This window comes from Gloeocapsopsis crepidinum LEGE 06123, from assembly GCF_015207655.1.
Taxonomy (GTDB): Bacteria; Cyanobacteriota; Cyanobacteriia; order Cyanobacteriales; family Chroococcidiopsidaceae; genus Gloeocapsopsis; species Gloeocapsopsis crepidinum.
In genome coordinates, this window is record NZ_JADEWN010000004.1 from 57,672 (window position 1) to 115,342 (window position 57,671).

General features: G+C 41.3%; 54 protein-coding genes (1 of these 54 only partly in view). 33 read left to right on the forward strand and 21 right to left on the reverse strand.

Annotation, left to right across the window (positions count from 1 at the left end; genetic code table 11):
* The 4 genes from IQ230_RS02470 to IQ230_RS02485 all read left to right on the forward strand — a co-directional run.
* On the forward strand, window positions 1-347 hold the end of the coding sequence (locus IQ230_RS02470) for an alkaline phosphatase family protein (protein WP_193930467.1). Its footprint begins 1,918 nt before the window's first position; 347 of the gene's 2,265 nt are visible here — the last part of the coding sequence; its start codon lies off the left edge, out of view; the stop codon is at window positions 345-347.
* A 265-nt stretch (window positions 348-612) separates the two neighbouring features.
* Window positions 613-1,017, forward strand: coding sequence for an alternative ribosome rescue aminoacyl-tRNA hydrolase ArfB (gene arfB, locus IQ230_RS02475; protein ID WP_439566099.1), 405 nt, complete (start codon window positions 613-615; stop codon window positions 1,015-1,017).
* 56 nt (window positions 1,018-1,073) lie between these two features.
* Window positions 1,074-1,739, forward strand: a complete 666-nt coding sequence (locus IQ230_RS02480) for an SDR family oxidoreductase (RefSeq protein WP_193930471.1) — start codon at window positions 1,074-1,076, stop codon at window positions 1,737-1,739.
* A 92-nt stretch (window positions 1,740-1,831) separates the two neighbouring features.
* Complete coding sequence (locus IQ230_RS02485) at window positions 1,832-2,986, forward strand: serine/threonine protein kinase (RefSeq protein ID WP_193930473.1); 1,155 nt, start codon at window positions 1,832-1,834, stop codon at window positions 2,984-2,986.
* Here IQ230_RS02485 and sfsA read toward each other — a convergent pair.
* The 3 genes from sfsA to IQ230_RS02500 form a co-directional block, all read right to left on the reverse strand.
* Window positions 2,983-3,687, reverse strand: coding sequence for a DNA/RNA nuclease SfsA (gene sfsA, locus IQ230_RS02490; RefSeq protein ID WP_193930476.1), 705 nt, complete (start codon window positions 3,685-3,687; stop codon window positions 2,983-2,985). The genes IQ230_RS02485 and sfsA overlap by 4 nt on opposite strands.
* A 78-nt stretch (window positions 3,688-3,765) precedes the next feature.
* Window positions 3,766-4,218, reverse strand: coding sequence for a cupin domain-containing protein (locus IQ230_RS02495; RefSeq protein WP_193930590.1), 453 nt, complete (start codon window positions 4,216-4,218; stop codon window positions 3,766-3,768).
* Between the two features lie 151 nt (window positions 4,219-4,369).
* The gene (locus IQ230_RS02500; RefSeq protein WP_193930477.1) at window positions 4,370-5,956 is read right to left on the reverse strand and encodes a glucose-6-phosphate isomerase; all 1,587 of its coding nucleotides are present in this window, start codon (window positions 5,954-5,956) and stop codon (window positions 4,370-4,372) included.
* Between the two features lie 320 nt (window positions 5,957-6,276).
* Between IQ230_RS02500 and IQ230_RS02505 the strand changes: the two genes are divergently transcribed.
* On the forward strand, window positions 6,277-7,449 hold the full coding sequence (locus IQ230_RS02505; RefSeq protein ID WP_193930478.1) for a branched-chain amino acid ABC transporter permease: 1,173 nt from the start codon (window positions 6,277-6,279) through the stop codon (window positions 7,447-7,449).
* A gap of 223 nt (window positions 7,450-7,672) precedes the next feature.
* On the opposite strand, the gene IQ230_RS02510 is transcribed toward IQ230_RS02505, so the two are convergent.
* Window positions 7,673-8,686 (reverse strand): AraC family transcriptional regulator, encoded by a 1,014-nt coding sequence (locus tag IQ230_RS02510; protein ID WP_193930479.1) that lies wholly within the window; start codon window positions 8,684-8,686, stop codon window positions 7,673-7,675.
* 131 nt (window positions 8,687-8,817) lie between these two features.
* Here IQ230_RS02510 and IQ230_RS02515 point away from each other — a divergent pair, with 131 nt between their 5' ends.
* The 5 genes from IQ230_RS02515 to IQ230_RS02535 all read left to right on the forward strand — a co-directional run bounded on the left by IQ230_RS02515 (window position 8,818) and on the right by IQ230_RS02535 (window position 14,142).
* On the forward strand, window positions 8,818-9,396 hold the full coding sequence (locus tag IQ230_RS02515; protein ID WP_193930480.1) for a cupin domain-containing protein: 579 nt from the start codon (window positions 8,818-8,820) through the stop codon (window positions 9,394-9,396).
* Between the two features lie 25 nt (window positions 9,397-9,421).
* On the forward strand, window positions 9,422-10,159 hold the full coding sequence (locus IQ230_RS02520; protein WP_193930481.1) for a DUF4386 domain-containing protein: 738 nt from the start codon (window positions 9,422-9,424) through the stop codon (window positions 10,157-10,159).
* A gap of 58 nt (window positions 10,160-10,217) precedes the next feature.
* The gene (locus IQ230_RS02525) at window positions 10,218-10,973 is read left to right on the forward strand and encodes an ABC transporter ATP-binding protein (RefSeq protein WP_193930482.1); all 756 of its coding nucleotides are present in this window, start codon (window positions 10,218-10,220) and stop codon (window positions 10,971-10,973) included.
* Window positions 10,974-11,482: 509 nt separating this feature from the next.
* Window positions 11,483-13,195, forward strand: coding sequence for an iron uptake porin (locus IQ230_RS02530; RefSeq protein ID WP_193930483.1), 1,713 nt, complete (start codon window positions 11,483-11,485; stop codon window positions 13,193-13,195).
* A 131-nt stretch (window positions 13,196-13,326) separates the two neighbouring features.
* On the forward strand, window positions 13,327-14,142 hold the full coding sequence (locus IQ230_RS02535) for an MBL fold metallo-hydrolase (protein ID WP_193930484.1): 816 nt from the start codon (window positions 13,327-13,329) through the stop codon (window positions 14,140-14,142).
* Window positions 14,143-14,149: 7 nt separating this feature from the next.
* On the opposite strand, the gene IQ230_RS02540 is transcribed toward IQ230_RS02535, so the two are convergent.
* Window positions 14,150-14,815 (reverse strand): TetR/AcrR family transcriptional regulator C-terminal domain-containing protein, encoded by a 666-nt coding sequence (locus tag IQ230_RS02540; RefSeq protein WP_193930485.1) that lies wholly within the window; start codon window positions 14,813-14,815, stop codon window positions 14,150-14,152.
* A 120-nt stretch (window positions 14,816-14,935) separates the two neighbouring features.
* Between IQ230_RS02540 and IQ230_RS02545 the strand changes: the two genes are divergently transcribed.
* The 3 genes from IQ230_RS02545 to IQ230_RS02555 all read left to right on the forward strand — a co-directional run bounded on the left by IQ230_RS02545 (window position 14,936) and on the right by IQ230_RS02555 (window position 17,614).
* Window positions 14,936-15,961: an NAD(P)-dependent alcohol dehydrogenase gene (locus tag IQ230_RS02545; protein WP_228054520.1), complete on the forward strand. Its 1,026-nt coding sequence runs from the start codon at window positions 14,936-14,938 to the stop codon at window positions 15,959-15,961.
* Between the two features lie 91 nt (window positions 15,962-16,052).
* Window positions 16,053-17,084 (forward strand): fatty acid desaturase, encoded by a 1,032-nt coding sequence (locus IQ230_RS02550; protein ID WP_193930486.1) that lies wholly within the window; start codon window positions 16,053-16,055, stop codon window positions 17,082-17,084.
* A gap of 5 nt (window positions 17,085-17,089) precedes the next feature.
* On the forward strand, window positions 17,090-17,614 hold the full coding sequence (locus tag IQ230_RS02555) for a GAF domain-containing protein (protein ID WP_228054521.1): 525 nt from the start codon (window positions 17,090-17,092) through the stop codon (window positions 17,612-17,614).
* On the opposite strand, the gene IQ230_RS02560 is transcribed toward IQ230_RS02555, so the two are convergent.
* A complete protein-coding gene (locus IQ230_RS02560) occupies window positions 17,611-18,429 on the reverse strand; it encodes an ABC transporter ATP-binding protein (protein WP_193930489.1) in 819 nt (272 codons plus the stop codon). The genes IQ230_RS02555 and IQ230_RS02560 overlap by 4 nt on opposite strands.
* 160 nt (window positions 18,430-18,589) lie before the next feature.
* On the opposite strand from IQ230_RS02560, the gene IQ230_RS02565 reads away from it, so the two are divergent.
* Together IQ230_RS02565 and IQ230_RS02570 are read left to right on the forward strand one after the other, a co-directional pair.
* Window positions 18,590-19,423, forward strand: a complete 834-nt coding sequence (locus IQ230_RS02565; protein ID WP_193930490.1) for an ABC transporter permease — start codon at window positions 18,590-18,592, stop codon at window positions 19,421-19,423.
* A gap of 46 nt (window positions 19,424-19,469) precedes the next feature.
* On the forward strand, window positions 19,470-20,063 hold the full coding sequence (locus IQ230_RS02570) for a cysteine hydrolase family protein (protein WP_193930491.1): 594 nt from the start codon (window positions 19,470-19,472) through the stop codon (window positions 20,061-20,063).
* Window positions 20,064-20,128: 65 nt separating this feature from the next.
* On the opposite strand, the gene IQ230_RS02575 is transcribed toward IQ230_RS02570, so the two are convergent.
* On the reverse strand, window positions 20,129-21,172 hold the full coding sequence (locus tag IQ230_RS02575; protein ID WP_228054522.1) for an ABC transporter substrate-binding protein: 1,044 nt from the start codon (window positions 21,170-21,172) through the stop codon (window positions 20,129-20,131).
* Between the two features lie 176 nt (window positions 21,173-21,348).
* Here IQ230_RS02575 and IQ230_RS02580 point away from each other — a divergent pair, with 176 nt between their 5' ends.
* The 6 genes from IQ230_RS02580 to IQ230_RS02605 all read left to right on the forward strand — a co-directional run bounded on the left by IQ230_RS02580 (window position 21,349) and on the right by IQ230_RS02605 (window position 25,241).
* Window positions 21,349-22,806 carry an ABC transporter substrate-binding protein/permease gene (locus IQ230_RS02580; RefSeq protein ID WP_193930493.1) on the forward strand — a complete coding sequence of 486 codons (1,458 nt, stop codon included), beginning with the start codon at window positions 21,349-21,351 and terminating at the stop codon, window positions 22,804-22,806.
* On the forward strand, window positions 22,772-23,533 hold the full coding sequence (locus IQ230_RS02585) for an amino acid ABC transporter ATP-binding protein (protein ID WP_193930494.1): 762 nt from the start codon (window positions 22,772-22,774) through the stop codon (window positions 23,531-23,533). Before IQ230_RS02580 ends, IQ230_RS02585 begins: the two co-directional genes overlap by 35 nt.
* Before the next feature lie 320 nt (window positions 23,534-23,853).
* Window positions 23,854-24,075: a DUF29 family protein gene (locus tag IQ230_RS02590; protein ID WP_228054523.1), complete on the forward strand. Its 222-nt coding sequence runs from the start codon at window positions 23,854-23,856 to the stop codon at window positions 24,073-24,075.
* Window positions 24,047-24,649 (forward strand): hypothetical protein, encoded by a 603-nt coding sequence (locus tag IQ230_RS02595; RefSeq protein WP_193930496.1) that lies wholly within the window; start codon window positions 24,047-24,049, stop codon window positions 24,647-24,649. The genes IQ230_RS02590 and IQ230_RS02595 overlap by 29 nt, the downstream gene beginning before the upstream one ends.
* Before the next feature lie 12 nt (window positions 24,650-24,661).
* Window positions 24,662-24,808: a hypothetical protein gene (locus tag IQ230_RS02600; RefSeq protein WP_193930497.1), complete on the forward strand. Its 147-nt coding sequence runs from the start codon at window positions 24,662-24,664 to the stop codon at window positions 24,806-24,808.
* Window positions 24,809-24,899: 91 nt separating this feature from the next.
* Window positions 24,900-25,241 (forward strand): hypothetical protein, encoded by a 342-nt coding sequence (locus IQ230_RS02605; RefSeq protein ID WP_193930498.1) that lies wholly within the window; start codon window positions 24,900-24,902, stop codon window positions 25,239-25,241.
* Between the two features lie 161 nt (window positions 25,242-25,402).
* On the opposite strand, the gene IQ230_RS02610 is transcribed toward IQ230_RS02605, so the two are convergent.
* A complete protein-coding gene (locus tag IQ230_RS02610) occupies window positions 25,403-26,503 on the reverse strand; it encodes a coiled-coil domain-containing protein (RefSeq protein ID WP_193930499.1) in 1,101 nt (366 codons plus the stop codon).
* Window positions 26,504-26,561: 58 nt separating this feature from the next.
* Window positions 26,562-27,839 (reverse strand): ATP-binding protein, encoded by a 1,278-nt coding sequence (locus IQ230_RS02615; RefSeq protein WP_193930500.1) that lies wholly within the window; start codon window positions 27,837-27,839, stop codon window positions 26,562-26,564.
* A gap of 73 nt (window positions 27,840-27,912) precedes the next feature.
* Between IQ230_RS02615 and IQ230_RS02620 the strand changes: the two genes are divergently transcribed.
* Window positions 27,913-28,233, forward strand: coding sequence for a TMEM14 family protein (locus tag IQ230_RS02620; protein ID WP_193930501.1), 321 nt, complete (start codon window positions 27,913-27,915; stop codon window positions 28,231-28,233).
* A gap of 7 nt (window positions 28,234-28,240) precedes the next feature.
* Here IQ230_RS02620 and IQ230_RS02625 read toward each other — a convergent pair whose 3' ends face one another.
* The 3 genes from IQ230_RS02625 to IQ230_RS02635 form a co-directional block, all read right to left on the reverse strand.
* Complete coding sequence (locus tag IQ230_RS02625; RefSeq protein ID WP_193930502.1) at window positions 28,241-28,993, reverse strand: Uma2 family endonuclease; 753 nt, start codon at window positions 28,991-28,993, stop codon at window positions 28,241-28,243.
* Window positions 28,994-29,144: 151 nt separating this feature from the next.
* A complete protein-coding gene (locus tag IQ230_RS02630; protein WP_193930503.1) occupies window positions 29,145-30,290 on the reverse strand; it encodes a nucleotide-binding protein in 1,146 nt (381 codons plus the stop codon).
* A gap of 177 nt (window positions 30,291-30,467) precedes the next feature.
* Window positions 30,468-32,237, reverse strand: a complete 1,770-nt coding sequence (locus IQ230_RS02635) for a cyclase family protein (protein WP_193930504.1) — start codon at window positions 32,235-32,237, stop codon at window positions 30,468-30,470.
* A gap of 100 nt (window positions 32,238-32,337) precedes the next feature.
* On the opposite strand from IQ230_RS02635, the gene IQ230_RS02640 reads away from it, so the two are divergent.
* From IQ230_RS02640 to IQ230_RS26360, 5 genes are all read left to right on the forward strand, one after another.
* Complete coding sequence (locus IQ230_RS02640) at window positions 32,338-32,754, forward strand: secondary thiamine-phosphate synthase enzyme YjbQ (RefSeq protein ID WP_193930506.1); 417 nt, start codon at window positions 32,338-32,340, stop codon at window positions 32,752-32,754.
* Between the two features lie 67 nt (window positions 32,755-32,821).
* The gene (locus IQ230_RS02645; protein ID WP_193930508.1) at window positions 32,822-34,255 is read left to right on the forward strand and encodes a dihydrolipoyl dehydrogenase family protein; all 1,434 of its coding nucleotides are present in this window, start codon (window positions 32,822-32,824) and stop codon (window positions 34,253-34,255) included.
* A 59-nt stretch (window positions 34,256-34,314) separates the two neighbouring features.
* Window positions 34,315-34,764, forward strand: coding sequence for a DUF29 domain-containing protein (locus tag IQ230_RS02650; RefSeq protein WP_193930510.1), 450 nt, complete (start codon window positions 34,315-34,317; stop codon window positions 34,762-34,764).
* Window positions 34,765-34,914: 150 nt separating this feature from the next.
* Complete coding sequence (locus IQ230_RS02655; protein WP_193930512.1) at window positions 34,915-35,748, forward strand: metallophosphoesterase; 834 nt, start codon at window positions 34,915-34,917, stop codon at window positions 35,746-35,748.
* Between the two features lie 386 nt (window positions 35,749-36,134).
* A complete protein-coding gene (locus tag IQ230_RS26360) occupies window positions 36,135-38,915 on the forward strand; it encodes an esterase-like activity of phytase family protein (RefSeq protein WP_228054524.1) in 2,781 nt (926 codons plus the stop codon).
* Between the two features lie 211 nt (window positions 38,916-39,126).
* Here the strand turns inward: IQ230_RS26360 and IQ230_RS02680 are convergent, their stop codons facing one another.
* The 6 genes from IQ230_RS02680 to IQ230_RS02705 form a co-directional block, all read right to left on the reverse strand.
* Entirely contained in the window at window positions 39,127-40,128 is a 1,002-nt protein-coding gene (locus IQ230_RS02680; RefSeq protein WP_193930515.1) for an ABC transporter substrate-binding protein, read from the reverse strand.
* 95 nt (window positions 40,129-40,223) lie between these two features.
* Window positions 40,224-42,764, reverse strand: coding sequence for a TonB-dependent siderophore receptor (locus IQ230_RS02685; protein ID WP_193930517.1), 2,541 nt, complete (start codon window positions 42,762-42,764; stop codon window positions 40,224-40,226).
* A gap of 159 nt (window positions 42,765-42,923) precedes the next feature.
* Complete coding sequence (locus tag IQ230_RS02690) at window positions 42,924-44,003, reverse strand: helix-turn-helix transcriptional regulator (protein ID WP_193930519.1); 1,080 nt, start codon at window positions 44,001-44,003, stop codon at window positions 42,924-42,926.
* A gap of 231 nt (window positions 44,004-44,234) precedes the next feature.
* Window positions 44,235-45,320: a tocopherol cyclase family protein gene (locus tag IQ230_RS02695; protein WP_193930521.1), complete on the reverse strand. Its 1,086-nt coding sequence runs from the start codon at window positions 45,318-45,320 to the stop codon at window positions 44,235-44,237.
* Between the two features lie 66 nt (window positions 45,321-45,386).
* A complete protein-coding gene (locus tag IQ230_RS02700) occupies window positions 45,387-46,781 on the reverse strand; it encodes a glycoside hydrolase 100 family protein (protein ID WP_193930523.1) in 1,395 nt (464 codons plus the stop codon).
* A 292-nt stretch (window positions 46,782-47,073) separates the two neighbouring features.
* Window positions 47,074-47,460: a hypothetical protein gene (locus IQ230_RS02705; protein WP_228054525.1), complete on the reverse strand. Its 387-nt coding sequence runs from the start codon at window positions 47,458-47,460 to the stop codon at window positions 47,074-47,076.
* Between the two features lie 102 nt (window positions 47,461-47,562).
* Here IQ230_RS02705 and rppA point away from each other — a divergent pair, with 102 nt between their 5' ends.
* From rppA to IQ230_RS02730, 5 genes are all read left to right on the forward strand, one after another.
* Entirely contained in the window at window positions 47,563-48,279 is a 717-nt protein-coding gene (gene rppA / locus IQ230_RS02710) for a two-component system response regulator RppA (RefSeq protein ID WP_193930594.1), read from the forward strand.
* A gap of 150 nt (window positions 48,280-48,429) precedes the next feature.
* Window positions 48,430-49,707, forward strand: a complete 1,278-nt coding sequence (locus IQ230_RS02715) for a sensor histidine kinase (RefSeq protein ID WP_193930527.1) — start codon at window positions 48,430-48,432, stop codon at window positions 49,705-49,707.
* Window positions 49,708-49,786: 79 nt separating this feature from the next.
* On the forward strand, window positions 49,787-50,104 hold the full coding sequence (locus tag IQ230_RS02720; RefSeq protein WP_228054526.1) for a hypothetical protein: 318 nt from the start codon (window positions 49,787-49,789) through the stop codon (window positions 50,102-50,104).
* Window positions 50,105-50,239: 135 nt separating this feature from the next.
* Entirely contained in the window at window positions 50,240-51,634 is a 1,395-nt protein-coding gene (gene mgtE, locus IQ230_RS02725) for a magnesium transporter (protein ID WP_193930531.1), read from the forward strand.
* A 142-nt stretch (window positions 51,635-51,776) separates the two neighbouring features.
* A complete protein-coding gene (locus IQ230_RS02730) occupies window positions 51,777-52,916 on the forward strand; it encodes a ferrochelatase (protein WP_193930533.1) in 1,140 nt (379 codons plus the stop codon).
* 44 nt (window positions 52,917-52,960) lie between these two features.
* On the opposite strand, the gene IQ230_RS02735 is transcribed toward IQ230_RS02730, so the two are convergent.
* Together IQ230_RS02735 and IQ230_RS02740 are read right to left on the reverse strand one after the other, a co-directional pair.
* Window positions 52,961-53,545 carry a Crp/Fnr family transcriptional regulator gene (locus IQ230_RS02735; protein ID WP_193930535.1) on the reverse strand — a complete coding sequence of 195 codons (585 nt, stop codon included), beginning with the start codon at window positions 53,543-53,545 and terminating at the stop codon, window positions 52,961-52,963.
* 291 nt (window positions 53,546-53,836) lie between these two features.
* Window positions 53,837-54,382: an NADPH-dependent FMN reductase gene (locus IQ230_RS02740; RefSeq protein WP_193930536.1), complete on the reverse strand. Its 546-nt coding sequence runs from the start codon at window positions 54,380-54,382 to the stop codon at window positions 53,837-53,839.
* Between the two features lie 385 nt (window positions 54,383-54,767).
* Here IQ230_RS02740 and ftsH point away from each other — a divergent pair, with 385 nt between their 5' ends.
* Complete coding sequence (gene ftsH, locus IQ230_RS02745; RefSeq protein WP_322742267.1) at window positions 54,768-56,627, forward strand: ATP-dependent zinc metalloprotease FtsH; 1,860 nt, start codon at window positions 54,768-54,770, stop codon at window positions 56,625-56,627.
* A gap of 177 nt (window positions 56,628-56,804) precedes the next feature.
* On the opposite strand, the gene IQ230_RS02750 is transcribed toward ftsH, so the two are convergent.
* A complete protein-coding gene (locus tag IQ230_RS02750; protein WP_193930538.1) occupies window positions 56,805-57,473 on the reverse strand; it encodes a M23 family metallopeptidase in 669 nt (222 codons plus the stop codon).
* Window positions 57,474-57,671: the final 198 nt, after the last annotated feature.

The window sequence follows — 57,671 nt, forward strand, 5'->3', positions numbered from 1 at the left end:
GTCAGGACTACGGTGATGTGTTTGCACTTCTTAATGTAGGCTATAACTTCGACGGTACTCAAAATCCAGTAGTACAACGCTTGGGAGATACAACTACTGAGAATCCTGTGCTGTCAGTACCAAGTTTTTATGGCGCGCATGGTTATGACGCAAATTTACCTTCTATGAGTGCAATTTTGTACGCTGCAGGACCTAATATTGGTCGAGGAACTATCCGTCAAGTGCGCAATATTGATATTGCTCCTACTATCAATCGACTTTTGAGGGTGAGATCTGCACCAACTGTGCAAGGTAAAGCACTTAATCTGGGTAGATTACCAGCATACAGGCAAATGCCCTCCGACTGAAGTCGGGGCTACCCAAGTAAAGTGTACCTTCGTACACTTGAACAAGGCTTTTACTAATGTGTCCACGGAGGTGGACTACCCTGCGGGAAGCCGCTTTGCGTCTATGTTTGTTTAGCGGTGAATTCATTTGCACTCGCATTCTTAGGTAGCATTTGTATAAAGCTTTATCAGGTTGTCACGCTTTCTTTGTTGATAACCTACCCTGTACAGGCTTTTCTCTTTTTCAAATGCTCTTTAACGCCAATACAGATCAACTATGCTACAAGTGTCTAAAACAGTCACTATTCCTGATAGCGAAATAGAAGTGAGTGCCGTTCGTTCTCAAGGGGCGGGTGGTCAAAATGTCAATAAGGTGGCGACAGCAATTCATCTGCGTTTTGACATCAAAGCTTCCTCATTACCTGATGTCTATAAAGAACGATTATTGAAACTAAGCGATCAACGCATTACTAAAGATGGAGTAATTGTCATTAAATCACAAGAACACCGCAGTCAAGAACAAAATCGTGAGGAGGCACTCAAACGCTTGCAAGATTTGATTCAAAGTGTCATGGTTGTTCCTAAAAAGCGCAAACCCACTAAGCCATCGTATCTTTCTCAGCAAAAACGGCTTGATAGTAAAAGCAAACGATCGCGGATTAAAGCAACTAGAAGGCAAGTGGATGAATGAGGTTATAGAGTGCGATCGCCTAACATAAGAAAGGGTCATCGCAGTACAAGCATTTTATGGCAACATATTTAGTGACAGGGGCAAATCGCGGTATTGGTTATGAATATTGCCGTCAACTTCAGCAGCGCGGGGATAGTGCGATCGCAGTTTGTCGAACAGCAACGGATGAGTTAAAGGCGTTAGGAGTTCGCTTAGAAGAAGGTATTGATATTACCTCTGATGCTTCAGTTGCAGATTTGCACAAGCGACTAGGAGAAACCCAAATTGATGTCTTAATCAACAATGCTGGCATTGTTAAGCGTGTTACATTAGAACATCTCGACTTTGATAGTATTCGAGAACAGTTTGAGGTTAATGCGCTTGGTGCATTGAGGGTAACTCAAGTGTTGCTTCCTCGCTTAAAATCTGGTGCAAAAGTTGTATTGATGACAAGCCGGATGGGTTCTATTGCAGATAATACTTCTGGTGGTTCTTACGGCTATCGGATGTCAAAAGTGGCGCTATCTATGGCAGGTAAATCGCTGGCTCATGACCTCAAACCACAAGGCATTGCCGTTGCTATTTTACATCCAGGCTTAGTACAAACTCGCATGACGAATTTTACAGCAAATGGCATTACACCGGAAGTAGCAGTGCAAGGATTGTTAGCAAGAATTAATCAGCTAACGTTGGAAAATACAGGGACTTTTTGGCACAGCAACGGTGAAATATTACCTTGGTAGAGATCTACGCAATAGAAGAACTTGCACCAAAATAACTGTATAGTTCTCACTTTGACTAAATTAGAGAAGGGGCTTTAAGGAATCGCAATTTCATGCTGCAATGCGGACAACTTTTACAAGGGCGCTACCAACTTCAGGAAAAGCTTAAGAATTCCCGCAGCAAGCAAACTTGGCTAGCAGTGGATTGCACACACCAAACCACTTGTGTAATTGTAAAAGTACTGTTTTTCAGTAATGTGACAGAATGGGAAGAATTAAAACTATTTGAACGCCAAGCCCAAGTTTTACAGCAGATAAGTCATCCTCAAATTCCCCAGTATCGAGACGTATTCTGGCTAGAAGCACAATCGCCTGCTTATGTTTTAGTTCAAGAGTATATCCCTGGCGTATCACTACAACAATGGCAGCAACAATGCTTGAGTGAATCGCAAATTCGTCAAATTGCTACACAAGTATTACACATCCTCATATATCTCCACGAGTTGCATCCGCCAGTTATCCATCGCGATATCAAACCGAGTAATTTAATCTGGAGTAACGATGAGAAAGTGTATTTAGTTGACTTTGGTGCAGTCCAAAACCAGGATACATATCTCGGTGAGACATTTACAGTCGTTGGCACTTGCGGATATACACCATTAGAACAATTTGGTGGCAAAGCTGTTGCTGCATCGGATCTTTATGCTTTAGGTGCAACTTTAATTCATCTACTTACTGGTACTTCACCCGCAGATTTACCCCAATACAACTTACATTTTCAATTTGCTGAATTGGTAAATTGTAGTCCCAGTTTACTGAGTTGGTTGCAGAAAATGACAGAACCAGTAACAGAAAAGCGATTCGGTTGCGCACGTCAAGCTTTAGCTGCATTGGAGTCGGGGATTATCGTTAATACTGCTGTGGTGAATCACTCTGGTAAGGGTGGTTTATTTGATGCGTCGATCGGCGTACCAGAAGAAATTCAAGGTTGGAACTGGGGTGCATTTTTACTTGCACCTTTTTGGTTAATTTCAAATCGCGTGTGGATTGGGCTATTGTCTTGGGTTCCTCTAGTTGGGTTTTGGATGGCGATCGCCCTCGGTGCTAAAGGTAACGAATGGGCGTGGAAAAGTCGCCGTTGGCAAAGTATTGAACACTTTCAACAGCATCAAAAACGCTGGGCGATCGCAGGGATTATTTCTGGTATCGCTGTCAACCTCGTTTTCTGGCATTTAGGCATATTATTTCTAGCATCAATGTTGCTTTAAACTTTTAACTCTGCTAATCCTAAATAGCTGATACCTTCAGGAGTAATTTCAAAGCGACAAGGTAAGACTGTTAAACCGAGTGCGATCGCTGCCCTTAATAGTTGACCATAAATCGGATCGGCACTATCTCCAGGAGCAAAGGCAGTACAATCACCGCGATTAATAAAGTACAACATCACAGCATCATTTTCTGGTAACAGTGCGGTTAGTTCGCGTAGATGTTTTTGTCCGCGTGTTGTTTCTGTATCAGGGAATAATGCGGTTCGCCCATGTACCCAAGTTGTGCTTTTGACTTCAATGTATGTCGTGCGATTGCCATCTAAAACAAAATCTACTCGACTTTTCTTATCTGCACCATAGGGAACTTCAAAACGAATATTGTTGTAACTTCCCAAAGGAAACAAATTTTGTTCTAGCGCCAGTTTGATAATTCGATTAGGTAAACTTGTATTGACACCTACCCAAGTTGGTTCATTGTCGTTGACTAAAATCATTTCCCAAGTATACTTGAGCGATCGCTTTGGATTGTCGCTATAAGATACCTGCACCGCACTACCAGGTTGACAAATCCCCGTCATTGGTCCAGTATTCGGACAATGTGCTGTAACAACTTCTCCAGACTCAAGTTGCACATCAGCAAAAAATCGCTTGTAGCGTTTTAAAAGAACACCAGGAAATAAAGTCGAGTAGCGGTAGATCATTACTTAGCTATAGCAGTAATACTACTTTAACAACTAGGCAATAACTTCCCTAAGTTCTCAATGCCTCAATAAATCTTTCTAGGCGATCGCCTTATTTATATTTATTTGTGGGTCAAACTTCAAAACTGCCTTTGCCAACTCAAGATCGTACGGAAATGGTGGTTGATGTGGTTTGTAATCTTTTTCGCTACTTGGACGATGACGCAGCACTGCGTTAACTAAGACACAAGGTTCAGAAGACAAATTTATCGCCCCGTGCAATACTCCTGGGGGAATTTTGACTACTGTAGGTTTGCGATCGCTCAAGGGTATGTACTGATAACGGCGATTCACTAACACCACTAACACAAAACTACCTTTAACAACTAATAGCTGGTCAGTTTGTGTTTTGTGCACAAAAAGATCGTCAATTGTGTTTGGTGGAATTTGCACCAGCATTGTCTCATGGCTCGATTGAGGGGTATAAAACTCAGTCATACCCCCTTTTATTGCTGATAACGGATGAATCTCTACACCCCTGACCAAACTCATATCAGCACCCATAGATTTCAAGACTTACTTTCTAGTCTAAGTCACTTCTTTATAAAAATTTGTTATAAATGAACAAAAAAGACCAAAGTATGGTAAAGCACAAAAATAAGTGTTAGCAAAAAGCTCATTGCTAATTGCTAACTGAAGAGCGCTAATTAATCGTCACAGTTAAACTACTGGGATCGCCGAAATTACCATTTAAGATGACACCACGTTTATTAGCGTGAAGATGACGCAGGATTTTGTAAATTGTCTCAATTTGGTCAGTTGCTTGAGCCTTTTCTGCTAGTTCTGCGATTGAAAGCGATCGACTGTCGTCTTCGAGAACTTGTAATATACGTTTTTGTAAATCCAAGACCGCAGCAGCAGCTTTTTTGCCAGCTTCAACGCCTGGTTGATGATACGCATTAACATTGACGAGAGAACCATACAAACCAACAGCGCGATCGTACAGTGCAATTAGTGCTCCTACCGTGCGCGGATTGACTTGCGGGATCGTTACAGTAATTGAGTCGCGATGGTTATCATACAAGGCTTGGCGGGTTCCTTGCAGAAATCCTGATAAGTAATCACCGGATGTTGTTCCTGGTTCTAATTCTGGGGAACCATACTGACGATCTTCTAAAACTTCAATAAAGGTGGCAAAGAAATTCGGTACACCTTCGCGTAACTGCTGCACGTAGGCGTGTTGATCGGTTGATCCCTTGTTGCCATAAACCGCAATTCCTTGATTGACAACATTGCCATCCAAGTCTTTTTCCTTACCCAGCGATTCCATCACTAACTGTTGCAAGTAGCGGCTAAATAAAAGTAAGCTATCTTTGTAAGGTAGGATTACCATATCTTTTTCACCGCGTCCGTTACCAGCATAGTACCAACTTAGTGCAAGTAAAGCCGCTGGATTCTGTTTAATATCGGGTACGCGAGTGGCATCATCCATCTCCTTAGCCCCAGCTAGCATTGCCTGAATATCAATTCCCTGTAAAGCAGCAGGTAGCAAGCCAACAGATGACATTTCCGAGGTACGTCCGCCTACCCAGTCGAACATAGGAAAGGTTGCTAACCATTTTTCAGATTTCGCAAGTTGGTCTAATTTGCTATCAGGAGTTGTAATGGCGATCGCATACTGCGAAAAATCTAGATTTTGCCCTGCATAAACTCTTTTAACTTCGAGCATTCCATTACGCGGTTCTGGTGTTCCACCTGATTTAGAAATCACAATCACCAATGTACTTGATAGGCGGTTGCGTAAGCGTGTTAGAACGCGGTCAATTCCTGCAGGATCGGAGTTGTCAATAAAATGAATTCCCAGAGGTGGAAAATCTGGGGCGAGGGCTTCAGCGACAAATTGTGGTCCTAATGCCGAACCACCAATACCAATTGAGAGAATATCGGTAAATCGCGGGGCTTGTGGCGGGTGGATTGCACCGGTGAGGATTTTTTTTGTAAAAGCTTCGATTTGCTCAATCGTTTGCGTAATATCTTGTTTGATTTCTGGAGTTGGAGCAAGATCGGGATTACGCAACCAGTAATGACCTACCATCCGATCTTCATCAGGATTAGCGATCGCGCCTTCCTCTAAAGCCGCCATATCTTGAAACGCTTTTTCAAACTTGGGTTGCAATTGCACTACAAAGGCATCATCAAAGCTCATGCGACTGATATCTAAATAAAATCCCAAACCTTCGTGGTAATAAAGCCAGTCTTGGTAACGTTGCCACAGTGTTGCAGCGTTCATAGAAAATCTCAACTTACTCGTTATCATCACACCAGTTTAATTTAAGTGTTCAACTATAAACGTTCAGCCCTCTACAGTGAGATTGTTCATATGCGTCGGCAATGTGCTGTAGAATTCACTTTTAAAGAGGTCAAGGGAAGAACTCGAATCCGTAGAGATAGGAATGCTGCTGAAGGTATATTAAGAATCAAGATGAATTGAACACTATTTTCTCTGACCAAAGGTCTACGTCAAAGTTCTCTGACCTCCGAACCGTAGGTCTAGCGGCACGTCCTCTGATCCCTCTTCATATCACCACACAGTGACTATTACTGAAGTATATGATCCAAAATTTATCAGGTTGGGTTGGTTATCTGATTTTCTTAATCATCTCGACAGCTGTTTTTGCTTTATTTAGTTTAGGCTTAAATTTGCAGTGGGGATTTACTGGGCTGATTAACTTTGGTCATGTCGCATTCATGACGATGGGTGCTTACACAACCGTTTTGTTAACCTTGCACGGTGTTCCTTTAATTATAGCCGCACTTGCTGGAGCAGGTACTGCCGCACTGCTGGGACTAATTATTGGTTTATCTACGCTGCGTTTGCGCCAAGATTACCTTGCAATTGTCACGATCGGTGTATCTGAACTACTACGATTAGTTGTCAACAATCAAGATTTACCTACTGGAAACGGCTTTACACCAGGTTCGTTTGGCATACAAGGCTATCCATTACCACTGGCAAGTTTTGACCCGACTTTATTGACACGATTAGGTATGATAGGGCTGCTCACGCTAATTGTCGGAGTATGTTATTGGCGTTTGTGGAAGTGGGTAGCGATAAAAAAGAGGCAACAGGGGCAAGGCAGTATGCCCGTACGGAAGATGTTGAGAGGAAAAGAGTTTTCTGTGGCACGCATTGTGTTAGGGGTTTTGGCGGCGGGGTTGATTTTAGTGTTGTATCTTGCGGGTACGATCGCGCTGTATAACTACACGAACTATGCAAATGCTGGGTTGATGCTAATATCGATTGTGATTTTAGCGTTGGTGTTTTGGCGACTAGAAGTGCTGGTGCGATCGCCTTGGGGAAGAGTATTAAAAGCCATTCGAGAAGATGAGGATGTGGCGACAGCGTTGGGAAAAAACGTGTTCTGGTACAAGTTGCAAGCATTGATGTTAGGAGGAGCGATCGCTGGAGTTTCAGGTGCATTATTAGCATGGCAATTAACAACGATCTACCCCGACAATTTCCAACCGCAGATTACCTTTGATGCCTGGACAATGGTTATTTTGGGCGGGGCAGGAAACAACGTTGGTACGTTACTCGGTGCGGTGATTTACTGGGCGTATGATGCAATTACACGCTTTGCTTTACCTGCAATTTTCCCTCTAGATGAAGCGCGCTTAGGTGCGTTTCGGATTATGGTTATTGGTTTGATTTTGATGTTACTGATGCTGTGGCGTCCGCAAGGGATTCTAGGTAAAAAAGAGGAACTCACACTAGGGAAATAACATGGGACGCAAGATGCAGGAGCGCAGCAGCGTAAAAGAACAGTTATTATGTAGTTCTCGCTTGGTGAAATAGTATTACTAGTTAGCAGAATGAAGGCTAATCGCTAATAAACCCTTTGCATGAATCGTAAATTTTGTCCGGCTGAAGTAGGACTATAAGATGTGGACTTCGTTTGTCTAGCGGCGAATTTATTCGTCACGCATTCTCTTGTGAAGTTTGTTTTCACCCATTTAACTTATATTCCCTAGGGGTTTTTCCTGTCCAACGCTTGAAGGCGCGATGAAATGCACTTGGTTCTGAAAAACCTAGCAGAAATACAATATCGTGAATCATCATATTTTGTTTTTTGAGATACCGCATTGCCAACTCTTTGCGAGTTTCGTCGAGTAGTTGTTGGTAAGAAGTACCTTCTGAATGAAGTTCGCGTTGTAAGTTACGGACACTCATTGCTAAGCTACGGGCGATCGCCTCAAGTGAAGGAACTTCACCTTGCAAGCAGTGAGTAATTTCACGAACTACTTGTTGAGTATAAATATTTTTTTGATTAATAGTATCAAGCATCACTGTAGCGTGTTCCTCAAATGTAGATAAAAGTAATGGATTAGATGACAAAACGGGCAAATTTAAGTAAGCTGCATCAAAGATTAAGCGATTTACCGACTGAGAAAATAGAATAGGCGATTGAAATATCCGTTGGTGTTCAATGATGTCTGCGGGCTGAGGATATTGAAACCAAACTTCGTGTGGATGTAAAGAGTAACCTGTGAGAGTTTTAGCTGCTGTAAGTAATGCTGAAAAGTTGACTTCAATTGGTTGTCGTGGTTCTTCTAGGAGGTAGTTTTTCCGATCGCTTACGACATGATATTCAAATAAAACTTGCGCTTGCGAAACAGTAAAATTAATCTCAACTCCTTGACTGATAAGACACAGATAGCGGGAAAGCTTGTCAAGGACTTGTCCAAAAGTTTGGCAATTGAATAACACATAACCCAAAATACCAATCGCTGCTAAATTGAATTTCTCACCAATGTGTAAACCAATATTTTGATCGCCAGTCTGCTGAACTAGTTCGCGCCACAACGTCCGATCGACTTCTCCTGCAACATAAGCATCAGGCATTTCTAAAAGACTTGGCTTGATACCAATCGCCGTACATAAACTTTGGGGATCGATACCATAGGTGGCTGCGTACTGAATTGAATTGCGAATCAGCAATACTGAAATTGCCTGTTTCATAGAGATTAAAAACGGCAGATGCGGTCAATTTTATGGCGCTAGCAGTCAACTTCTCTTTCAATTAACCGAATATCTTTAAGTTGTTGGTTAAAATACTCCAACTTGAAACTGACAACAGAAAATTTTAAAACATGACATCAACACTTCAATCTCAGCAAGCATCCACAATGCTTAATTCTGTAACAGGCGATCGCATGACAATCTTTTGTACTACTCAAGATAGTCATGGCAAGTCTTTCAAAGCTCAATACGTTCTTCCACCCAAAGCCAACGGCAGTCCTTTACACTACCACAACTCTATCACTGAGACATTTGAAGTCTTAAGTGGTTCTTTGGAAATGGAATTGGGAACGAAAGGCAATATTAAAATCCTCCAACCTGGAGAAATTGTCTGTGTACCTGCGGGAATGCCACATAGTTTTCGCAATTCTTCCAACAATGAAGTGATATTTGTTTCAGAGGTACTACCACCACGACAATTTGAGCAGTTTATTCGCGCAATGTACGGTCTTGCTAATGATGGCAGAGTGAATCAAGCCGGAATGCCAACAAATATATTACATCTTGCTGTAATTCTGCAAAAAGCCGATCTTGTTCTTGTTGCACCACCGTTATTCATGTTGGTGCAGAAGTTGATTATTACAAGTCTAGCGCGGTTAGCTTACCTGCTGGGAGTAGAGCGATCGCTGGTCAAGTATTGGTCAAATTAATTTCCAAAACAGTGAGGTAAATGTGATGAACCGTTTACAGCTTGTGCGGATAACAGGTATTTTATTAATTCTTTTTGCAGTTTTGCTGAATGTACCGTACTACTTATTAGCGCAAACTTTTGAGTATGACGATATCTTACGTCAACCGACAGTTAAGGTTTTAACAAGCTTTCATACAGGTGGTACAGGATTAATCTTAACTTGGTTTGCCTTTGCACTTTTGGCACTACTGTTTATCCCCGCCAGTGTTTTACTACACCAGGTTTTAAGACGAAAAGATACTCCTTATCTTGCTGCTATCACTTTGATGGGAGTGCTTTCAGCACTGTTACAATCGATTGGACTTATGCGCTGGGTGTTTGTGATTCCGATTTTGGCTAACTTATATGTTGATCCCGATGCTAGTACAACAACCCGTGAAGCAACTATAGTCGTCTATCAAGCAGTTCATCAATATGGCGGTGTTGTTATTGGCGAACAACTCGGACAACTTCTGCTTGCTTTTTGGACATTAGGAGTAGGTTTTGTCATGCTTAAGTCTGCGTTGTTCAAATCTTGGGTAGCTTGGTTAGGTATTTTTACAGTACCTTTGTGGATTCTGGGACAAAGTGAGTTGCTAGCAACGGTGATTCCATCAATGCCTACTTGGGAAGTGACACCTATTAGTTTTACAATTTGGGGGGTCTGGTTATTTGTTGTGGGAATATTTTTGCTAGGTGCAACTTATGGTAGAGGTCAGAAGTTAGGGTTAAAAGTTGGTTGAAGTATTGATTGGGATTGGGACTTTAATCTTCTAAAAAGTACAGCAGTAAATTGAGTTTATGGATTTGCTAGCAGCGAGTGGTTTAGTAAAAAGCTTTGGTGGAATTAAGGCAGTTGATAATGCCGAGATTACTGTAGCACCAGGTAGTATTACAGGTTTAATTGGTCCAAATGGTGCGGGGAAAACCACGTTATTTAACTTACTCTCTAACTTTATCCGCCCAGATAAAGGTCGCGTGATTTTTGATGGCGAACCAATTCAAGAGTTGCAATCGCATAAAATCGCTCAACAAGGGATGGTACGGACATTTCAAGTAGCCCGAACTCTGTCGCGATTATCAGTGATGGAAAATATGCTGCTAGCGGCGCAATCACAAATTGGGGAAAACTTTTGGCAAGTACAGTTGCAACCGTACTTAATTAAGAAACAAGAACGACAACTGCAACAACAAGCAATGTTGCTTCTAGAATCTGTTGGGCTAGCACATATGGCGTATGAGTATGCAGGGGCGCTATCAGGGGGACAGCGGAAGCTACTGGAAATGGCGCGGGCGTTGATGACAAAACCCAAATTGATTTTACTAGATGAACCTGCGGCGGGAGTGAATCCCACTTTGATTAATCAAATCTGCGATCGCATTCAAACCTGGAATCGCGAAGGCATGACGTTTTTGATTATTGAACACAATATGGACGTCATTATGTCACTGTGCGATCGTGTTTGGGTATTAGCCGAAGGTCGCAATTTAGCTGTTGGTACTCCTAGTGAAATTCAAAATAACCCTGAAGTTTTAACTGCTTATTTGGGACAGTAGCTATTCTTTTTACATTATTAGTTCAAACATTTATGAATAGTTTTTTGAGCAAGAACTGTTTATCTCAACTTTATTTTTGACTATCCCAATCGATTTGTGCTAAATGTCTGAGTAAAAATCTGCCAATTTTGCTAATTCATTGTGTAATAATTATAATTTTAAATATTAACTTTTAAGCTTTCAATAAATAGCTATACTATAAAGCTATCAAATAAGTTAATGGTATCATTGTTCTTAATCTTGATACTTTGTCTTTATTCCTAATTTGTAAAAGCTCAATTCTATAATCTTTGAATTATAAAACATTGAGATTTAATAAACTTTAGACACACAGTAAACCATGAGTAACCACTAACCATTTCTTTGCCAAGAACTACATTAAGCGCAAAGATATAACCTTATGTTTCTCTATTTTTTAGTATTAATTAATACATTTGATCAATGTGAAAATGTATATTTTAAAAATGCATAACTGTAGGACAAAGTTTAATTAAGTGTGAGGAGAATCTGTGTCTAAAGTAGTGCGTAAAACAGCAAGTTATAGCTTATTTTTAATTAATTTTTTACTGTATCAAATTGCTGATGTTGCGATCGCCTCAGAAGTTAATCAAGTAAACAACATCGTATCTCAATCACTAGGATCTGAAGCTACGCTATCAGAAATGGCACAAGTAACGTCGGTTTCGCAACTATCTGACGTACAGCCAACAGATTGGGCGTTTCAAGCTTTACAGTCACTAGTAGAACGCTATGGTTGCATTGCAGGATATCCTGATAGTACTTATCGTGGTAATCGCGCACTCACAAGATATGAATTTGCTGCTGGCTTAAATGCGTGTCTGAATCGCGTTAACGAACTAATCGCCGCAGCAACAAGCGATTTGAGTCGAGAAGATCTAGCCATTTTGCAGAGATTGCAGGAAGAGTTTGCAATTGAACTGGCTAGCTTACGCGGGAGAGTTGACGCTTTAGAAGCACAGACAGCAGAACTTGAAGCAAATCAATTTTCTACCACAACGAAACTTGCTGGTGAAGTTATTACCTATCTTGCAGATGCCTTTGGTGAAACTGCGGGTGATATTAATAATACAACTCTCGGTTATCGCGTTCGCTTGAATTTTGACACGAGTTTTACTGGACAAGATCGCCTGAGAACTCGCGTACAAGCGACGAATTTAAGACTCTTTGACTCAGGAGGAACGTTTGGCGGTAGTCAAGGAACCCGCGAGGGACAAGATGCCACAATTGTAGAAGATTTTATCGGGTTTGGCGTCACAGGTGAAACGCGCGTAGCTCCTAGCAGTATTGCCCAGAGTGGTGAAGTGCTTGCGACTCAATTACAGTATCAGTTTCCGGTAGGCGATCGCTTCCGCGTCTACTTAGAAGCAGGTGGTACTGATCCTACATACATCACTGATCCTATTAGTCCGTTTGTTGATACCGCAACAGGGGCATTGTCTAACTTTGGACAAGTTAACCCCATGTTTTTCCCTATCGGAAACCAAGCCGGTATTGGGGCAAACTTTTTAGTGACTCCAGAACTTAGCTTAGATTTTGGTTACTTAGGAGGACTTGATACCGCAAATAACCCTGGTGAAGATACAGGATTGTTCAACGGCGATTATAGTGCCTTTACACAGTTAGTCTATAACAACGATCGCTTCAAAGTCGGTTTATTCTATCTCAATGCTTACTCAGGTAGTTTTGGTGTTGATACATTAGCAGGTAGTAATCCGGCTAAAGTGATTGTTGTTAATGATGTTAATAATCCAGAAAATAATTTTAGTAATCCAGTCGTTGCTAATACTTACGCAGCACAACTGAATTTCCGAGTTTTTGATGGCTTTGAATTGGGTGGATGGGTAGGTTATACTGCGGCGCGTGCTGTTGGTGAAATCAAAGGCGATGCAGATATCTGGAATTATGCTGTAACGTTGCACTTTCCTGACTTATTCCGTGAAGGAAACGCAGGTGGTATTGTCGTCGGTATGCAACCACGCTTAACAGGAATAAGTAATGCAATTTTAGCCTCAGCAATTGGTTTACCCGATGGACAACGCAGCGATCGCGATACAGGTTTACACCTCGAAGCTTTTTACCGCTATCAGTTAACCGATAATGTTTCAATTACTCCTGGTGTTTTTTGGTTAACCGCACCAAATCATGATGCGCGTAACCCTGATGTTGTCATTGGTGTCATCAGAACTTCGTTTTTATTTTAGCTTTGTGATATGCTAATCAGTTATTGAAATACTATTACTGGTTAACCAAATTTAAAGATCAAATGTGGGCAGGTAACTTGCCTACCCGCGTTCAAGGCTATCATTGACTTACTGAGTAACTCAAAACTCCTGTGAACAATAAATCAGTATGCGATAGTTGGTTCGCAACCAAAAAGATTAGCGATCTCCTCTACTGCATCAACGAAATTCACTACTGGGAATGGAATCGGGCGAACATTTGGCTAATCAAAGGAAAAACGCAAGATTTACTGATTGATACAGGTTTAGGTGTTGCTAGCCTGCGTCAATATATCGCCAGTTTGATCGATAAACCGTTACTGGCGATCGCTTCTCACGTCCACTTCGATCACGCGGGGGGAATTCATGAATTTGACAATATTGCCATTCACACCGCCGAAGCTGAAGCTTTACGTCATGGAGATTGTCACGCAGCTTTGTGCAATCCTGAGTCAGGTTGGATACTAGACGAACACTTTTCTCAATTACCTTATGCTGGTTTCACTGCGACACAATACACTTTTCAAGCCGCAGAACCAACCCAATTATTGCAAGAGGGAGACGTTATCGATTTAGGCGATCGCGCTTTTGAAATTTTACATCTTCCTGGGCACTCTCCTGGATGCATTGCCTTATACGACCCATTTAGCCAAGAACTGTTTTCCGGCGATATTGTTTACGACGGTGACTTACTCGATCAACTTCCTGGTAGCGACATTTCCACCTACATTTCCTCTTACGAACGCTTACAGCATTTACCCGTAGAAATCGTTTATCCTGGACACTATCACATGTTTGGACAACAACGAATGCAAGAACTCATTGCAGATTATCTTGAAGCCAAACGTCAACCTGGTTGCCCTTCAAAAAAATTTAGCCTTAATACTCAAGAAATTGTTAAGCAACACACGCACAGAAGTGGTAGCTAAACACTAGTCAAACCTTTTCTCGAAACTGATCGAGACCATTGAGGATCAATTCGAGTCCGAACTCGAAGTCATGAATACCGTCATAACGACCTGCAATGACGTGATGTGTAAGCTGATTGAGGTAAGGGTACTGATCCGCAGGGATGAATGAAACAAAGTTTTTCGCGACCTCTGCATACTCTGTCGTTGCGAGGGGAAAGTTCAGTTCCTGAAGCGTAAATCCATAAATATGGCTATCGATCGCATTCCACGCCCGATCTGCCATCTCAAACGAAAAGCCTGCTTTGCATAGACAGCCCAACGTCGCATCTACATAGCGCAACATCGCTGAACCTGTATTCATCTGTGACATTAACGCCATCGTTGCCCAAGGATGACGCAACAGCACCTCGTGAGCCGAGATCGCCCGTCGCCGCATTGCTGTTTTCCAGTCAGTTTCAAGGCTAGGCACTTCAATCTCGCTCACTACAATATCAACAATGCCACATAAGATATCGTCTTTATTGGTCACGTGGTTATACAGTGACATTGCTTTGATGCCCAATTTCTGAGCCAGCTTCCGCATGGAGAGTGATTCAACGCCTTCCTCGTCAGCTAGGCACATAGCTGCGTACAGTACTTTTTCCCGACTTAATGGGGTTGGGGGAAGTGTATGAGAGTTTTTTTTAGTCATCTAATCGGATCAATTCTTAACGCACAGAACAAGCAAATTCTAGGGTTTGAGTTTGCTTTTCATCTTGACAAACTTACGGCGTAAGTTAAACTTACGGTGTAAGTCAAAATGTTGAAGGTCATGAAAACATCGAGTACCCCCATCCCCGTACCAGGGGACAACAAAAATGACAAAATGAAAGCGATCGTCCTCACCAAATACGGTTCACCAGATGTGTTGAGTCTGCAAGAAGTTGACAAGCCGGTTGTGCCAGACAATGGCATACTGGTGCGGGTTCATGCTGCGTCTGTCAATGCTGGCGACTGGCATCTCATGCGAGGAACTCCATTCTTCATGCGCTTGATGTTTGGGGGATTCCTCAAGCCAAAAATCAAGATCATCGGTTTTGATATAGCAGGACAAGTTGAAGCCGTTGGTAAAGATGTCACGCAGTTTAAGCCTGGTGATGAAGTCTTTGGAGACTTGTCTGAGTGTGGTTTCGGTGCCTTTGCCGAGTACGTTTGTGCAACAGAAACTGCATTAGTCCTAAAGCCGAGTGCCACGACATTTGAAGCTGCTGCAACTGTTCCTGGGGCAGCCCTTACCGCTTTGCAGGGTTTGCGAGATGTAGGTCAGATTCAGTCAGGGCAGAAAGTGTTGATCGCTGGTGCATCCGGCGGTGTGGGTTCTTTTGCAGTGCAGATTGCTAAGGCATTTGGTGCTGAGGTGAGTGCTGTATGCAGCACAAAAAAAATGGATATGGTGCGATCGCTGGGTGCAGATCGCGTGATTGACTACACTCAAACAGATGTCACTCAAAATGAGCAGCGTTATGACCTAATATTTGATGCAGCAGCGTACCGTTCAGTTTTTGACTATTTGCCAATATTGACTCCTGAGGGAACCTACGTCATGGTTGGCGGATCTATCGCTCGATTTTTCCAAGTAATGCTTCTTGGATCTGGGATTTCGAGAATCAGCCGCCGGAAGGTAAAATGTCTAGCTGTAAAACCTAATCAAAAGGATCTCGTCACATTGAGAGAGTTGATGGTAGCAGGCAAGATCGTCCCCTTTATCGATCGATACTACGACTTAAGCGAAGTCCCTGCCGCAATTCGTCACCTTGAACAGAGGCAAGTGATGGGAAAAGTTGCCATTCGTGTTTGATATACAGTCTGTTAGTTTGTATTTCTCATTACAAAACAAAATTCTCTCTCACCTATACTTGTTATAATATGTATCGTTAACGCGCCTTGTTATGGTATTTACCATTTCAACCAAAGTAACATCAAAAATTGACACTTCTTATTATTTGCATCATAAAAAGCATCTGTGGAATGCGATCGCGATTGCCTATGCTTTAGGTGGATACGGTAGTGCGATCGCGCTGATCCTTTCAAATTTTTGGTTCAACGCCTTAGGAGTTGTATTACTTGCTCATAGCCTGGTTATTTCAGCATATCTCTCTCATGAGTTTATGCACGGTACAATTTTTGCTGAGCGCAAGTGGAATGCCGTAGGTGGTAATATCATGCTTTGGCTCAACGGTGGCTGCTATGCTCGATTCAAAGATTTAACTCAAGATCATATTGCCCATCACATTAATCGCGTAGACTTTGCTTCTTTTGATTTGCAAAGCTGGATGCATCAACTTCCTGTACCTATTCGCCGTGTAACTTTAGCCTTGGAATGGTTGCATTTTCCGATTGTTTCCTTCATCTTCCAATGGCGGAGTATTTTAGCCCCTTTTTGGGAACCCCGACGACACGATGAACAAAAACGTCTCATCACGATACTAAGTATACGCAGTTTGCTATTAATAGCATTAGCCTTGCTTTCTCTTAAAGCTGTAGCACTCTATTTTCTCAGTTATATTGGGATGATTACTGTGCTGCGATTTGTTGATGCTTTTCAACACACTTATGAAGCTATTCCTGTGGGTTCGCCGTTACCGAAACGAGATTATACTTACGAACAAACTAACACGTTTTCTAACGTAATTTCGCAGCGTTATTGGTGGCTGAACTTACTACTTTTAAACTTTGGTTATCACAATGCCCACCATGAATTGATGAAATGTCCTTGGCATAGTTTACACGAACTCGATCGCGAGGTTTTTACAGGAGAGGAAGTTCATTATATTACGCTACCTGAATTACTAGGAAACTACCATCGCTTTCGCATTACTCGCCTTTTTTCAGATCAAGGTACTGCAATTGATAGTCAAGGTAACTTGCAATTAGAGACATTTTATGGTGCGATCGGTGTGTCATTCTTAGTGAAGTTTTGATTTTAATGCAGTTACCTGAAGTTTTAGAAGACGTTTTTGCGACTCATAGCGAACCTAATGCCATTTTTAATGCATTATTACCCGCATTGTGCGATGTATTGCAAACAGATCGATGCTTTTTATATCTGCGTAATCCCCATAATCAAGAGGGGAAAGTTGCCTATTGTTGGCGACGTAGTACGGAAATTCCTGATGTGATTGATTCTGAGTGGAGTAAAGAACCAGAATCATTAGCCGCAGAAGATCCCTTATTTTCAGCAGCATTAGAAGCAAAGCCTTCTGTTTATGTAGAAGATGTAGAAACCGCAAATCCTGAAGTTGTTAACTTAGCGTTTGAACGCAAACATTTTGGACATCGTGCTTTGATTCACGCGCATCTGTGTCAAGATGGCTTGATGTGGGGAATTTTACAGCCGTGTATTTTTGGTCAACCCAGAGTGTGGAGTGAAAGCGATCGCGCAATTGTGACAGAATTAGAACAACGACTCACACCACTTGCAATTACTTATGTCAAAACTGTGGGAATTTAGCAATCTCGTAAACAATGCATAACTTTACGCTTAATTGCTGTAAATTCTGGCGTTAACTTCATTTCAACATCGCGATCTTGTGGTAAATCTATCGCAATTTCTTGCTTAATTTCTCCTGGATTAGAACTCATGACAAAAACACGCTGAGATAAAAAGACAGCTTCTTCTACATCGTGCGTGATCATCCAAATTGTAGTATGAGTTTGTTGCCACAAATTAAGTAAAAACTGTTGCATTTGCTCTTTCGTTTGAGCATCTAAAGCACCGAAAGGTTCATCCATTAATAATACATCAGGTTCATTTGCTAAAGCACGGGCTATGGCAACTCTTTGTTTCATTCCACCTGATAGTTGTTGAGGGTAAGCTTTGGCAAACCGAGTTAATCCCACAACTTCTAAAAAGTAAGCAATACGTTCTTTGCGTTGTTTGGCACAAAGCGATCGCAGTCGCGAACCAAAACCAATATTTCCAGCTACGGTTAACCAAGGGTATAAAGTATAATTTTGAAACACCATACCACGGTCTGAGCCAGGACCAAGTACAATTCCACCATCAACTTTTACTTCGCCTGACGTTGGTTGTATCAATCCAGCAATAATATTAATTAATGTGGACTTACCACAACCCGAAGCACCTACAACACAAACAAATTCACTTTCATATAACTGAAAATTAATATTTTTTAAAACTGCTAATTGCTTATGTTGCTGATTAAAATTCTTATTTAAATTACAAACTTCTAGTTTAGGTTTTTTTTTCTGATGATGAAATTGTGAACTAGCTTGTGTGGGAGTTTTAAGTGAACTTTGAACCATTACATTTTTGCTACCAATTGCTAGCAGAGTATTAAAATATTTTTTTATTTAATCGAATAATCAGTTAATAAACTGTTAGCTGCGATACAATGAGTTGCTCTCTTAAAGAATCATAATCTGATCGAATTATGTCTACTTAGGCTTGGGCTTCATTTTATTTATGACACAAGCATCTCAATCACAAAAGAGATATCTTCCTCCTTCAACATTTTGGAGTTTACGTCAAGGATTCCCGCAATGGTTACGGCTTTTGCTATCAGCGATCGCCCTAGCTTTACCACTTATCATTTGGGCGTTTATTAGCTACAGTGGATTAACAACTCCTGTATTTTTACCAACACCGACAGCAGTACTTGATGCAGGAATTCGGATGTTCGCTGAAGAAAGCTTACATTTAGATATTATTGCAAGTAGTTTGCGCGTTGCATCTGGTTTTTTTGTCGCTGCATTAGTTGGTGTACCAACAGGAATTTTGATGGGAACTTTCCACAGTATGGAAAGCTTATTGAGTCCGATTGTTGGTACAGTTCGTTATATGCCAGTTGTTGCTTTTGTACCACTAATTATCATTTGGGTTGGTTTAGGTGAATCCGCAAAAGTTTTGATTATTTTTCTAGGTGTTGTGCTTTACAATGCAATGATGATTGCTGATGCGGTCAAGTTCATTCCCGATGAAATGCTCAATGTTGCTTATACTTTAGGTTCTAACCGCAGAGAAGTCTTATTCCGCGTCATTGTTCCTGCAGTGTTTCCCAGCGTTTTAGACACATTACGTGTTAATATCTCTGGCGCTTGGAATTATTTAGTGATTGCTGAACTTATTGCCTCCCAAAACGGTTTAGGATATCGCATTGTACAGTCACAGCGGTTTCTGCAAACAGATAAAGTTTTATTTGCGATCGCCATTATTGGAGTCATTGGCTTATTAATTGATTACAGCTTAAAATTACTCTCCAAAGCTTTAACACCGTGGGCAGATCAAACTCGTAGCTAGGTTATTTTTCCTCTAGGGCTGGGGTAGCTCATTACTTAAAATAACTATGGTGCAATTAAACTTATCAAAAACCGCATTAGTTTGCGTCGATATGCAAGCAGGAGTCTTCACAGGTGAAGGAAACTTACATCATGTTGGCACTAGTGAAGTTCTTTCTAAAGCAAAAAAAGTTCTAGCAGCAGTGCGGGAAACAAAAATACCAATTATTCACTTCCAAGAAGTACATCGTAAAGAGATGGTAGACTTTGGTAGAGAACTAGACGGTGCAGAAGCTGTACATTGTTTAGAAACTTGGGCTAGCACTGATTACTATTGGGAATTAGCACCAATCGATGGTGAGTTTGCAATTTCTAAACGACGTTATAGTTGCTTTTTCGGTACAGAATTAGAAATTCTCCTTCGGGGGTTGAAAGTAGATACTGTTGTGTTAATGGGAATGATGACAAATGTTTGCGTTCATTACACCGCAGCCGATGCACATCAACGCGATTATCATTTTCACGTTATTGAAGATTGCTGCGCTGGTTCTGATTGGGATGCCCATTGGGCAGCTTTAAATGCAATGGAATATTTACAAACAGGTGCGCGCATTTTCCACACTGATTTTATGGCAGCTTTGCAGTTAGTAAAAGCCAAGTGATTAATGACTATTCATGAATAGTCATTAATCTCCCATTCCCTACTCCCTGTTCTCATCAAATTCAATTATGTTTGTACTTCCTTCAGAAATCTAGGTTCTAGGGTATTAGTTAAATCTGGGGCTTGAGGAATCTGTTTTTGCGATACAAGAAATTGTGATAAGTCATTCATATGAGTAAGTAAATATATATCACTTTGAGGATTGCCCAGCATTTCTAAATTTGTTGGTAAATCAATTAATCTGACACCTTTGAGTTGTTCTTCTACTTCTTGGGGTGTCAACTGCAAACGTTTACCAGCGATCGCCAGCGCTTCATCGCGATCTGTTTCCATAAATTCTCGCGCCTGCAAAATTCCTTGAATAAATCCTGTCACAGTGTTGGGGTTAGCTTCAATGAACTGATTGCTAAACAGGTAGACATCCACAATTGCTGTTGGCATTTTAGAAGTATCGTAGATAATCCTGCCGTCTTGCTGTGCTTGATCTGCTTTTTGTAAAAATGGTGAATAAGTCACCGCAATCTCGGTTCTACCAGCTTGATACGCCGCTGCTGCTGCATCAGGAGTTACATTTGTTAGTCTGACATCATCACCACTTAAGCCTGCTTCCTTCAAAACTTGTAGTAAGAAGAAATGGCTAACTCCGCCAACTTCGACAGCAACTTCTTTACCTCTAAAGTCAGCGATAGTGGTAATACTGTTCCGCGCCAGAATACCATCGCCGCCTAAGGAGTTATCTGCTGCCATGATGATGCGATAGTCTACTCCTTTTGCCGACAACGATACAGCTTCGGATGTCACCAACGCTTGACTATCAAGACGCCCTGCACCAAAAGCCGCCATAGCATCGGTGGCTGAACTAAAATCTCTAAAATCGAGGTTTAAACCTCCTGCCTGAAAAAAGCCTTTCTCTAAAGCAATATACAAAGGCGTATATCCAATCCACAGGGTACTTCCTGATGTCGCTGGAACCGCTTCTGTAGCAGTTGACGACGTATTAGAAAGCGATCCTGATGGTTGCTGAGTACACGCGTGTAAAGCCAAACTCCCTGCAAATCCTGTAAATAACGATAGTGCTTGACGGCGCGTCCAATATGAATTACTACTCATGCTCATGAGTATCTTGATCCCTAATTTACTCTCTCGCATCATTAAGCGATTTATTTAAATGAAAAATTGTTAATAAAAATACAATTTGCAGAGTTATAATTCTATAACTTTTTAGGTAGCTATTAGTTGCATCTACGAATTAGCAGACAAATTGCTGCTGTAGTAAACTACTCACAATGAAAAAACTTAAGCTATTATTTACAATTTCACTTGCAGTAATCGTTGCCTTAATTATTGTCGTCAGTGATGGCATAAATAACAGAATTGCCGCTCAATCTGAATACGCAGGGCGTACTTTGGTAATGGTAACATCAGCAGATTACCCACCCTACGAATTTAGAGATACAGCAGCTGGAAATGAAATTATTGGTTTTGATATAGATATTGCCAATTATATTGCTCAAGAATTAGGATTTGAATTAAAAATTCAAGATACAGATTTTAGTGGGATCATACCTGCTTTACAATCGCAACGTGCAGACTTTGCGATGGCAGGAATGACACCAACAGAAGAACGCCGACAAAACGTAGATTTTTCTGATATTTACTACGCAGCAAAGAATACAATTGTTGCACTACAGGGGAGTAATCTAGAGGAACCTGAAGATCTAGCAGGAAAAAGAGTCGGTGTTCAACTTGGTTCAATTCAAGAAACAACAGCACGAGAATTTGAAAATGTTACTATTGTTCCGCTCAATCGTACTGGTGAGATCATTCAAGAAGTCAAAGCAAGGCGCGTTGATGCAGCAATTATTGAAGATACAATCGCTACAGGTTTTGTCGCCAACAATCCTGACTTAGAATTTAATACGATTGAAGCAGGCGAAGGTGGTTCAGCGATCGCTTTTCCAAGAGGGTCGCCATTAGTTGCTGATTTCAACCGCGTTTTACAACAAATGCAAAGTAGTGGAGAAATTGATAGGTTAATCAATAAATGGTTTGGTGGTGAACCCGAAACAACTGCAAATGCAAATGATGGCTTTTCTTTTGCACAAATTGCTCCCAGTATTCCATTTATTTTGCGCGGCATTTTAGTTACTCTGCAATTTACCGCTTTATCTGCATTTTTTGGTTTTATCTGGGGAACAATTCTATCGCTGTTTAAAATCTCCACATTTAAACCGTTAGTCTGGTTTGCAACAGCTTACACCTCAATCTTTCGTGGTACGCCATTACTGTTGCAGATTGCGTTAGTTTACTACGCTACGCCGCAAATCACGGGTTACAACATACCTGCATTATTAGCTGGGGTGATTACATTTACACTGAATTCTGGTGCATATATTTCTGAAACAATTCGTGGTGGTATTCTGGCAGTAGATAAAGGACAACGCGAAGCTGCACTTTCATTAGGTGTGCCTTACCGACCAATGATGTTAGATATTATCTTACCCCAGGCAATTAAAAATATTTTGCCAGCGTTGGTGAACGAGAGTATCGCGTTACTCAAAGATTCGGCTTTAGTTTCGACAATTGGTGTAGCAGATTTGTTACGCCGCGCTCAGATTGTTGGTGCAGAGAGGTATATTTACTTTGAACCGCTGATAGTTGCTGGCGTGATTTACTACTTAATGGTTATGAGTTTAACTTGGGGTGGATATGCACTTGAAAGAAGATTACAACGTAGCAGTTGATGTTGCGGTTGATGTTGAAGACCTGCACAAATCTTTTGGTAATCTCAAAGTTTTACAAGGGATTTCTACCAAAGTGCATAAAGGCGAAGTTGTTGCAATTATTGGTCCTTCAGGTTCAGGAAAATCAACTTTTCTGCGCTGCATGAATTTGTTAGAAATACCAACCTCAGGCAAGATTTACATTGATGGCATTGATATTACATCACGTAAATGCGACATCATGAAAATTCGTCAAAATGTGGGAATGGTGTTTCAACACTTTCATTTATTTCCCCACAAAACTGTGCTTGATAATGTGACGTATGCGCCTATGAAAGTCAAGCACATTGATAAAGATGTGGCGCGACAAGAAGCAATGGATTTATTAAATAAAGTGGGGTTAGCTGAAAAAGCCGATGTTTATCCTTCTAAACTATCAGGAGGACAAAAACAACGGGTAGCGATCGCGCGATCTTTAGCAATGAAACCGCAAGTCATGCTGTTTGATGAACCAACATCTGCACTCGATCCTGAAATGGTGAAAGAAGTGTTGGAAGTCATGAAAGACTTGACTCAAACAGGAATTACAATGGCAATTGTGACGCATGAAATGGGTTTTGCCAGAGAAGTCGCCCACCGAATTTTATTTTTAGATGAAGGACGCTTAGCCGAAGACGCAACACCAAAAGAGTTTTTTAATCATCCAAAAAGCGATCGCGCTAAGCAATTCCTCGAAAAAATGCTGTAATCAAGCTAGCGTCAATTTGCGCTTAATCAGAAGAGTAAGCCACTACACTACAATGGAAGTAAGCTAGGGTTTTACAGCTTTGAAACAACTTAATAGGCTGCTAGATAGGGAGTAACAGCCAATGAGTACACCATACAATCAAGACTTCCTAAAGTGGACGCAACAACAAGCCGAATACTTACAAAAAGGATGTATCACATTTTACTCCGGTCAGGCAATATGCCTAACGCACACAAGCTGAATTAATCTGAATCTTGTAGGTTGAGTGTCCTCACCTGCTCATGATTGCAAGAAGTCTATTGTCGAGATAAGATTTAAGATTGCTTAGAAGAACCCCTAGCTTGCAACGTTTTCTGCAAGACGATGAGTGGATAGAAAAATATTACCGACGTGCGCGTCGAGATGCAGCAAAAAAGATACACAAGTCAATAGAAATATTTCCAGCAGAATGTCCATACACTATTAAACAAGTTCTCAACATATCAAGTTCCCCAGCAAATTGGGCAAATTTGGGTGAAACAGCAACTACTTTTATTACTTGATGGCTTAGATGAAGTCCGCGCAGAGATTCGCGATACTTGCGTTGCTGCACTTAATGTGTTTCAACAAGAAGAAAGTAGCGAAATAGTGGTGACAAGTCGGATTAAAGATTACGAAAGTTTGTCAAATAGACTCAATTTTCAAAGCACCATTTGCTTAAAGTTATTGACTTTAGAACAAGTTCATCTATATCTAGATAGTACAGGTTTTGAGTTAACTGGTTTAAGAACTTTAATCGGAGAAGATCGAGCACTGCAAGAACTTACGCGATCGCCTTTAATGCTCAATATCATGACTGTCGCTTATCAAGGAGTTAAGATTGCCGCATTACCTCAAACTGACACTACCCAACTATTCAATTCTTACATTGACCGCATGTTTCAGCACCGTCAACCAAAGCTTCACTACTCAAAATCTGTAGCAATACGCTGGTTAGTTTGGTTAGCACAACAAATGTCTCAACAGTCTAAAACAGTCTTTTTTATTGAGCAACTTCAACCGAGTTGGTTACAAACAACAGTTGACAAAATGACGTATCGCTTGGGAGTTATCTTACTTGGCGGAGTAGTTTGTTGATTAATTGGAGGAGTGATTGGTGGATTATTTCAATGGCGCATCGAAATTGTCATTGGATGGCTACTATTAGGGCTAACAGTAGGGTTATTTATCAGTTTAGGAAGAAACCACAATCTACACTGTAGAGACGCTGAAATGGTCATGGCAAGCAGCTTTTAAAAGCTTTATTAAAGGACTTTTTTATGGATTAGTTTATGGTATTGGTTTCGAGCTAATTGCTCAGGTCATTTTGCTACTAACTACGAGTGAAATGCAATGGTCGCTCATTGTTATCCTAACAACTACGCTAGTTATGGGAATGATTTTTGGCGTAGCTGGCGGGTTACGGGGCTGGGAAATTGAGACAAAAACAATTTCAAATCAAGGTATTTGGCGATCTATTGCCAATGCAGGAATTGTTGGGTTAGCAGGTGGAATTATTGGAGGAATACTGTTTGACCCTGCTTTTTGGTCACTGGAAGCGCGTAATGCGATCGTTGCTGGAGGTGCTGGAGTAGCTTTTGAACTACTTTTCGGACTAATTTTGGGTGGTGTAGTCAAGCTTGCATACGTCATCTTAGCTTACGCTTTGTCTTATACCACAAAAATTTGATTCCTTGGAACTACGCTCAATTTCTTGATTACGCCACTGATTTAATCTTTTTGCAAAAAGTTGGTAGCGGCTATATCTTCATTCACCGTTTACTATTAGAGCATTTTGCACAGATGAAGTGATTATTAAAAACTGATAGGCAAAAAGCTATTCTCTAAAATTCACTCGGTATTCAGCTTTTCGGAAGTATCAACTTCTGTTTCTATATCCAAACTATCAATTAATTCTGAGAAGGGAAATTCTGTATCTTCTTGTGGGATATCATCGCTTAATGGTTCTGCAATTAAAGCTTCTATCTGTTGGTGGAACTCTAAAATTTGGCTTTGTAGTTGATTTCGTTCTGCTTGTAAAGACAGTAACTCGGCTTGTTGCTGTTCTTTCTCTTCTCTTAGATAATTTATGTTACGCTGAATATCATTTTTCTGTTGCTCTAATTGTTCAACTTGATTTTTTAAGATGTCAGTCTTAAGCTCTATTTGTTGCTTCTGTTCTTGACAACTCTGTAATTCACTGTTCAGTGCTACTTTTTCAGCTTGTTGCTGTAAATTAATTTTTTCTGTTTGTATTTTATTAACTTGAGACTCTATTTGTAGCTCAAGCACTTGATTTTCTAAAATACCGACTTGATTTTTCAAAGCATCTATTTTAGATAACAAAGCTGATTGTTTCTGTTGTAAGTTTAAAATTTCTTGTTCTATATCTTCTTTAGAACATATTTTTTTTGTGAGATCGCTATGTAGTTGTGTCAACTCCGAACGTAAAATGTCAGAATCTTTTTCTAATGCCTCTTTTTCATTAGAAATAATTAATTTATGCTGTTCAAGTTCGCTGATATTAGCGTGTAATTTATTTAGTTGTTCTGCTAAACTTTCTCTTTGTTCCTTCAAGGTTTGAAGTTCTTGGTGTAAATCATCTTGATAGCTACGCCGTGTTTCAAATTGATTGCGTAGCTGATTACACTGCGACTGTAAGTAACTAATACTATTTTCTAATTCTTGTTTTTTTAAACTTCCATTAGAGAGAATTCGATTCAAGTTAATCTCTTGGGCTTCTAGTTCTTGAATTCGCTGGCGCTGAGAAGATAAAACGAGTAACTCATGTTGTTTGTGTCGTTTATCTACAACAATCGCTGCTGCGTAGGTAGCAGGTAGAGAGATTAAACCTGTCAGTAACGCCCGATTTGCATTTCTATTAGATAGGAAACTGATGCCAAAGCTGACACCAAAGGCAACTGCACCTAATATAATTCGATTACTAACCATAGCGCGATCGCTTATCTTAAGATTGATGGTTACTTAAACTGAATCCAGATTAACAGCATCATCCCGAAAATAGATCTAGCTCAGCTTTAAGAAAATCAACAAACTGTCGTGCAGTACGTCCCGATCGTCCATTATGCCGTGTTGCCCATTGCAAAGCACGATATTTTAAATCTTCTTGACTTAGAGAAATTCCTGCTTGTGCAGCGAGATGGCGAATAATACTCAGATATGTCTTCTGATCCGCAGGTTCAAAAGTTAAAGTTAAGCCGAAGCGATCGCTAAAAGATAGTTTTTCTTGCATTGTATCCCAAGCATGAACCTCCTCACGATCTCGCACCTGTGGTCTATCATCAAAAAATTCTCGGATCAAGTGACGGCGATTAGAAGTAGCATAGATTACGACATTTTGCGATCGTGCTGTTAAATTACCTTCTAAAACAACTTTCAAAGCTTTAAACGCATCATCGTCTTCTTCAAAAGAAAGATCGTCAACAAAAATAATAAATTTCTGGGGAATACTCCGCAACTTTTCGACAATTGCTGGCAAATCTTTTAAATCAGACTTAGCAACTTCAATTAAGCGCAGATTACGACTTCTGTATTGATTTAATAACGCTTTGACTAACGAAGACTTTCCCGAACCGCGACTGCCATACAGTAGTACGTGTAGTGCAGAATATCCTGATAAGAGAAATTCAGTATTTTTTAGTAAAGTCTCTTTTTGTAATTCATAACCTACGAGTTGATCTAGTTGAATCGTATCTGGATGTAAAATTCTAATAAGTTGTCCAGCTTGCCAACGTAAAGCACGATTTGCAAATAAACCTGTACCAAATTTACGGTAATAAGCTGCTAAATCTGATACAAGACTTTCCCAATTTTCTGTTTGGTAGAAAGGTACTTCGCAAATTTCTTTTGTCTGAAAATGCCATATTACTGGTGGTTTGTGCAAACCTACGACAACTTGTACCCACTGACTCAAGGTATCGCTACCGCATTGATAAAGTTTCTGCAACGCTTGTAAATCTTGTTCTGCTGCGGCTAAAAGGGCTGGAGGTAAGGTTTCTGTTTGCTGAACTTGTTGCGAGAATGGGTTATCGTCATTGAGAATTTGCGTAATGAGAAAGTCTTGCCAACTTTGGTTGCTTGCTGCTAAAGCTTTGAAGTAACTGCCATAAGCTTGGAGGCAACTAATTTGATCTCCACTGTTACTCAGTGTTTGTAGTAATTGTAAAAAAGTTTGACCAACTTCGTTATCAAGTACAGATTGGTATAGTAACAATGATGCTGCTTGACATCTTAAATCTTGAATCGATTTAGTAATGCGAGTATCCATGAATAAATTCAGCAATCTACCTCAGTTATGGTAAATTGTCTGCCGACAGTTAAAGATAAATTTAGAATAAGCAATGAATATAGCTATTATTGCAGCGATCGCTTACGGAATTATTACCATTGTTGGCGGTATTATCGGTTACACTAAAGCCCGCAGTACTGCATCTTTAATCTCAGGCATTATTAGCGGGTTACTTCTGTTTGCTGGCGCAATTCTTTACTTACAAGGACAAGCTTGGGGATTTACTTTAGCACTAATTACAACAGCTATTTTAGTAGTCGTATTTACAATTCGGTTCGTAAAAACACGTAAATTTATGCCAGCAGGATTAATGCTGACTTTAGGAGTACTCACATTAATAATTATGGTAAGTCAATTGGGAGCGATCGCCTAATTACCAATTACACTTCCGGTTCTACTCCCAATGCTTTTAATTGTGCTGCCAAGCGATCCGCTTTTTGACGTTCTTGTTCAGCTTGCTGAGTCGCTTGTTTAGCTTTTGCTTGTGCTGCTTCCTCTGGTAACAAGACTAAATTGCCAGAATTATCAAAAAAACGCAACCAAGGTGCAGTTTCTCTACTGATAGTTCCCTCCCAAATTCCTAGCCAAAAGCCTAAAGTTTCACACCACAGCCATCCTCGTTCATTTGTTTCTATTGGCTGATAGCGATGGCTAGCATCTAATTGCCATCCTTGAAGAGAACTCGGATTAAAAGGATCGTAGACAAAATAATTTGGCGTTCTAAATGTGCGTTCGTAAATTTCTTTCTTTGTTACCTGATCAACTTCCGCAGTCGAAGGCGACATTAACTCTACGATCGCATCTGGATATCGCCCGTCTTCTTCCCAAACCACCCAACCTTGACGTGACTTTGTACCATCCACATCTAAAACAACAAAAAAGTCTGGTCCACGGAAGTCGCGATTACACGCTTGAGTGCTGCTATAGTAAATAAACATATTACCGCCTGCAAAAAAGTCGTTACGCTCCGACCAAGCTTGTTCTAGCGATCGAATCAAGACATTCATGGCAATACAGTGGCGATTGCTTTCCAAAGGTTCACCATCATCGAAAATCAAGTCAGTAGGTGGCATTGGTGGTTCCCAATCCCACCCTACATCTTGGGAGATTGTCTTTTCTTCAGTAGACGACATAGTTAAACTCTCCCCAGTTAAGATTGACTCATTAGTACATTTATATTACATGATGAGCGTTGAGGAAAGCGATCGCATTTCTTGGATCAAGTCCAGTTAACTACCCATAATGTAAAGCAACCAGTCACTAGCCACTTAACCGAAGATACTATTATTCCCTCAAAATCCCAATTCCAGCTTCCTGCTCAATATAATCTGCTAAGTTAATAAAGTCTTCACGCGGATAGCATCTTCCACCAATTAAGTTAAATGCTAGTTCACTACGGGGATGTTCTGGACTTTCAAGAATATGAATACCCCAGTAATAAAGTAAATCGCTAGCACGAATACAAACTTGCTCAGGATCAATGCAGTGAAACTTATCGTCTATTTTACTAGTTTCTCGATAAATATCGGCATAAGCTCTCTTCAAAATCTGTAGACGTCTATAACCAGGATCTTTAAAGTTATTAACTAAGACAAATAAATGCGCATTTTTATTTCTTATACGTATTTCTTCTACAGTCTCTTGAATGACTTTTCCATGCTTGTTGATTCCTAAAGGATTTAAAGTTGTGGGAATGAGGCAATAATCAAATTTTGCTACTAATTCTGGTTGATTTCTTTCAATTGCAGGCGAACAATCAAAAATCACAATTTTGGCATCACGCGCAGCATCTTCATCCCAATCTTCACCATCAAATACTTCAATTGTCGCTCCCATCCCTCTAGAATTAGGAACATAAACGCCATCACCGACAAGCTTCTGTAAATTTTTTTCAGGATCTAAATCTACTAATGCAACGTTGAACCCTTGCAAAGCAAATGCACCTGCTAAATGTGCTGCAACTGTTGTTTTACCTACACCGCCTTTGCAAGTAAACACACCAAAATAGATTTTGCCAGGCTTGGGGGGTTCAGGTGGTGGCGTTACTTCGACATCTCCATTAATAAAATTAAAACCATTTTCAGTTGCAACACCGCAACGAATTTTAGTATCACCCCAAGATTTGATTAAAGCACGCGCTGGATCACCAAAACCTTTTGTTGTGATAAAAATACCAGCATTAAACTTTTTGCCTTCAGGAGACTCTAGATAATCAGCAAACCTTGTTAACTGTGTTGATGTTGCATTATTTTTAAGCCATTTAACTTGTACAGCCGCGACACAATGATTTTTTTTAACAACTAAATCATATCCTGGTTGATTAGGTTTAGCAGTTTCAACAGTCCAACCGTGCTTATGAAATATTTTAGCGACGTGTTGCTCAAAATGAGTGTAATCATGAGCAAAATTGTATTCTAAAGTTGCGGGCATAGTTAGTTTTAAAAATATCTATTTCAGTTTATTTAGGGATAAATGACTTCAAATATGAAGCTTGATTTCTATTTAAAAGCTATACTAACACCACAACTATAGTGAATATACGGAAGCAACAATGAAGAATCGATGAAACTTGATGAAGAAAGTACGAAGCTAAAAAAATACTCACAGTTATGGAACAAATGCCATCACAGCAGCGGGTGAACCTGAACCGTTTTGTAAGCGTAAAATGCCGATCGCTAACGTAGTTCCACGGATAGGTAATTGATCGAGATTCGTTAAATTTTCTAAGACAATTCTTGGTTTTTCTAGTACTAAACGATTAGTTGTCAACATGGTATCTTGTCCAGGATCGACACCGTGCGTATCAATTCCTACTCCAGCAATTTGGCGTTGTAGCAGAAACTGCGTTGCATTCTTGCTAAATCCTGGGAAATGAAGATTACTAGATGAATCTGCATTGAGAAATGCTGCTTTATCCCACCATTTGTTTTGCCAACCTGTGTACAGTAACACCACGCCTCCAGGTTCAATTTCACCGTGTTGTTGCTCCCAAGTTAAAATATCAGCAACGCTCAAAGTGTAGTCAGGATTTGCTGCTTGTGCTTTGATATTTAAAACAACAGCAGGTACAACTAATAAATTTGCAGGATATTGATCGATTCCTACTCCATCAGTGTAAAAACTTTTAGGTGCATTGATATGCGTTGCAGTATGTTCGCCTAAAGAGAAACGCCGGAGGTAATAACCATCTTGATTTAACTCAGCAACAGTTTCAAATTCTACAGGTGGATCGCCTAGCCATTGAGGAATATCAGGATGAATAACGTGACTGAGATGAATGACTTGGGAATAGGTAATGTTTTGACTTTTTGGGTGATATCGCTGTGGTGAAGTTAATTGCTTTAAAGTCGCTTCCATAATTGCAGGAGTTTGCCCCGAAACCGTATATACTAGGGCTTCACGATAAACTCGTTGTGCTGGACGATCGCTATTATTGGCACTCCCACTCGAAACTGTGATTGCTGCGTGTGCAGTGCGTACTGCTAAATCAATAGCCCATGCTCGAAGTCGTACTTTTTGTGTAAATGTAGAATAGTGTGCTTGGGCGATCGCCTCTCGACATTCACTCAATTCTCGATCTAACGCGGTAAAAGCTTCATCAATAAAAGCCAAAGATTTTGCTTGCGCTGCTGCTTGTATAATATCTAATCCCGCCATTGCACATCCTATTGCTAATGGAGTTGCTCGCAGAATATTTTTGATATCGTTATTATGAATCCACTCCGCAGGTTTAATAAAGACAACGCGATCGCTTGGTAAAAAGAAGCGAGTCAAAGTTGCGCTGAGTGTACTTGTCGATCTCATTGAGGCGAGTTGCATGGGAGTGCCAAAAGCGATCGCACCACCAGTTGCTTGTTGTGTCTCTACAAAAGCTACAATGCCAAAAACAGCACCACCATCTGCTAAAGTTGCAGCAACAATAAATTCAGAAAACAAGTTCCAACCAGTTACCCAAGGCACAAATCCATCAATTTGATATCCTCCTGCTACAGGTATCGCTACAGTTGTTGGATCTCCTAACCGTCGAATGTGCGAAAAGCCCACACCAAGTAAAACGTCTCCATTACCCATGTGCGGAAGATATGCTTGTTGTAATGCAGAATTACGACTTTGTACCAACATCCCCGCAGCACTTTGGTGTTGTGTTTGTAAAAAAGCTAACGCACCAGAATACCTAGCTACCAATTCTTGAAAACTTGCAAAAACTTCATCACTGACACCATATCCGCCCCATTGTTGTGGTACTCGTAATGCAAGTAATCCTAAATTGCCTAATCCTTTGAGGGCTTTGAGTAATACATCTGAGTTAATGTCAATCTCGTTAGCTAATGGTGCAACTTCTTTAACTAAATAAGATTTGGCTGTGTCTAGGATCATTGGAAGTTATGAGTTATGAGTTATGAGTTTTGAATTGGTAAGTGCATAGGCATATAGGATTACGCCAGAATGGAATTTTTAGTAGTGTTGTCGATTAAGCATGATTTACCAAAACCACATCACTTTATCAACTCAAATGCACGGTGATATGCATGACATTACCGATCAGGTTAACTCCATTGTGCAAAAGTCGGGAATTAAGACTGGAATGGTGCATGTATTTAATGTAGGTAGTACCGCCTCGATTGGTACAATTGAATTTGAACCAGGGTTGCAGCGTGATTTACCTGAACTTCTTAACAAGCTCATTCCACCAAGTCGCGAATACGGACACGAGCAAATGTGGCATGATGGCAATGGACACTCGCATTTGCAAGCGACATGGTTAGGTCCGTCACTAACAGTACCTGTGCAAAATGGCAAGCTAGAGTTGGGGACTTGGCAGCAAATCTTTCATTTAGAATGTGACGTCAAGCCACGCCAGCGGAAAGTAGTTGTCACAATATATGGGGAGTGATTAGTGGCGCTTTGGCTAGTGATTAGCAACTCGATTTAATAAAAGTATGTAGCAGCAAGTAAACATTATGGCAGTAGAATACGATCTCGTTGTGATTGGCGGCGGTTCTGGTGGATTAGTTGTTGCGGGAGTCGCTGCTGCACTTAAAGCCAAAGTTGCTTTGGTAGAACGCGATCGCTTGGGTGGTGATTGTTTGTGGAATGGTTGCGTTCCGAGTAAATCTTTGATTCATGCATCGCGCATCGCCTACGAAGTCAAACACGCCTCGCAATTTGGGATTCACTGTAACGATCCACACATTGATTTTGCTAAAGCGATTGGACACGTACACAGTGCGATCGCTGCAATTGAACCGCATGATTCGCCTCAACGCTTTGAATCTTTGGGTGCTGAAGTAATTTTCGGTAGTGGTGAATTTGTTGATAAAAACACCTTTATCGTTAATAATCGTCGTTTAAGAGCAAGAGCATTTGTGATTGCAACAGGTTCGCGCCCTGCGGTTCCTAACATTCCTGGATTACAAGCAGCAGGTTTTATTACGAACGAAGAAGTTTTTGAAATTACTGAACGCCCCGATACTTTAGGTATTGTTGGTGGTGGACCTATTGGTTGTGAATTAGGGCAAGCTTTTGCACGATTAGGTTCCAAAGTGACAATTATTGGTAGTAGCGATCGCCTATTACCTAAAGAAGATCCTGAAGCTGCCGCTGTTGTACAGCAGCAATTGATTTCTGAAGGCATCCAAGTCTTAACAAAAACAAGAGCAGAACGTGTCGAAGTTGTCAACGAGAAAAAGTACTTAATTGCTGGAAATGAAAAAATAGCCGTCGATCAAATTCTGATAGCAACTGGACGCAACCCGAATGTGGAATCCTTAAATTTAGAAGCCGCAGGAGTCGAACTGCATCAAAGTTCTAAAAAAGGAATTCGCGTCAACGCCAAACTGCAAACAACAAACCCTCGAATTTACGCTTGTGGTGATGTGATTGGTGGTTATCAATTTACTCACGTTGCCAGCCACGAAGCAAACGTTATTATCAGAAATGCTCTATTTCTACCAATTCTTAAAGTAGATTATCGCGTTATTCCCTGGGCGACATTTACCGAGCCTGAATTAGCCCGCGTTGGTTTAACCGAAGCCGAAGCAAGAAAACGCTACGGTAATAATATTGATGTCATTAAACAAGAATATGCAGACGTAGATCGCGCCCAAGCTGAAGCTGCGACTCAAGGCTTTGCCAAAATTATTACTAAACGCAACGGTGAAATTCTTGGCGCGCATATCGTAGGTGCATCCGCAGGCGAATTAATTCATGAAATTATCTTAGCAATGTCGCATAAACTTAAAATTTCTGCCTTGGGGGGGATTCATATTTACCCAACACTTGCAGAAGTTGTCAGTAAAGCAGCTTTTGCCCGAACGCAAGAGAAATACGAAAAAAATTACACCCTACAAAAAATATTAGAAAAATTGTTTCGCTTAATGCGATCGCTAGGATAAACTATCGGTTTTTAAGTTCAAACTCTCGTACGCACTGATAGCCAAGGAAAAGCGATGTGATGCAAAAAAACACTGAGTCAAAACTATACGATCGAGATTTCAATTTATGGCTAGAGGATACAGTTGTTAAACTCAGAGGGCATGATGTAGATAATTTAGACTGGGAAAACTTGATCGAGGAAATTATAGCTTTGGGAAAAAGTGAGAAGCGAGAACTAATTCACCGATTGGAAGTCCTCTTATCTCATTTACTCAAACGCATCTATATCGATTCTGCCTATGATAATCGTGGCTGGGAATTAACAATCAAAGAACAACGAAGACAAATACAACTTCAGTTAGAACAGTCTCCTAGCCTCAAAACATATTTTACAGAAATTTTTGATGACTGTTGGCAGTATGCTTTAACGCAAGTCAAGCTTGAATATGCCAAAGTTCCGTTTCCTGAACATTGGGAGTTTAGCAGCGATGTTGAGGCAATATTGTCACAAGAGTTTTGGTTACAATAAAATACTTTAAACTTCAACTCGTAGCTGTAACAAATTATAATTTTTCCTTCTCCCCTGCATCTGAAGCCCTCTGTTTTCCTCTATGTAGCAACCTTAAAGAAAAACGGTATAAGCTGGAAGCGCTGCTAATTGAGGAGTGAACTAAGCTATATGCACTGGCTGTTATCTGGATCTTTGAGTGTAGAGAAACTAACAGTTGCGATCGCCGATCTTCCTTCATCTTTACAGGGTACTAAGCTAGTACAACTTTCGGATCTTCATTATGATGGCTTGCGACTGTCCGAAGAAATGTTAGCGCAAGCGATCGCTGCTAGCAACGAAGCCGAACCCGATCTGATTGTTCTTACTGGCGATTATGTCACCGACGACCCTACCCCAATTCATCAACTCGTCCTTCGACTAAAACACCTGCAAAGCCGTCATGGTATTTGCGCAGTACTCGGAAACCACGATATTTATTACCCCCAATCGCAAGCCGAAATTACTAAAGCACTAACTAGCATCGACATTGATGTTCTCTGGAATCAAATTGCTTATCCTTTTGGTGCCAGATTACCGATTGTCGGACTTGCAGATTACTGGTCAAAAGAATTTAAAGTCAAACCTGTAATGCGTCAACTCGATAACAATATACCCCGCATTGTTTTGTCACACAATCCAGATACTGCACAAATTTTGAAAAAATGGCGCGTAGATTTGCAACTATCTGGTCATACACACGGCGGTCAATTTACGATTCCTGGCATGGGACCCGCTATATCTATTTATAAAGACTTTCGACGTAGCCTTCCCAAACAAATGCGGCGTTGGGTTCCGTTTATGCAAAAAGAATGCGCCAAAGTTGTCAGACATTGGGAATGGGCGCAGGGATATCATCGTGTAGGTGAAAATCAGTTGTATGTCAATCGTGGTTTAGGAACATATTTTCCTGGACGCTTCTTTTGTCCCCCAGAAGTTACTGTGATTACCTTAGTGACTGCCTGAGTAAATAATGGTTAGTAAATACCAATCAACTGATCGCTAATTAACTAAATTATGGCAGTTTATTAACACAATGATAGTCAGTTCTTAACAATAGAGTGAGATATTGTTAGTGCCGCGATTGCGCACGGCGCAGCGCCAAAGGCGATCGCAGGTATACTTTCATTTTAGTTTTGTTAAGTGAAAGCTGAATTAAATAATTAGGACTACCGTAGTTCTTAGATCCCATCTCCTGAAATTGAAAGTCACTAGATATCTTTCGATGTGGATTGTTTGTAGAACTGCATCAGGTTTAGTCTAGCTTTGCTGTGCGCATAATTGGGACAAGTTTTACTAGTTAAACGTTGTCCTGACTAAAATTCCATTTTTTTTAGGAGGGGAGTCGAACGATGCTGCAACTCCAAGGTTTTGCCAAATTACCCGCAGATACATTTGCAGAAGGACCGCCATCAGGACAATACAATAGTGATGGTTCTCTCAAACCCGAACCACCACCATTTCCTGGACAGCCTGTTCAAGGTTTTAGTGCAGTCCAATTTGCTGATGAGAATTCTTTCTGGTTTCTTTCAGATAATGGCTTTGGTAATAAGTTAAATAGTCAAGATTATCTCCTACGTGTTTACCGTCTCGATCCGAGTTTTAGAGGCGCAGACAATAAAGATGGTAGTGTAGATGTTCTCAACTTTATTCAACTTGCCGATCCTGATAATAAAATACCATTTCCCATCAAAAATGAAGACACAAATGCCCGACTTCTAACTGGTTTCGATTTTGATGCAGAGTCCTTTGTTGTTGCTGCTGATGGGACGCTTTGGGTAGGCGAGGAGTTTGGACCTTATTTATTACATTTTGATCAAACAGGTAAACTACTAGATGCACCAATTCCAACACCAAATTTTGACTCAGGTGATTTTGTGCGATCGCCGGATAATCCTGACGTGTTAGCTGGTGATGCTACTGCCAATCTTAATCGTTCTAGAGGCTATGAAGGCTTAGCAATTACTCCTGATAAAACAAAGCTGTATGCTTTACTTGAAGGTACTGTAACAGGCGATCCAGAAGATGCTTTGCGAATTTACGAATTCGATTTAGCAACCAAAGAATTTACTGGAATCAAAGGCTATTACCGCAAAGAAAATCCTGACTATGCAATTGGGGACTTTGCAGTAATCAACGAAAACGAATACTTAGCGATCGAGCGTGATAATTTGAGTGGAGACGAAGCGCAATTTAAGAAGATTTACAAAGTTGATTTATCACAACAAGATGCAAATGGTTATGTAGCAAAACAAGAAATCGGAGATCTTTTGAATATTCGCGACCCTCAAGATCTTAATGCCGATTCTAGCACAACGTTTACATTTCCATTTGTCACAATTGAAAACGTCTTAGTCATTGACGAAAATACAATTCTTGTAGCTAACGACAATAATTACCCTGCAACAGGTGGACGTTCAGATACTGAATCAGACCACAATGAAATTATTATGTTGAAGTTAGATCAACCCTTAAATCTCGATCCGCGTGTTGGTATCAGTCCGATTATTGGTAGTAACTTGCGCTTTGGTACTCCTGGCGAGGATGAACTGTTCGCGACGCGCAACGATACCGTATTTGGCGGTGCAGGTGACGATACTTTAGATGCTACCGCAGGTCAAGGTGGTAATCGTTTGTATGGCAACAGTGGTAACGATGAACTACTAGCAGGTCTCAACGACCGCCTGTTTGGCGATCAGGGTCACGATCTCCTCGATGCTTCTCAAGGACGTGGCGGTAATCGACTTTACGGTGGCGCAGGTAACGATACTTTATTCGCTGGTAGCGCCGATCGCCTATTTGGTGGTGACGGTGACGACGTGCTATTTGCGGGTACTGGAAATAGTATTCTCACAGGTGGCGATGGTCAAGATCAATTTTGGATTGTTGCCGCAGAGACTCCCACATCACCAAATACAATTCGTGACTTTCAATCAGATGTTGATGTTATTGGTTTAGGTGCAGGTTTAGCGTTTGTTGATTTAGCGATCGCCCAAACTGGAAGCAACACAACAATTAGTCTTAAAGATGGCACAGAATTAGCTATTCTTGAAGGAGTTGATGCGGGTACAATTTCAATTTCGGATTTTGTGAGTACTGCACCTCGTCCCCTCATTATCGGTCACAGAGGCGCGAGTGGTTTACGTCCAGAACACACTCTAGCCGCTTACGAGTTAGCAATCGATCAAGGTGCTGATTACATCGAACCTGATATCGTTGCAACTAAAGATGGTGTTTTAGTGGCGCGTCACGAAAATGAAATTTCTGGTACGACTGATGTCGCAGATCGCTTAGAATTTGCAGACCGTCAAACAACCAAAACCATTGATGGAGTCGAAGTCACAGGATGGTTTACTGAAGACTTCACCTTAGCCGAACTAAAAACTCTCCGCGCCAAAGAACGTCTACCTGAACTCCGCAGTACAGAATACGACGGTTTATATGAAGTTCCCACACTGCAAGAAATTATCGACTTAGCCCAGCGTAAAAGTGCTGAAGTTGGTCGCACGATTGGTCTCTATCCTGAAACAAAGCACCCAACATACTTTGATAGTATCGGACTATCGCTTGAAGAACCTTTGGTAGAGATTCTTGATGCGAATGGTTATAGCGATCGCGACGATCCTGTTTTCATTCAATCCTTTGAAACAGCCAATCTCAAACAACTTGATGAATTAACCAATGTTCCTTTAATTCAATTACTCGGAGACAGTGGACAACCTTATGACTTCACTGTAAGTGGCGATCCGCGTACTTATCTCGATTTAACAACTCCTGATGAGTTGACAAATATTGCAACTTATGCAGTTGGAATTGGTCCTTCTAAACGACTAATCGTTCCTGTTGATGAGGAAGGAAGATTGCAACCTCCGACATCCCTAATTGATGATGCCCATGCAGCAGGATTACTCGTTCACGCTTATACTTTCCGCAATGAAGACTTCTTCTTAGCTCCCGATTATCAAGGTAATCCAGAGTTGGAATACGAGCAATTCTTTAGCCTCGGACTTGATGGTTTGTTCACAGACTTTCCTGGAACAGGCTTTGAAGTCGCTAATCGGTTGTATCCTTTGACTGCTGCTGATCCTTTACTAGGAGTCGGTTTGCTCTCAACTGATACCTCTGTAGCTTAATTAGATGTAACAATAAGGGCGATCGCGCGATCGCCCTCAATTCATTGGCTTTGCTAATCTAATAGATCTCCTGCACAAATCGAAAAATTATCTATGTCATTCTGAACAAAACACTTCACGGAGTTTACCCTTGAGCGATAGCGAAGGGTTCAAGATGACATATAAAGTATTCATGCAGGAGGTCTAATGAATAAGCAAGAACGACTAGTCATCAAAGTAGGAGCCGATTCAACTGATCGAGAATTAGCTTTGCTCCAATTGGACCGTTTAAACCATTCCATAGATAGTAGGTAACAAAATAAACTTGATCGCGCTGACTGGCTGGCAGAGATTGAGCGATCGCATTTTCATTCCAGCTTTTTTCAGTAGTTGAGATTTGGCGATCAAGAACGCGATCGAGTACCCCACTAGATAAGGATTGGGCTTCATTCCCAGCACTGAGATCGTGACCCAAGACAAAAATAGTATCTGCTGCCAAATTGGGCAATACTTCCAGAGAAATCTCCGTCGAGGGTTCTCCATGGTTGTGAGGCACTGATACAAGTTCAAAACCCAGTCCTTCAAACAGTTCGCCAAGATAACTATTTTGAGTAATTGCAGTGATTGAGTGAGAAAGTTGGTTTGTCCCCAAAAGCAATACAGAAGAATGAGTCACAACGGTTGGGGCAAGTGCTTTGCGAGCTTCTTTAACTAGATGCTCATAGGTCGCAATCGCGCGATCTGCTCGTTTTTCATCCCCCAATGCTTGCGCCAATTGTCGAATATTGTGTCGCCACTTGCCTCGTTGCGTTCGCACATCCCAGAGAATGGTTGGCGCAATGCGAGAGAGTGCTTCATAGGTGGCTTGACTTCCCCCTGTTTCCCCAAGCACCAAGTCGGGCTGTAGTGCATAAAGAGTTTCCAGGGATGGTTGATCTCGATTACCAAGGTTGATTGGTTGTGTGGTAATGCGATCGCCCAAGTAGGGAATTTGCTGATTGGGACGATCAAAAACTCTGCCCGTGTGAATTACAAATACATCAGCATAGGCATCTGGCTGTTCATCAAGGGACAGCAATAAATCTAAGGCATGAGGTCCTAGGACAGCGATTGTTTGAGGTTGTCCACAAATTTCTGCGTGTCCTGCATCATGTTGCACGCTGCGACAGTCAGTTTTGCTAGAGGTTGTGTCAAGGTTATGAGTTGCGCCATCCAATGCACGTCCGCAAGCCATAAACAGGGCTATGCACAACCCAAGTAAAAATAGCGTCAATAGTAGTCTGATCCGCTTCAACACAATTAAAGTTAGGCTAAAACATCAGATTTAAGCTAGAATTGCACCCTCACTGAGCCAATCACTGTAAAAGGTTCTCCAGGATTGATTTGCAACTCTCCTAGTCCAGAACGAATGTATTCCACGTTGAAGATGTTTTTGAAATTGAGCGCAAGGTTCCAGTTATCCCGTTGATAATAAATTGCGGCATCTGTTCGTAGATAGCGATCTAAATTAATCGTGTTTGCCTCGTTACTAAATCGATCGCCCACAAAAAACAGCCCCAAACCAAATCCCAATCCTTGTAAATCTCCACTTTGAATTTCATACGTTGTCCACAAGCTAGCACTATGCTGCGGAACATTAGGCGGTCTGCCGCCTTCAGGAATGTCATCGAAAGATTCAGTAATTTCTGCATCTATGTAAGAATAGGATGCGATCGCGTTCCATCCTGCCAAGATTTCACCGATTACGTTCAGTTCAACGCCGCGACTGCGCTGTTCGCCGAGTGCAACTGAGAAGCTTGAATTATTAGGATCGGAAACGGCGACATTGCTTTTGGTCAAATTGTACAACGCTAGAGTTGCAATCAAGCGATTGTCAAATAGCTCTGCTTTAGCGCCAATTTCAAATTGAGTTCCCCGTTCGGGTGCCAAAAGCGCGCCGTCGGCAGCTAGAGCAAAGTTGGGAGAAAACGACTGACTAAAGCTAGCGTAGAAGGATAACGGTTCAATGGGTTGATAAACAATGCCAACACGCGGCGAAAAAGCGCCTTGATTTTGTTGATCTGCGGTATCATCTGAAAATGAGGTTTGATCCACAACGTCATAACGTCCTCCTAGCAATAGCTTCACATTATCGGTCACTGCAATCAGGTCTTGCAGATAAAATCCCCATTGTTCGATCTGGGTTTGCCCATTAAACAATACAGGAACGTCAGCTGCATCTGGTCTGGAATAGCCATACTCTGGGTTAAAAATACTGATTGCTGGAGGAGCTAATGGTGGATCAAATGCCTGTTTTAAATCGAGATCTTCATAGCGGCGGCGAAAATCAATTCCTGCTAATAGTTCGTGTTCTAATGAACCTGTGGAAAAATTGCCAACTACATTGGCTTGTGCATCATATGCTTCCTCATAAATATTAAAGTTGCGGAAACTGCGATTGATTTGTTCCGTTTCAGCATCCACGCTGTCTAAGTCCACTGCCCGCAAAAACAAATCAGTGTTGGCATATCGGAAAGCATGGCGGATGCTCCAGTGATCGCTGAACCGATGTTCCAGTTGATAGCCCATTCTAAATTCGTCGGTTTGAATAAAATCATCCGGTTCGTGAAAGATACGGCTATATGGCACATCGACGACTTCTCCATTCAAGACAGCCAAGCCGCGATCATAAGGTTGAGTGTTATCTAGATATTCCAATTCGACAGTAAGATTAGTCTGATCGCTAATTTGCCAACTAACAGTGGGGGCAATGAAGTACCGCTCAAACTCTTGATCGAAGTCACGAAAGCTATCTGCGCGTCGGTACAGTGCGTTCAATCGATAGAGTAAATTGCCATCTGCTGTCAATGGTCCTGATAGATCAATCCGAGGCTCGATCAAGCCATAGCTGCCAACCAGTCCCTCAATTTCATAGAATGGTTCAGACAAAGGTTGTTTAGTTACTAGATTAATCACCCCTCCTGGCTCTGCGGCTCCATAGAGAATAGAGGCAGATCCTCGGAGAATTTCAATTTGCTCCAGGTTTGCCGTTTCTTGAATGCCACCAAAGGTAAACTGCCGGAACCCATCGCGCAGAATGGCAGAATTGTTAAATCCACGAATAGTGAAAGTTTCGGTGTCTCCCGCTCGTTGATTGCCTGCAATTACTCCTGCCGTATTCCGAACGGCCTCATCTAAGCGCAGAACTTGTTGATCTTCTAGCACAGTTTGAGGAATTACCTGAATTGATTGGGGAATATCCCGCAAAGGAGTCTCAGTCCGAGTGGCAGTAGTCGCATCGGTAGCGAAGTAACGGCTGCCTTCCTGTTCGCCTGTCACCACAATTTGAATTTCTTCCTGGAGTGGCTCTGATGCGATTTGGGGCATTACGCTCACGACTAAGCCTTGAGCCACCGTTAGATCAACTGTGGGTGGACTCTCAGAACCTGTAATAGTCATCCGAATTCCAGTTGCTTGTGAAGTGACTGTAATCAACGCTATCCCTTCAGCTGGGTTAACGCTCTGAAATTCTTTTGTGGGTAAAGTCAGGGTGACATCAGGAATATCTATAACTATCGCATTTCCTAACACCGAGCTTGTCGCTGCAGGAAACGGTCGTCCGCCTGCGTCCAAAATGATATCTAAGCCTGCTGTGGTTCGATTGAGTTGAATGTCAATTACCTGAATAGGAGCATTAGCTTGAGTGAGCCTTTTGCCCAGGGTTTTTGACGATTGCTTTTGCTCATTCATCAAGGTCGAATTGGCTACCATTAACAGGTTCTTGTGAGATTCGCTGATGTACTTTGCCTCGATTGCCTGTGCAACTTCAACAGCAATAAATCCAGCACCAAGCACACACATCGCCATGAACTGTTGAAATGTTCTCCACATAGCTCCTCACAACCTCATATTGCAAGATGCAGTTACCCGCCTTGCAGCACTCACTATCAAGAAATTTTCTTAAGTTAGCTTCATTAAGATACCGAGTTTGAGGACTGAGAGACTTGTTTGAAACGGATCTTTATTTGTTCGAGACGGATCTTTGTTTGGCTAGGAGCGCACAGTAATGGACATCGGTCGTGACAATCGCTCCAAACAAGCACTGGGATTAAATCCAAACTTCTTCCGAAATGCAGCATTAAACGAACTGAGGCTAGTATAGCCAACAGCGTTGGAAATTTCTGTAACGCTCATTTGCTGTTCAGTTAGAAGCTGTCGCGCCTGTTCTAGACGACAATTTCGGAGATAACCAAAAACAGTGGTCTTAAAAACCTGCCGAAATCCGATCTTCAGCTTGTAGTCATTTAATCCAACCTGTCGTGCCAAAGCTATCAAAGAGGGTGGATTTTCTAAGTTGTGGTGTAAAATTTCCCTTGCCTGATAAATGCGTTCAATATCATCTGGTCGTAACCCTTGAACAGAACGTAGGTAAGGATGAGGGTCCGCCACCTGCTCCACAAATTGCTCTAATGCCAATGCGACTAACTCTAAGGACTTACTTTCAAGATAAAGTTGCTTAGTTAGGCTATGATAAGGGCAATGCAGCAACTGTTGTAGAGCAAGCTGCATGTCGGGTGTCAGTGTTAAGCGTAAATCTGCATACTGCTGACCAATGTCATTGCACAGTTGAATGAACGAGCTAGGAAGAGACGCAGTATTAGAATCTGCGAGGGCTTCAAACAAATGCCTAATAGCACTGGGCAGGCGATCAAGTCGATCAGCTATGAACTCCTGTACAATACTAGACTGTGTAAAATGGATGTCAACTTGCAGGGTTTGTTGTCCTGCTAACCGTTGCGTGGTGTCATCAGAAACTCCATTAACACAAATAAAATACTCATCTGCACCTCTGATATCCCCATTCTCTCCTAAACAGTATCCCGAAAGCTGAAACCCAAACTCTAACCAAGGATAATCCTCCCTTGGCTCCTCTCCTTCCAGCCAGAGATGATCGTGCAATTCATAATCGTGGATTAGCAGTAAGATTCCTTGCCTGAGATGAATCCATCGCCGCTGCCCCTTTCCCAATTGTGGAGGGCATTGTTGAATTACATCAAATGGATCAATGATTTGTGACTTGTGACTTTCCCACAGTTTTTGGTGGGCGTCAGCAGACAAAGAAACAGGCATGAGTATTTAAGAACGTACTTTAGTTGAGAATTATTCTTAATATTCTCGCATAAGAGGACGATCAAGATATATCCTCGACTTAGAAATAGACGATGCCAATATTTATAGAGTTTTGAAAGGCATTTTTAGCCTCTTTTTGATTTATCTGCAGCGTACTCTCCTAATTGTGAAGCAAGTTGGTTGCAGACGATCGCGCATAGTATTGGGTACTGGTTTGTCAAACATAGCGTTTTAACTAGAGTACCAAGTTGTATCCCAAGGATTACCACCAGTTTCTAAGCCACATATAGAACTATATGCAGTAATAATTGATTGATTGGAATAACGCGATCGCAACTCTAATTTCACCTCACCCTGCATCGTATCTTTACACGCAAAAATTAAACCCTCTTCAGTTGGCGCACGTAAAGGAGTTCCAGGCAGATCTGTTGTTCCAGTCACTGTTACCTCATATTCAGAGTTAGTGGCTTGCATTTGCCATCTACCCCAAGGCTGAATTTGCCAAGAGACTTGAGAGTTCCAGGGGACGAATTCATAAAACTTCCCTTGATAGTGAACGCCAATCATCGCCACCGATTCCATCCACCACAACACACCTCGTCTACCGCCACCAGCAGTTAAAGCTAAGTCAGGTTCGCCTTCAAAACAATTGCAATTCACCCAAAACCACTTTTTGGGAAAAGCACCACCCCAATTTTTTTCTCCATAAGCGGGGGCGTCAGTAAATTCGTAGCGCTTACCGTTCCAATCAATCCAACCAGAAGCTAGCCCGTGTGCCATCAGAATCTGCCATCCAGGTTCAAAAATAGGCAAAGATGACAATAAACCAGCCGTTGATTGTTGCAGTTCGCCTTTATTTCCCCAACCGTATACTGGCTTAATTTCATACTCCCAACGACAATATCCAGTTGCAGGGTTGTGAATAATTCCCTGATTAAGTGTGGCTGTAGCTTGGTAGCCTTCTTTTATGCGACTATCAAATTCATCGGGAAGTAATAATGTTGGCTGGGTGCGTAAATCAGTTTTACCCCAATGTCCTAATTCGAGTTTAGATGAATTTGCCCAAAAGCCCTGCACATCTGGAAAAGTCCGCCACAGATATTCATCATCGGGACCTAAAATTTGGGCTGCACCGCCACTATAAGGTTTACCACCAATCGGATCTTCAATAGAGTACATGAAAGCAAACGTCTGCCCGCAATTAGGTAAAGTTACGCGGTAATACCAACCTTCAAAGAAACGGCGATCGCTACCATCCCAGTGATAACCACTATGTGGTGTTTGCGTTGAGTTATGAGATTTGGGAATACTAGACATAAAATACCAGTATGCGCGGCTGATTACCCTTTTGAGGAAATTTTCTTTATCTATTCCTACAGTAGTTTAACAAGTTAAAAACTCAGGATTTTCATCAAAGCTCATTAATTCAATTAATGCTGGATTATCTATCATATCTTTTGCTGCTAAATATCCAGCAATGCTCCAAGTTTGATATCTTCTTGATTCTTTACCGATTAACCGCCCATTTTTACTATCGTAGTATTCGGGCCATCGATCTTTACCGATGCGTTCTTCTGCGATCGCGATTGCTTTATGAGCAATTTCTTGACGATTTGTTTTGATTGCCGCAGCAGTCAACATCCATAATAAAATAGGCCAGTTTCCTCCATTATGATACGACCACGGTCGATTTTTGGGGTCGCATCCGGTAACAATCCGCCAATCTGCGCCTTCGACAGCAGGGAAACAGATTTTCATTGGCATATATCCTACTAAATCTTGCCAACGATCTTCTATCAAATTCATGATTTGCTGAGATTCTTCTTGACTAGCTAATGAAATTAAAATTGCCATCAAGTTTCCCAAAGCAAAAAAGCGAAAATCCATTCTTCCTGGTCCTAGATTCCCCGCTAAATAGCCTCCATTTTCTGGCAACCACTCTGTTAACCAAGCAGGAATAGAATCAGCATAAATATTAAATTTGTTAGCAATCTCTTGCCCAAATTCTTCACCAGAAAAACGATAAATTTCATTTAATCGTTGCAAATTCAACCAATAATATTCGCGGACGTGATAGCCTAAAGTGCCCAAGCGATATTTTACAGCATTTAAATACTCATCACCATTGTTATCAGGTAATAGTAACTCTTTCGCCGCACGTAAAGCCGCATAAAATAACACTTGAATTTCTAAAGGATGCCCATAAACGCCCATCCGACGGTCAATCATAAAAGCACCATCGGGAACTAGCATTGTGGGGTACATAGCAAACCGATGCACCAAACACAGATCGAGAATCAGTTTAATTCCTTCTTGAAAATCGGCTTGATGGGCTAAAGCCATATCTCCTGTTGCTTTAACATAAGCCCGTAGCAGGATAATCCACCACAAACAGCAATCTACTGGAGGAACTCTGGCGATCGCATGTTCGCCAAAATCAGCAATTAAGTGTTCTTTGCCGTCAACGCATTCTACTTTAAAACTTGCAGGCATTAACCCTGGACCTGGACGAAAACAGTCCATTTGCTTTTCATGGCTTTGTAGTTTCAGCGTAATAATCAAGAAATCACGGACAATCTCTACTTCTCCCTCAGTTAAAAACGCGATCGCCGATACAACAAAATCACGGACAAAGCACTGATCGTAATTCAAAGCATCCATCTCAGGATCGTTAGCCGCTATCGTCCCTACAGGACGCCCCTGATAGCGAAGAATTGATTTATCTAGTAATTCTCTTGCTTGTTGAATAAGTTCATCACTTTTTTGGCTAGCTGTCATTTTTCTAAAAAATATCAACAATCGCGAATAGACAACCTTTTATCTTATTTAGTAGAACTTATTCATCTCCAATTGGTAGTATAAATAGCTAGGTAGGTGGGTATAATTATGAATTGCGTTTTTTTGTTTTGTTAATAGTTAATCGTAATGGTTAATTGTTGCTCTGCTAACCATTGACCTACAACAGCTTGTCATTTTTGTTTGTTTTTACCCACTTATAAATACAGTAAATGCGACTAATTACCTGTTACCCGTTACCATTTTTATATATCTGCTAAAAGCAAACTCTATTTTATCTAACTTGATAACGCACCAATCTCCGGACATTTTCGCGTGAAAGTCCGAGTTCTTGAGCAATCGTAGCTTCAAGTTGGTCAAAGTCAGTAACGGGAAAAATGAAATCTAGCTTTTTCAATACAGAATCTTTTGTCATCACTTCAACTTTCGTAAATCCTTGCTGTCGATCGACTTCAGCTTGAATAACGACGACAGTGACAGAAAGATGAACTTCAAGTTGAGTATCAGCTTCGAGTTGAGTCGTTGTACCATAGGGACGACTCAGTACATGATCTGTCAACACACTCGTGGCAAACCAGAAGGCACATCCAAGAAGAGGTAGCGCTAGCCAAAACTCTAGCCCAAGTGTATATAATGCTCTGAACCAGCGAAATGAAATCATACGGCGACGCAAAAGGAATCTTGTAACAATCTTTCCGGTGACAGACGTACGCTGGAGTGTTGTTTACTTACTATGTGCATCATTCGTAGGCGATCGCGCTATATGAGAATCTTACTCGTAGAAGACGACCCCGCGCAATTAGAACCACTTTATGCTGCTTTGTCGCAAGCTGGACATATTGTCGATGGTGTTGAAGATGGGGAAACGGCACAGTGGCTATTATCTCAAAAAGAATACGATTTACTCATTTTGGATTGGCTACTACCGCGTGTCAGTGGTTTAAGTTTATGTCAACAGTTTCGCCAAGCTGGTAAAACAGCACCAGTATTGATGCTAACAGCAAAGGATACTACAGCAGATAAAGTCACAGGTTTAGATGCTGGCGCAGATGATTATCTAGTCAAGCCTACGGATATTATGGAACTTCTAGCACGAGTTCGAGCTTTAGGTAGGCGATCGCCATTATGGCAAAGCGATACGCTACGGATGGCAGACTTGCAATTACATCTCAATAGTCTTGCCGTCGAACGCAATCATACAACCGTGCAACTATCTACACGAGAATTTCAGTTACTAGAATACTTTTTTCGCCATCCCCGTCAAGTACTCACCCGCGATCAAATTGAAGAAGCGCTTTGGGAATGGGGTACAGAACCGGAAAGTAATGCAGTTACAACCTTAGTCCGCCGACTACGTCAGCGGTTACAAAGCATTAATGCGGCTGATTGGATTGAAACAATTTATGGTATGGGGTATCGCTTAAATCCACCGGAAGAAGAAAGAGAAATACAAAGCGCAGGGTTAGGAGTTAGTGACTAGTGGGATAAGAGAATAGAAGTGTGGGCGTGTGAGAGAGTTGGCGAGTTGTAGAGATTGAGAGATTTAATTGCTATTTTTCCCTCATATTCTACTACCTTACTACCTGCTGTCCCTCTACTTCTTTAACTCCCTGACCCCTGATCTCTAGTCATGTTCAACCGCAGTCGTCGAAATTTAGCACGTTGGTTTACTCTTTCGATGGGAAGTATCTTAGTTATCTTTGCTACTGTTGTCTATTATCAGGAAGTTGAAGATGAACTTGAAGTTGTCGATCGCCTACTCTACAAAAAAACGCGGGCGATCGCTGCTAATGTAGATTATCGCCTTGAACAAGGAGAACGGCGAGTAGACCTAGAAAATGTTCCCTGGTTAGGTAATAATCCCTTACCAGAAGATACAGAATTAGTTTATGCCCGTTGGTATGACTCCCAAAAGCAAATTGTCCGTTTTTTTGGCACACCACCACCATCACAACTAACAACAGCTATTGGTTTTCATACGATTAAAAACGCTGAATACTCAACACCGAATAAGCTTCAGCCTTGGCTGCGTCAAGTGACATTAGTTGTCGAGAAAAATGATACGGTTCTTGGTTATTTGCAAATTGCAACGCCTTTAGCCGCTGCACAAGATTCGCTTAGTCAATTACGGTTATTTTTAGCTTTAGCAGTACCAGTAACAATATTCATCATTGCATTGGCGGGTTGGTTTTTGGGAGGATTAGCAATGCAGCCAATTCGTCAAGCTTACATTCAATTACAACGCTTTACTGCCGATGCTTCCCACGAACTACGTACACCACTTGCAGCAATTCTCAGCAATGCACAAGTTGGACTACTGTCAGAAGATAGTTCTCAGCAACGTTTCCGTCTAGAAAAGATTGTCGAAGTTGCTAAATCAATGAGTACCTTGGTTAGCAATTTATTACTACTAGCGCGACAGCAAGGAATTGCTGCGCCTGAATCTTTACAAGAAATTGACCTAGCTCAATTACTACAGGAAATAGCACGATACCAAGTAGAAAACAATGCAAATGCACTGAACTTTACGACAAACTTGCCACCGTATCCAGTCAAAATCCTTGCAGATTATAGTTTGATTCACCAGGCAGTGATGAATTTGCTAGATAATGCCTTTAAGTATACTCCTGCTGGTGGTAAAGTGCAATTGCGTCTTGCTGTGCGATCGCGTTGGGCAGAAATCGCAGTTGAAGATAGTGGTATTGGCATTCCTTGTGAAGATTTGCCTTATATTTTTGAACGATTTTATCGTGTTGATACCGAACGCACTAGAAAAAGTGGTGGTTTCGGTTTAGGACTTGCGATCGCACAGCAACTCGTGCAAGCTCATGGTGGGCAGATTAATGTTAGTAGTACTTATGCCCAAGGATCTACTTTTACAATCAAATTACCCCTCATAATGTCATAAACCTGTCATTTTCTTGTCACAAGGATCGTGATTAATGTTGAGTAAGTTCAGAGGGAGTCTTATTTTTATTTTGGGATATATGCTATCGCCACTGTCTTGGTGGAACGACTTGTTTTTTAATTTACCAATTGCTTATTTTTTTGGTTATATTTTTAGTCTATTCAATGCAGATTTATTTTTGCCTTTTTCGATAGTAGGCTACTGGATTTCTAATATTGCCGGTTTTCTACTGATGCAATTTGGAGCTGCTGATGTTCTACAAAAATCAGAACGAAATCTCAAGAAAGATTTGCTGATTGGCTTAATTTCCTCTACAGTTTACACGATTGTCGTTGTATTATTGCTGCAATTTAATATCCTAGAAAACCCATTATTGAGTAATTTAGTAAAGGGATAAGTGTAAACAACGAACATCCTCGCTATCAAAAGGGTAGTTGCTTAATCTTCAATTATATCTTTGCAATTCTGTCAAGTTATTAAGCCTTGCGCTGATATAGCTGCGCACTTTATTTGACTCAAGAGGAGGTTCACCTTGACTCAAGACTACAACGCTAATCACCCTCAAACTGTGTCGCGGGAAGAACTACGAGAGTTAGTTCGTATGCAGTTACAGGCGCTATTAGAGCAGCAAAATTTTCAAGGTGCTAAAACTTTACTTGTCCCTGTACAACCTGTAGACATTGCAGAGGCGATTGAAGGTTTACCAGAAGCCATGCAGGCGATCGCATTTCGCTTGCTTTCTAAAGATGAGGCAATAGAAGTCTATGAGTATCTCGATCCGATTATTCAACAAAAGCTGATTGAAGAATTCAAACATCAAGATGTCTTGGATATTGTTGACAAAATGTCACCTGACGATCGGGCACGTCTGTTTGATGAATTGCCTGCAAAAATTGTCCGGCGACTGCTAACGCAACTAAGTCCTGAAGAACGACAAGCAACTTCTTTACTTTTAGGCTATAAACCTAATACTGCTGGGCGGATTATGACCCCAGAGTATATTTCTCTCAAAGAGGGAATGACTGTGGCTCAAGCATTAGAGCGCATTCGCAGTGTTGCTAATGTGACTGAAACTATCTATTACTTATACGTTTCAGATGCAGCAAGAAGACTTGTAGGTATCCTATCACTTAGGGATCTTGTGACAGCCCAACCCGATCAGACTATTGGCGAGATCATGACACGGGATTCTGTGCACGTCTACACCGAAACTGATCAAGAAGTAGTTGCGCGTATCATCAAAGATTATGACTTCTTAGCCGTACCCGTTGTAGATGCCGAACGACGCTTAGTTGGGATCGTGACTGTTGATGATGTCATCGATATCTTAGAAGAAGAAACTACCGAAGATATTTATACTTTAGGTGGCGTTCAAGCTGGTGGTGGTAATTATTTTCAAACTAACTTATTTACTGTTGCGCGTAGGCGTGTCGTTTGGTTATTAGTTCTATTGATTACAAATACTGCAACTGCAATCGTCATTCAAAACGAAGAAGAAGTTCTCGAACAAGTTGTGGCACTAGCAGCGTTTATTCCCTTATTAATTGGCACTGGTGGTAATGTGGGGGCGCAATCTTCTACAGTCGTTATTCGTGGATTGAGTACTAACGAAGTACAGATTAACAAGTTTCTCAGAGTCATATCGCGGGAAACTCTTGCCGGCGTAGTTTTGGGAGTCATGCTAGCGGTTGTCGTTACAGTGTGGGCTTACTTTCTTCAGGGTAATCTTGCTGTGGCGATCGCAGTGGGAGTGAGTTTATTTGCCATTGCTATTTTGGCTTCTTTCGCAGGTTCAGCGCTACCCTTTTTGTTTCGTTCCCTTAAACTCGATCCCGCTTTGATGTCAGCACCATTTATTACAACTGCAGTTGACGTTTTGGGTGTCTTAATTTATTTGTGGACAGCACGGATAATTCTAGGATTGTAAAGCTTGCGCAACTATGCCCCCTATGGGGATGTTAACCTAGGTATAGTGTCGGTACTTAGTGAGCTATGGACAGCATCGTTGAGCGCTTTGAGTACCTACCGTACTAAAAAGTTTACATATTAATTTCATCGAGGAATGTAAATTGGTTGCCATCCCTGAAAAACAGCAACAACAAGTATCTGCTCATTCTAGCAATGACCGAGTTGCCGTCTTGCTGATGGGCTACGGCGAAGTCGAAAGTTACGAAGATTTTGCTAACTACAACGAACAAGCTTTAAATTTACTGACCGCTAAATTTGCCCCAGTACCAACATGGATTTATCCACCTTTAGCTAAAGTACTAGCGCTGTTTGATCGCCATGAGTGGGATCATCAACACGATCACTTTATCTCACCTCATAATGCCATTTTTGAACAGCAACGCGCAGGTATTGAAAAGCACTTGCAACAACAGTGGGGAGATCGCGTTCAAGTATTCAAAGCATTTAACTTCTGCGCGCCCTTTCTCCCAGAACAAGTCTTAGCCGAGATTAAAGATCGAGGATTTGACAAAATTCTGATTTACCCCTTACTCGTTGTTGATTCAATTTTCACAAGCGGGATCGCAGTTGAACAAGTCAACAAAGCTTTAGCACTGACTGACGGTGAAGAACACTGGGTCAAAGCTCAACGTTATATTCCCTCTTTTTACAATGAATCTGCCTATATTGGTTTAATGGCACGTCTTGTTGAGGAAAAAATTGCTAGCGATCTGGCTGCAGCATACCTACCTTCACAAATTGGTATCGTGCTAATGAATCACGGCTGTCCGCACAAGGCAAAAGGATTTACTTCTGGAATTACAGAAAGTGAAGCACTATACGAGCAAGTCAGAGAACAATTAATCTACCGCTATCCTCTGATTTCTGTAGGCTGGCTGAACCATGACACGCCGCTGATTGAATGGACGCAGCCTAATGCGACAGTAGCTGCAAAAAACTTGATTGAACTTGGTGCTAAAGCGATCGTGTTTATGCCAATTGGCTTTGCTACCGAAAATCATGAAACTTTACTCGATGTCGATCACATTATTCATGCTCTACAGCGCCAGCATAAAGATATCACTTATGTGCAAATGCCTTGTGTGAACGACCACCCTGATTTTCTGAAAATGGCTGCAGAATGGGCTAATCCTCAAATTGCTGCTTTACTTTCAGAGCAAGCGATCGCAGTCAATCCTCACTTAGCAGCAGTACAGGCGCATCACCATCACCACCATCACCACGAACACCATCATCACTAAAAATATCTAGCTTTAGGGTAGGCTATCTTGCCTGCCCGAACAACTTACTTAATTCTACTGATCTCAAACAAATCAGAATCATACAGAATAATGCTCCACCCCTGACGCAGTATTTTTCCTTCTATTGCCAATTGTTGTAACATTCTTGTCACTGTTACTCTTGTTGAGCCAATTGTATCTGCTATGTCTTGATGAGTAATTGGTAAATCTATCTGCCGCCCCTGCTCAACATCACAACCAAACTTTTTATTAAGCCAAATTAGGAACTCCCACAATCTCAGTGCAACTGATTCTCTGCGGATGATCCGGATTAATTCTTCAGTTTGTTGCATCTGCTGTACAATGTCTTCTAAGATGTTTCCCCATGTATGAGACGGTAAAGCGCTACACTCTACATCAGTCAAGCATTCAATCTGAAAAGGGCGAATACGAGATATTGCTTGCCCTACAACTTCACCAGCTCCCCAATAACCTAAGACAATTAACGTACCATCTTCTGTCCACGTAGACGTGCGTACAATCCCGCGTTCAATTTTCCACAAAACTTCTGTTTGAAGAGGAATCTGTTTCCGGCGACGAAACGTGTACTTCGTAGAGGGTAAAGAAGGCTCTGAACCTGAGTCTGGCATTGCAATACTCTCTCACAGTACGAAAAGTACATCTATTACACTGTTATCACGCTATTGCAGTCTTCTTCGGCAATCAATAGTAATTTTACGGAAATATTTAGGTAGATTTCAAAACTCATCAAAAAAAACAATAAAATTACGATTGTGGATTAATTGAATATAAAGCTATAATAGAAAATTTTGTTATTATCAAAGTCAAGATACCCTGCAAGCAACTGGTCTAAAGTTTTATGATGTTAACTATGACCAATTGCTATAACAGGAAACACATAACCTCAATCAGAGCTTACGCTATGCAACGTCTTGCAGCTTGCGTGTATTTTCTACTAAACTCTGAGCAAATTGATCAAAACGCTGGGAAAGTTTTTCATCTAAAATTTTTCCATCAGAACTGAAAGCTTTCCATGCTTGTCCGACTGCAATTTGTTCGGGAATTACCCAAGCGTGTACCCAACGCATAATGACTCGCAAATCATTTAATGCGTTGCTATTAGACTGACCTCCGAGAACGCTAATCAATCCAACAACTTTGCTATCTAGCTGCTCAAAGCTCATCAGGTCTAGAGCGTTCTTTAGGACACCACTTACACTACCGTGATACTCTGGAGTCGCCAAAATTAAGCCGTTAGCATGCTTGACTGTATTCTGCAGTTTGGCTACATCAGGATAGTCTAAATAGTCATCTCCTCCATCGCAAAATGGTAATTTCATTTGCCTAAGATCGAGAACTTCGACTTCTGTACCCAAAGCCTCAATTCGCCTTGCTGCTAAGCTTAAAGCCAGTTGGCTATAAGAGTCAGGTCTTAAACTACCACCAATTCCTACAATTTTTACCATTGAATTGCTCCTTGAAGAAGTTTACTAAAACGCTAATTAATCTCGTTAATACTTAAATACGGTTATCCATCTTCGGAGCAAAATCCTTGATTGAGTGCAATGTCTAAACAGTTCTTTTTCGTCAACTTGTGTAAACGAAGTCGTTATGAGTATGGTTTAATTATAGGGAACTTATTACGGTTGTGTCAAATCTCAAGTTATGCCAGCACAAGAAATTGAGCTATTAGTGATACTAGAGGTAGTTATAGGAAAGCTAAACTAGATCTTGACAAGATACATTTTAAATTTTTATTCACGCTCAGGCAGAACGCTCAAATGCAAGTGCTTGGGTTAAAGCAGTAGACAAAGGGCAATCAATATGAGAGGTTCGCAAAAAAAAGCATTGATGCGCCAAAGACCGGCAAGCGGTTTAGCTTTTACTGGTGCGATCGCCGCAGGCTGGATTATGTTACAGTCTACGCTCGTGGCAAGCCCAGCACTAGCGCAAAGAAGAGAGCCTAACGCTCTGACATATGGTGAATTACTAGAAAGAATTGATGCAGGTCAAGTCGAACGAGTTGAAATTGATCCAACTCAACGAGTTGCTAGAGTTCAACTTGAAGGACAACAAGCAGATGCTCCACCGCAAGAGATCCCACTACTCGACCAAAATCCAGAATTAACTGAAAGACTGCGGGCGAACCAAGTTGATTTTGAAGTAAGGTCTTCTGCTGATAGTAGAGTTGCCATTGGCATCTTGGCAAACTTGCTATGGATTTTGCCATTGATGGCTTTGATGTTATTGTTTTTACGGCGATCGAGCAACGCATCCAATCAAGCAATGAACTTTGGTAAATCCCGCGCTCGATTTCAAATGGAATCAAAAACTGGGATTACCTTTGTTGATGTTGCTGGAATTGAAGAAGCAAAAGAAGAACTACAAGAAGTCGTCACCTTCCTCAAACAACCTGAACGCTTTACAGCAATTGGTGCCAGAATTCCCAAAGGTGTGCTGTTAGTCGGACCGCCAGGAACAGGTAAAACACTTCTGGCTAAAGCGATCGCCGGAGAAGCTGGAGTGCCATTTTTCAGTATTTCTGGTAGCGAATTTGTCGAAATGTTTGTTGGTGTTGGTGCTTCCCGCGTCCGTGACTTATTCAAAAAAGCCAAAGACAACGCGCCTTGCTTGATCTTCATTGATGAGATTGATGCTGTAGGAAGACAACGCGGAACCGGAATTGGTGGCGGAAACGACGAGCGCGAGCAAACTCTCAATCAGCTTCTCACAGAAATGGACGGATTTGAAGGCAATACAGGAATTATCATTATTGCCGCAACGAACCGTCCTGATGTTTTAGATTCTGCATTACTGCGTCCTGGAAGATTTGACCGTCAAGTTATTGTGGATGCTCCCGACCTCAAAGGACGTCAAGAAATCCTCCAAGTTCATGCACGAAATAAGAAACTGGACGCGAATGTGTCATTAGACGCAGTAGCAAGACGGACACCAGGATTTACAGGCGCAGATTTAGCCAACTTGCTCAACGAGGCGGCAATTTTGACAGCCAGACGACGTAAAGAAGCAATCTCATTGTTAGAGATTGATGATGCGATTGACCGAGTTGTAGCGGGGATGGAAGGAACACCACTAGTCGATAGCAAGAGCAAACGCTTAATTGCCTACCACGAAGTAGGTCATGCATTGCTGGCTACGCTCTTAAAAGATCACGATCCCGTGCAGAAAGTTACACTGATTCCACGCGGACAAGCCAGAGGACTAACATGGTTTACTCCTAATGAAGACCAAGGGTTAATTTCTCGCGCTCAGCTTTTAGCAAGAGTTACTGCAACGCTTGGCGGACGAGCAGCCGAAGAAATTGTGTTTGGGAAAGAAGAAGTTACAACTGGTGCAGGTCAAGATTTGCAACAACTGACCAACTTAGCAAAGCAGATGGTAACTCGCTTTGGCATGTCTGACTTAGGTTTGCTTGCACTTGAGAATCAGAACAGCGAGGTCTTTCTAGGGCGCGACTTAATGACTCGCTCAGAATATTCTGAGGAAATTACAGCACGTGTAGATGCTCAAATTAGGCAGATTATTTCCCATTGCCACCAACAAGCGTTGAAACTTCTTCAAGACAACCGCGTTCTTATGGATCGATTGGTAGATTTACTTATCGAACAAGAAACAATTGACGGCGATGAATTTCGGAAAATCGTAGCAGAGTACAAGCAATCTCAACAAGATGTACTTGTTGCTAGTTGATGACAACTAGAATACTCTGAAAGTTGAAAGCCGATAAGTTTCATAGAACTCATCGGCTTTTTGTCAAGGTTGTGAAATAAAAAGAAATTTATTAAGACTTTTAGTTGTTCTTTTCTGACTTGAACCAAGTACACAATTTCCTACGTGCTCTGTTCAAAGCATAGAATAGGTAACAAATTATTGAATTTTGGCTGAAGATTGTAGCGATCTCCCTGATTGCTGAGCATACATAGCTCTCAGAACAAGTGCGGGATCTACATAATTATTTGCGTACTTAAGTCCCCAGTGAAGATGAGGACCTGTAGTTCGTCCAGTCATTCCTATTCGACCAATTCGTACGCCACTGTTAATATACTGACCCTCCCAAATTTGAATTCCACCCTCACGGTCAATGAAGTAGCGATTACCACCTTGAGCTTCAACATGACCTTTCATATGACAATAGGTATGTTCCCAATCACCTGATCGAACAACAATATGAGTTCCACAAGCTGTACGATCCGAGACTTTAATAACTTTTCCTGACCACCAGTTACGAATATAGCTTCCTTGGGGTGCTGCAAAGTCTAGCCCTCTATGAAACTCCCATCCTGACCCACCAGTAGCAGAACGACGATAACCAAAGGGAGAAGAATAAGCTTGAAAATTTTCTACAGGGAATGAGGCGCTTTGCCAAGTACTACTTGTGGCAACCTGGTTTTGTTCAGCAGCGACAGCTTGAGTCATGTGTTGTTGCCAAATCAAGCTTGATGCACTCAATATTCCTAATACAGCAAGCAAAAGACTTTTTTTAAAACGAGCACGAATTTTCAGGGGTTGACGACTAGATGCAGACGCTTGCTTCATACTTTCACTCCTTAATGTAGATATCCGTCTTCGGTTAGTAGCTTTGACAATTCATCATCTGTATTATCTTTTTGATTTGGCAATACTAATAGCCTTATCAGTTTGAATAATCATTTGATAATCATTTTTACTCTGTACAAAGAGCGATCGCCTGTTTAACAACAAACAACTGTGAATCCTTCAAAGAACTATTGAGTT

Bases quoted from the DNA above. Each gene is read 5' to 3' on its own strand.
- IQ230_RS02560 (WP_193930489.1), bottom strand. From the start codon at position 18,429: ATGGTTCAAAGTTCACTTAAAACTCCCACACAAGCTAGTTCACAATTT.
- IQ230_RS02520 (WP_193930481.1), top strand. From the start codon at position 9,422: ATGAACCGTTTACAGCTTGTGCGGATAACAGGTATTTTATTAATTCTT.
- IQ230_RS02700 (WP_193930523.1), bottom strand. From the start codon at position 46,781: ATGACAGCTAGCCAAAAAAGTGATGAACTTATTCAACAAGCAAGAGAA.
- IQ230_RS02630 (WP_193930503.1), bottom strand. From the start codon at position 30,290: ATGCCCGCAACTTTAGAATACAATTTTGCTCATGATTACACTCATTTT.
- IQ230_RS02480 (WP_193930471.1), top strand. From the start codon at position 1,074: ATGGCAACATATTTAGTGACAGGGGCAAATCGCGGTATTGGTTATGAA.
- IQ230_RS02635 (WP_193930504.1), bottom strand. From the start codon at position 32,237: ATGATCCTAGACACAGCCAAATCTTATTTAGTTAAAGAAGTTGCACCA.
- ftsH (WP_322742267.1), top strand. From the start codon at position 54,768: ATGCGCCAAAGACCGGCAAGCGGTTTAGCTTTTACTGGTGCGATCGCC.
- IQ230_RS02500 (WP_193930477.1), bottom strand. From the start codon at position 5,956: ATGAACGCTGCAACACTGTGGCAACGTTACCAAGACTGGCTTTATTAC.
- IQ230_RS02545 (WP_228054520.1), top strand. From the start codon at position 14,936: ATGAAAACATCGAGTACCCCCATCCCCGTACCAGGGGACAACAAAAAT.
- IQ230_RS02705 (WP_228054525.1), bottom strand. From the start codon at position 47,460: ATGATTTCATTTCGCTGGTTCAGAGCATTATATACACTTGGGCTAGAG.
- IQ230_RS02735 (WP_193930535.1), bottom strand. From the start codon at position 53,545: ATGCCAGACTCAGGTTCAGAGCCTTCTTTACCCTCTACGAAGTACACG.
- IQ230_RS02580 (WP_193930493.1), top strand. From the start codon at position 21,349: ATGAAAAAACTTAAGCTATTATTTACAATTTCACTTGCAGTAATCGTT.
- IQ230_RS26360 (WP_228054524.1), top strand. From the start codon at position 36,135: ATGCTGCAACTCCAAGGTTTTGCCAAATTACCCGCAGATACATTTGCA.
- IQ230_RS02565 (WP_193930490.1), top strand. From the start codon at position 18,590: ATGACACAAGCATCTCAATCACAAAAGAGATATCTTCCTCCTTCAACA.
- IQ230_RS02495 (WP_193930590.1), bottom strand. From the start codon at position 4,218: ATGAGTTTGGTCAGGGGTGTAGAGATTCATCCGTTATCAGCAATAAAA.
- IQ230_RS02620 (WP_193930501.1), top strand. From the start codon at position 27,913: ATGAATATAGCTATTATTGCAGCGATCGCTTACGGAATTATTACCATT.
- IQ230_RS02690 (WP_193930519.1), bottom strand. From the start codon at position 44,003: ATGCCTGTTTCTTTGTCTGCTGACGCCCACCAAAAACTGTGGGAAAGT.
- IQ230_RS02605 (WP_193930498.1), top strand. From the start codon at position 24,900: ATGCAATGGTCGCTCATTGTTATCCTAACAACTACGCTAGTTATGGGA.
- IQ230_RS02610 (WP_193930499.1), bottom strand. From the start codon at position 26,503: ATGGTTAGTAATCGAATTATATTAGGTGCAGTTGCCTTTGGTGTCAGC.
- IQ230_RS02525 (WP_193930482.1), top strand. From the start codon at position 10,218: ATGGATTTGCTAGCAGCGAGTGGTTTAGTAAAAAGCTTTGGTGGAATT.
- IQ230_RS02510 (WP_193930479.1), bottom strand. From the start codon at position 8,686: ATGAAACAGGCAATTTCAGTATTGCTGATTCGCAATTCAATTCAGTAC.
- IQ230_RS02570 (WP_193930491.1), top strand. From the start codon at position 19,470: ATGGTGCAATTAAACTTATCAAAAACCGCATTAGTTTGCGTCGATATG.
- IQ230_RS02650 (WP_193930510.1), top strand. From the start codon at position 34,315: ATGCAAAAAAACACTGAGTCAAAACTATACGATCGAGATTTCAATTTA.
- IQ230_RS02485 (WP_193930473.1), top strand. From the start codon at position 1,832: ATGCTGCAATGCGGACAACTTTTACAAGGGCGCTACCAACTTCAGGAA.
- IQ230_RS02740 (WP_193930536.1), bottom strand. From the start codon at position 54,382: ATGGTAAAAATTGTAGGAATTGGTGGTAGTTTAAGACCTGACTCTTAT.
- IQ230_RS02645 (WP_193930508.1), top strand. From the start codon at position 32,822: ATGGCAGTAGAATACGATCTCGTTGTGATTGGCGGCGGTTCTGGTGGA.
- IQ230_RS02750 (WP_193930538.1), bottom strand. From the start codon at position 57,473: ATGAAGCAAGCGTCTGCATCTAGTCGTCAACCCCTGAAAATTCGTGCT.
- IQ230_RS02720 (WP_228054526.1), top strand. From the start codon at position 49,787: ATGCTATCGCCACTGTCTTGGTGGAACGACTTGTTTTTTAATTTACCA.
- IQ230_RS02515 (WP_193930480.1), top strand. From the start codon at position 8,818: ATGACATCAACACTTCAATCTCAGCAAGCATCCACAATGCTTAATTCT.
- IQ230_RS02695 (WP_193930521.1), bottom strand. From the start codon at position 45,320: ATGTCTAGTATTCCCAAATCTCATAACTCAACGCAAACACCACATAGT.
- IQ230_RS02505 (WP_193930478.1), top strand. From the start codon at position 6,277: ATGATCCAAAATTTATCAGGTTGGGTTGGTTATCTGATTTTCTTAATC.
- IQ230_RS02615 (WP_193930500.1), bottom strand. From the start codon at position 27,839: ATGGATACTCGCATTACTAAATCGATTCAAGATTTAAGATGTCAAGCA.
- IQ230_RS02640 (WP_193930506.1), top strand. From the start codon at position 32,338: ATGATTTACCAAAACCACATCACTTTATCAACTCAAATGCACGGTGAT.
- IQ230_RS02550 (WP_193930486.1), top strand. From the start codon at position 16,053: ATGGTATTTACCATTTCAACCAAAGTAACATCAAAAATTGACACTTCT.
- IQ230_RS02555 (WP_228054521.1), top strand. From the start codon at position 17,090: ATGCAGTTACCTGAAGTTTTAGAAGACGTTTTTGCGACTCATAGCGAA.
- sfsA (WP_193930476.1), bottom strand. From the start codon at position 3,687: ATGATCTACCGCTACTCGACTTTATTTCCTGGTGTTCTTTTAAAACGC.
- IQ230_RS02655 (WP_193930512.1), top strand. From the start codon at position 34,915: ATGCACTGGCTGTTATCTGGATCTTTGAGTGTAGAGAAACTAACAGTT.
- IQ230_RS02680 (WP_193930515.1), bottom strand. From the start codon at position 40,128: ATGGCTTGCGGACGTGCATTGGATGGCGCAACTCATAACCTTGACACA.
- IQ230_RS02715 (WP_193930527.1), top strand. From the start codon at position 48,430: ATGTTCAACCGCAGTCGTCGAAATTTAGCACGTTGGTTTACTCTTTCG.
- IQ230_RS02625 (WP_193930502.1), bottom strand. From the start codon at position 28,993: ATGTCGTCTACTGAAGAAAAGACAATCTCCCAAGATGTAGGGTGGGAT.
- IQ230_RS02585 (WP_193930494.1), top strand. From the start codon at position 22,772: ATGCACTTGAAAGAAGATTACAACGTAGCAGTTGATGTTGCGGTTGAT.
- IQ230_RS02685 (WP_193930517.1), bottom strand. From the start codon at position 42,764: ATGTGGAGAACATTTCAACAGTTCATGGCGATGTGTGTGCTTGGTGCT.
- rppA (WP_193930594.1), top strand. From the start codon at position 47,563: ATGAGAATCTTACTCGTAGAAGACGACCCCGCGCAATTAGAACCACTT.
- IQ230_RS02575 (WP_228054522.1), bottom strand. From the start codon at position 21,172: ATGAGTAGTAATTCATATTGGACGCGCCGTCAAGCACTATCGTTATTT.
- IQ230_RS02540 (WP_193930485.1), bottom strand. From the start codon at position 14,815: ATGACTAAAAAAAACTCTCATACACTTCCCCCAACCCCATTAAGTCGG.